Raw genomic sequence first — 55,983 nt, 5'->3', positions numbered from 1 at the left:
TGCGTCTCTCCGTGCCGGCCGGTTCGCCGGTGCTGGTCGAGGCGCCGACCTACCCGAACGCGCTCGCCGCCCTCTCGGCCCGCCGGGCCCGCCTCAGCACCCACGGCCTCGACACGGCCACCGGCTGGGACGGCGAGATGCTGCTGGGCGCGCTGCGCCAGACCCGGCCGCGGGTCTCGTACGTGATTCCCGAGTTCCACAATCCGACCAGCCATCTGATGACTGCCGACCTGCGCGAACGGCTGGTCGCCACGGCCCACGCGACCGGCACCGAGCTGATCGTGGACGAGTCCTTCGTCGACCTGCCGCTCGACGACCAGGAGATGCCGCCGCCGGTGGCCGTCTTCGACCGGCACTCGCGCGTGGTCTCGATCGGCGGCATGAGCAAGGCGTACTGGGGTGGCCTGCGGATCGGCTGGGTGCGGGCCTCGGCCCCGCTGGTGCAGCGCCTGGCCGCCATCCGGGTCGGCGTCGACATGGCCAGCCCGGTCCTCGAGCAGCTGGTCGCGGTCCGCCTCATGGAGCAGTCGGCCCAGATCGTCAAGGCCCGCCGCGAGGAGCTCCGCCTCCAGCGCGACGCCCTGGTCACGGCGCTGCGGGCGTCGCTGCCGGAGTGGCGCTTCGTCCTGCCGGCCGGCGGCGTCTCCCTCTGGGCCGAGCTGGACGGCCCGATCTCCAGCGCCCTGGCCCGCGCCGCCGAGGACGTCGGCGTCCGCCTGGCCCCCGGCCCCCGCTTCGGCCTGGACGGCACCCTGGAGCGCTTCGTGCGCCTGCCGTTCACCCTTCCGGCCAAGGACCTGACCGAGGCCGTACGCAGAATCGCCACCGTCCGCCACGACCTGGACCGGGCGGCCGGCCCGTCGTGGCGCTCACCCACGGTCATCGCCTGACGTTCACTCCACGTGCAGGGTCGGGCGGTAGACGAGTTCCTGGGTGCGGCCGTCGAGGGTGCGCGTCTCGAGCAGCTCGAGGTCGAAGTCGGCGGCCCCGGCGAAGATCGGCTCGTTCCCGGTCTCGCCGGTGATCACCGGGAACACGGTCACCTGGACCCGGTCGACCAGCCCGGCCGCCATCAGGGCCCGGTTCATCGACAGGCTGCCGTGGGAGCGCAGCGGCACCTCCGACTCCTCCTTGAGGCGCCGGACGACTTCGACGGCGTCACCCTTGACGACCGTCGCGTCCGGCCAGTCGAGCGGACCCTGCAGCGTGCTCGACACGACGACCGCGGGCAGGTGCCGCATCCGGGTCACCCATTCGTCGTGCACGGTCTCCTCGGTGCCGGCGGCCAGCAGCCCCGTGAAGGCCCGGAACGTGTTCGCCCCGAACACCATGCGCTGCTCCGGCTCGTACTCGGCCAGGCGGTGCGCGAGCAGCTCGGGTCCTTGCTTGCCCCAGTAGCCGCCCCACCCGCGGGTGACCGTGCCGAAGCCGTCGAGGCTGCTGAAAACGTCGAACGTGTAAGTGGCAGTCACTGTGTCCTCCTCGAAGTCGGGTTCCGAGGGGACAGACCGGCCACGCGGCCGGAACTCATCGGTCAGACCAGCCAGACCCCGTCCCGCATCAGCGTCCGGCCGGCGATCTCGTTCAGCTCCCGCCACGCCTGAACCCGCTCCGGCCGCAGAACGAGGAAGGCATAGGAATCGCCCGCGGTGCGCGGATCCCAATCGTTCTGCGCGGCATAGGCCTCCCCGGCCGCCCCCGACTCGGCGACCGGAATCGACTTCTCCAGGACCACATCGATCAGTACGACGTCACGCGTGCCGCCGAGCGCGACGCGAGCCCGCCCGTGGCCGGCCAGGTTGCGCCCGGTGGGCGACCCCGTGTCGGTGGCCAGCAGGATCCGTTCCTCGAACCAGGCCAGCGTCAGCGGCACCAGAAACGGCTCGTCCCCCTCGGCGGTCGCGACCCAGGCGTCGGCCACCGGCGCCTTGAGCTTGGCCAGGACGTCTGCTTTACGGGCCTGCGCGGAGCGTGGTTCGTCGGCCATCTCCGGCCTCCTTCGGTTGCGAGTCTTTCTACCAGCCACCCGACATTTTCCGGCGAGGGGGAAGGGCGGGGCCGCCGCGGGTGGGCGGCGGCCCGTGCGCCGGGTCTTACTGCATGTCGCCCTGGTGGAGGCCGAAGAGGTTGCCGTCGGGGTCGCGGAGGGTGGCGGTCAGGGCGCCGCCGCCGACGTCCTTGGCCGGCTGCTCGAGGGTGGTGCCGGTGCTGGTCAGGGTCTTGATGGTCGCCTCGATGTCGGGGACGTGGTAGTACGTGATCGGGCCCGCGGCCAGGTCGCCGTGCGGGTTGAGGCCGATCTCGGGGGTGCCCTCGGGGCGGAAACCCACGTAGTACGGCTGGTCCACGTACGGGGCGGTGCCCAGCAACTCGGTGTAGAGGGCCTTGGCGGCGTCGAGGTTCCTGACCGGGATGGTGATCGTGCGGATGGGCATGACTGCTCCTTCGTCACAGCGGGCCCGGGCGGCCCGTCAACAGGTATGACGGGCGCCGAACGAGAGGTGTGACGATGAGCGAGATGGACCTGCTGGCCGAGCGGTTCGAGCGGGACCGGCCGCATCTGCGCGCGGTGGCGCAGCGGATGCTCGGCTCGGCCGACGAGGCCGACGACGCGGTTCAGGAGACGTGGTTCCGCCTGAGCCGCAGCGACACCAGCGACGTGGGGAACCTGACGGGCTGGCTGACCACCGTGGTCTCCCGGGTCTGCCTGGACATGCTGCGGTCACGGGCGGCCCGGCGGGAGGATCCGGCCGAGATCCCGGCCACCACGCACGACGACGCGCCCGGGCCGGAGCAGCAGGCCGTGCTTTCCGACGCGATCGGGCCGGCGCTGCTGCTGGTGCTGGACACGCTCGGGCCGAGCGAGCGCCTGGCCTTCGTGCTGCACGACATGTTCGCCGTGCCGTTCCCGGAGATCGCCGAGATCGTCGGCTGCACTCCGGCCGCCGCCCGCCAGCTGGCCAGCCGGGCCCGGCGGCGGGTGCAGGGCGAGCCGGCCCCGGAGGACGACGACATCTCACGGCGGCGCGAGGTGGTCAGCGCCTTCCTGATCGCGGCGCGGGCCGGTGACTTCAGCGCCCTGCTCACGCTGCTCGACCCGGGCGTCGTCCTGCGAGCCGACCCCGAGGCGGTCAAGATCGGGGCGACCGCGGTGCTCGCCGGCGCGAACGAGGTGGCCGGTCGCTTCAACGGCGGCGCCCAGTCGGCCCGCCTGGCCTTCCTCGACGGGCAGCCGGGCCTGGTCTGGGCTGTGGGCGGTCAGGTCCGGGTGGCGTTCGTCTTCGCCTTCGACGGCGAGCACATCAGCCGCATCGACCAGCTCGCCGATCCGGCCGTGATCGGGGCCATGACCATCGACATCCAGCCGAACAGCTCTCTCGGCTGATTGAACTCCCGGCCCCGGCCGTCGTTGAGCGCGCGTGACGGCGGTTTCGCGAAAGGGCGGGAAATATGGCGAAGAAGGTGCTTGTGGCGGGGCTGGGGGTGGCCGGGATGGCCACCGCGGTCCGGCTCCACGAGGCGGGCTGGACCCCGGTCGTCGTCGAGCGGGCCCCGGAGCGCCGCACCGGCGGCTACTTCGTCGGGCTGTTCCCCGTGGGGGAGCAGGCGGCCCGCCGGCTCGGGGTCCTGGGGCACATGCATCTGCGGACGCCCGCCGGCCACCGCACTTTCGCGGTCGACGCGGACGGCCGCCGGGTGCGCAGCGCCGGCTTCCTAGACCAGCCCGGTCATCCGGACGGCGTGCTGCGCGGCGACGTCGAGGCGGCGCTGTGGGAGCGGGTGGACGGCCGGATCGAGGTGCGGTTCGGCACGGTTCCGGTCGCCGTGGGCCAGACCGGGAACGCTGTCCAGGTGCAACTGCACGACGCGGCGCACGACGTGACGTACAGCCAAGAATTTGATCTTGTGGTTGGCGCGGACGGGCTGCGCTCGACCGTGCGCCGGCTCGTCTTCGGGCCGCCCGAATGGTTCCTGCGGTCGATGCACGCGATCGTCTGCGCGTTCCCGCTCAGCGCTCCGGCCCCCGGCTTCACCGGGTCCGACCAGGTCATTCTGGCCGAGCCGGGTCGCGCTCTGTGGGTCTTCCCGTTCAGCGACCGTACGCCCACCGCGCTGTTCGCCTATCGCACGCGGGATGTCGACGCGGAATTCCGGAAGGATCCCGTCGCTGCGATCGAGGCCCGCTTCCGGGGCCTGGACGGCGGCGGCCTGGTCCCGTTCGCGCTGGACGAGCTGCGCCGGGGGCCGGAACGCCTGTTCGATTCGGTGCATCAGGTGCGGATGCGGCGCTGGTACGACGGCCGGGTCGTGCTGGTCGGCGACGCCGCGTGGTGTCTGACGCTCTACTCCGGCATGGGGGTCAGCGCCGGGATGATCGGCGCGGACGCGCTCGGTGACGAGCTGACCGCCCACCCGGACGACCTGCCGGCCGCTCTGGCCGGGTGGGAGCGGCGGATGCGGCCACTGGTCCGCAAGCACCAACTGCTGGCCTACCTCAAGGCGCAGTTCTTCGTGCCGTCGAACAAACCGCTGGCCTGGGCCCGGGGGCAGGTGGTGCGGGAGGTGGCGCGGCGCCTGCTACGGAACAGCGGCGGCCGGGAGGTCTCCGGCCGCCGCTGACGAACCGCTCAGATCTGGGCGAGCGAGCCCGCGTACATCTTGTCGATCTGCTCGGCGAAGTTGGTCTCGACCGAGCGGCGCTTGATCTTCATCGAGGGGGTGATCTCGCCGGCCTCGATGCTGAGGTCGCGGGGGAGGATCGCGAACTTCTTGATCGTCTCCCAGCGGTTGAGCTTGGCGTTGAGCTCCTGGACGTAGCCCTCGATCAGGGTCTCCGTCTCCGGGGCGCAGCAGATGTCCTGGTAGCTCTTCCCGGCCAGGGGTCCGCCGGCGGCCCAGCCCTTGATCGCGTCCTCGTCGAGCGAGATCAGCATGGTGACGAAGTTGCGGGCCTGGCCGACCACCACCGCCTGCGACGTGTACGGGCAGACGGCCTTGAACATGCCCTCGATCGCCGACGGGGCGATGTACTTGCCGCCGGAGGTCTTGACCAGGTCTTTCTTGCGGTCGGTGATGCGCAGGAAGCCCTGGTCGTCGAGCTCGCCGATGTCGCCGCTGCGCAGGAAGCCGTCCTCGGTGAACGCCTCGGCGGTCTCCTGGGGCAGGTTGTGGTAGCCGCGCATGACCGGGGCGCCGCGCAGCAGCACCTCGCCGTCGCTGTCGATGCGGCACTCGAGGTCGCCCAGCGGCAGGCCGACCGTGCCGATCCTGAGTTTGTCGAGGCGGTTGACGAAGTTGGCTGCGCTGCTCTCGGTCAGGCCGTAGCCCTCCATGATCGGCAGGTTGGCCGCGGCGAAGAACTCGGCGATGTCGCGGCTGAGCGGGGCCGAGCCGCTGACCAGCACCCGCAGCCGGCCGCCGAGCTTGGTCTGCAGCTTGCTGAAGACCAGGCGCTCGGCCACGGCGAACTTCAGCTTGAGCCCGCCCGGCAGCGGCCGGCCGGCCTGCTCGAGCGCGACCTTCTGCTTGCCGACCGCGACCGCCCAGTGGAAGATCTTGGCCTTGGCCCCGCCGCCCTCCAGGGCGGTGGTGACCGTCTTGTTGTAGACCTTCTCGAAGATGCGGGGCGCGGCGCACATCAGCGTCGGCTTGACCACCGCGAGCATGTCGACCAGCTTGTCGACGCGGCCGTCGACGTAGGTCGGGACGCCGACGTGGATGATGCCGCAGAGCAGCGTCTTGCCGAACGAGTGCGACAGCGGCAGCCACAGATATTGCAGGTCGGTCGACTCGAACAGGCCGAGGCCCTGCTGGGCGACGCCCTCCCACGTCCAGCCGGCGTGCAGCAGCTGCACGCCCTTGGGCCGGCCGGTGGTGCCCGAGGTGTAGATGAGGGTGGCCAGGTTGTCCGGGCCGATGCCCTGGACCACCTCGTCGATCAGCGTGGGGCGCTCGCGCAGGGCGGCCGCGCCGCGCTCCTCGAGCTCGGCCAGCGACAGCTGGGGCGGGGTCGCGCCGGCGTCGGCCGGGCCGTCGATGATGACGACGTGGGTCACGGCGGTGTCGACGCCGGAGATCTTCAGGGCCTGCTTCGCGTTCTCCGCGATCAGCACCTTGGAGCCGGAGTCGGCGACGATGTAGCTCGCGTCCTCGGGCTCGGTGGTGGGGTAGACGGTGGTGGTGGCGGCGCCCGCGCAGTTGATGCCGAGGTCGGCCAGCACCCACTCGAACCGGGTGCCGGAGAGGATCGCGACCCTGTCCTCGAGGCCCACGCCGAGCCCGCGCAGACCGGCCGCGATCGCCGTCGCCCGCTCGCCGACCTGCGACCAGGTGTGCCAGACCATGCCGGTGTCGTCGGCGTTGGGCACGGCGAAGGCCTGGCCGTTCGGAGTCGCGGCCACCCGCTTGAAGAACATGTCGGGGATCGACCGGTAGGGGACCTCGAGAGCCATCGGCGCCGCCTTAGGTGCAGTTGACTGGGGGATTTAACTTTCTTGTTACCGCAGAGTATTGGTGACCGGGCGGGAGGGCTAGTGCCCCGGCTGTCCGGGCCAAGTCTATCGACCGGCGGTCACTGTCGTCTCACAGCGTGAAACCGGTGAGTAACCTTCGCGTCAGCCCGTCACGTACTCGACCGGCCGCATCTCCCGGATGGCCGGGGCCAGGCTGGCGGTGACCGCGGAGACGGCGACTACCGAGGCGAAGACCAGGATGGCGGCCCGGGCGCCCCAGGTGGTCACGAGCAGCCCGGCCAGGATCGGCGCGGCCGCGGCGGCCGACGTGGCGGCCATGAAGATCACGCTGAGCACCCGGCCCTGCAGGTCGTCCGGGGTGATGGCCGCCTGATGGGCGAAGAGGGCGGCGTTGCAGGCGGGGCCGACGAAGACCGCGACGGCGACCGGGGCCGCCGTGCCCACGCTGATCGTCAGCAGGGCGCTGACCGCCAGGAAGCCGAAGGCGGCCCAGCACAGCGAGCGGATCAGCCGTGCGAACGGCATCCAGCGGTGCAGGGCCGGGGCGGCCAGCGCGCCGAGCAGGCCGCCGGCCCCGACGATCGTCTCGGTCAGCCCGATCACGCCGGGCGGGGTGCCGTGCCGCTGCAGGGTGACCACGATGGTGAAGATGGTGCCGGTCAGAGCGAAGTTCAGCGGCGCGGCGATGATCAGCACCGAGCGCAGGAACGGGTTGGTGAAGACGAACCGCAGCCCCTCGAGCAGGGCCGCGAGGTGGCTGTCGGGCCGGTCGGCCGCGGTCTGCATCGGCTTGCGGATCAGCGCGACGCCGATCAGCGAGGCCAGGTACGACACCGCGTTGCCGACGAAGGGCAGGGCCTGGGTGATGCCGAAGAGCAGGCCGCCCAGCGGCGGGCCGGCGAGCGAGGTGCCGTAGGCCCGCGCCTCGTTGCGGGCGACCGCCTCGGGCAGATGCGAGTGCGGCACGAGGCTCCGTACGGCGGCGTGCTCGGTGGTGTTGAAGAAGGTGCCGCAGACCGCGTCGATCACGGCGACCACGATGATGGCGGTCAGGCCGGCGTGCCCGGTGGCCACGGTCAAGGCCAGAGCCACAAAGGCCACCAGCCGTACGCCGTCACAGGCGAGCAGAGTCGTGCGGCGATCCAGCCGGTCGGCCAGAACTCCGGCCGGCAGCCGGCAGGCGAGCTTGACGATCTGGGCCGCGGTGCCGACCACACCGGCCTGCACGGCCGAGCCGGTCACGTCGAGCACCAGGAGCGGGACGGCGAGCTGGGCGATCGCCGCGCCCAGATCGGACAGTGACTGGCTGGTCCACAGCAGATTGAATTCGCGGTTGCGCCAGAGGCTCGGCACTGTCCGCGATTTCATGGTCACCCAACGCAGGATATGTACTGCATTCACTTTTCCGCACGCGCCCGGCCCGCGCTCAGAGGCGGGCCGGGCGGCAATCAGTGCGAAACGGTCAGGGGGCCAGGTAGAGGAGGCGGTTCGGCGAGCCGGAGCCCGGGCTGGTGACGACGCCGGTGGTGGCGCCGTTGACGAGACTGTCGCGGACCTGGGCCGGAGTGAGACCCGGGCTGGCCGACAGCACGCGGGCGGCCGCGCCGGCGACGTGCGGGCTGGCCATCGAGGTGCCGCTGATCGTGTTGGTCGCGGTGTTCGACGTGTACCAGTCCGAGGTGATCGACGAGCCCGGCGCGAAGATGTCCAGGCAGGTGCCGTAGTTGGAGTAGCTGGCGCGCGCATCGGTGCTGGTGGTGGCGCCGACGGTGATGGCCGCGGCGACCCGCGCCGGCGAGGAGTTGCAGGCGTTGGCGTTCGAGTTGCCGGCGGCCAGCGCGTAGGTGACGCCGGCGGTGATCGAGCGCGAGACGGCGCTGTCCAGGGTGCTGCTGACGCCGCCGCCGAGGCTCATGTTGGCCACCGCCGGCTTGACCGCGTTGGTGGTGACCCAGTTGACGCCGGCGATGACGCCGGCCGTGGTGCCGCTGCCCGAGCAGTTGAGCACGCGGACGCCGACGAGACGGACCGCCTTGGCCACGCCGTAGGTGGTGCCGCCGACCGTGCCCGCCACGTGCGTACCGTGGCCGTTGCAGTCCACGCCACCGGAGCCGACCGCGTCGTAACCGTAGGACGCGCGGCCACCGAAGTCGCTGTGGGTGTAGCGGATGCCGGTGTCGATGATGTACGCCGTCACGCCCGACCCCGTCGTGGTGTAGGAGTAGGTCGTGCTCAGCGGCCGGTTGCGCTGGTCGATCCGGTCGAGGCCCCAGGTCGCGTTGGCCTGCGTGGCCAGCAGCGAGACGGTCTGGTTCTGCTCGACGTACGCGACGTCGGGGCTCGCGGCCAGGCGCTTGGCCTGGTATTCCGACATGCCCGACTCGTAGGCGTTGATCGAGGTGAAGCTCTGCCGGACCTGGCCGCCGTAGCTCTTGGCCAGGCTCGCCGGCGTCTTGGCGCCGGCCTTGAGAACCACGATGTAGCTGTTCGGTACGGCGTTCGCAGTGCCGGCCAGGCGGATCTCGCCGGTGGCGGCGGCCGCGGCCGGGGTGGCCGTCGCGGCCGCGGTGATCGCGGCGAGCAGGCCCGCGATCAGGATGCGTCTCTTCGCCATGCTCTTCCTCTCTCAGCCCCGTGATATTGACAACTGTCATTAAGGGTATGCGGAGAGTCATCGGCGCGCGACATAACGTTCGGGCCATACCGGAGGTCAGAATGTGCTGGTGGACCTGATCATCCCGCCCGGCGGCAGCCGGACCGCCGCCGTCTACCGGGCCCTGCGCGCGGCCATCGTGGACGGACGGTTACCGGCCGGGTCGCGGCTGCCGGCGACCCGGGCCCTCGCCGCCGACCTCGGCCTCGCCCGCGGGAGCGTGGCCGGGGCCTACGAACGCCTGGCCGCGGAGGGCTATCTGTCCGCGCGCGTCGGGGCCGGCACCTTCGTCGCCTTCGCCGGGGCGAGCCGCAAGCCGCGCGCGGCCAGTTCGCTGCGGCCCCGCGACGGCTGGCGCTTCGGCCCGCTGCCGACCAGCGGGGGCGCCACGCCGCCGCGCTACGACTTCCGGGTCGGCATTCCCGACGCCGGCCTGTTCGCCTTCGACGCCTGGCGGCGTCTGCTTCTGGCCGAGACCCGGCTGAGGGCCAACAGCCTGGGGACGTACGCGGAGCCGTCCGGCCACCCGGCCCTGCGCGCGGCGATCGCCCGCTACCTCGGGGTGGCCCGCGGGGTCCGGGCGAGCGAGGCCGACCTGGTGATCACCAACGGCACCCAGCACGCGCTCGACCTGATCGGCCGGGTGCTGATCACGCCCGGCGACGTGGTGGCGGTCGAGGAGCCGGGTTACCCGCCGGCCCGGCGCCTGTTCGCCTCGCTCGGGGCGAAGGTCGCCGGCGTCCCCGTCGACCGGGAAGGCCTGGTCGTCGACGCCATTCCGCAAGCATCCACATTGGTCTACACGACGCCGTCGCACCAGTTCCCGCTCGGCCGGGCGATGAGCGCCACCCGCCGCCGGGAGCTGCTCGACTGGGCCGGGCGCCGCTCGGTGGCGATCGTCGAGGACGACTACGACAGCGAGTTCCGCTTCCTGTCCCGGCCGCTGGAGCCGCTCTACAGCCTCGACACCGCGGGCCGGGTGCTCTACGCGGGCACGTTCTCCAAGAGCATGCTGCCCTCGCTGCGTACCGGCTTCCTGCTCACCCCGCCCGGTCTGCGCGACGCGCTGGTCGCCGCGCGGCAGATGGGCGACGGCTACGGGCAGACCGCCGTGCAGGCCGCGCTGGCCCGCTACATCGACGACGGGCTGCTGGCCCGGCACGTGCGCAAGGCGGCCAAGGCGTACGCGGCCCGGCACCGCCAGGTCGTCGCCGCGCTGGCCGCCATGCCCGGCCTCGACCCCATCCCGTCCGCCGCCGGCCTGCACGTGGCCGCCCTGACCCGGGCCGATTCGACCGCCGTGGTCCGCGAGGCCGGGCGGGCCGGAGTCGGCATCGACGACCTGTGCGACTACTACGGCACCGGGCCGGCCGGGTCCGGCCGGGACGACGGGGACGGCGCCGCGCCGGCCGGGCAGACCGGTTTCGTGATCGGTTTCGGCAACGCGGACCCGTCGCTGATCGGGGAGGGAATGGCGCTGTTCGCCGCGATCCTGACCCGCCACGCCTGATAGGTGATCGCGCCGGCCGCGACGACCAGGCTGAGCAGGGCCGGCGGCCCGGTCAGGCCGAGCAGCGCGACCACGGCCACGAAGGCCACCGCGGCCACCACCCGTTGCCGCCCGGCCAGCAGCTTGACCGCGGCCGCCGTCCCGATCACGTAGACCAGCGTGAAGCAGCCGGTCACCAGCAACAGCATCGTGTGCAGCTCGATCGGCAGCCCGACCGCGATCAGGCTGCCGAGCAGCACCGCCACCAGCGCCTTGCGCGGCGTGCCGAACACCCGCGCCGGCAGCGCGCCGTCGCGGGCCAGGGCCGCCCCGAGCTGCGACGAGCCGGCGAAGTAGGCGTTGACCGCGCCCGCCGTGAGCAGCAGGGCCACCACCGCGGTGAGCACCCGCACCGGGCCACCGACACCGGCCGCGAGCAGGTCGGCCAGCGGGGCCTGGCTGGCGCCGAGGGCCGGGCCGAGCACCAGCACGCTGGTCACGGCCACGGCCAGGTAGAGCCCGCCGACGACCACGACCGCGATCGCCGTGGCCCGCGGGACGTCGCGGCGCGGGTCGCGATATTGCCCCGACAGCGAGGAGACCGCCTCCCACCCGGCGAAGCCCCAGATCAGCACGGCCACGGCCGTGCCCACGCCGGACCAGCCGTGCGGGGTGAACGGGGTCAGGTTGTCCCAGCTCGCGTGGGGCAGCGCGGCGATCACCGTGAGAAGCAGCAGCACCGCCAGCGTGCCGGTGAGCGCGAGCTGGGCCCGGCCCGAGACACGCAGCCCGAACCAGTTCATCACCGCGACCACGCCGACCAGGGCCAGGAACGAGACGATCACGGTCGTCCGCCCGCCGCCGGTCACGTCGGCCACGTAGCCGCCGGCGAACGCGGTGGCGGCCGGGGCGCCCAGCGGCACCGCGAAGTAGAAGCACCAGCCGACGGCCGCCGCGGCCCGCGGCCCGAACGCCAGCCGGACGAAGGTGGAGACGCCGCCGGCGTCCGGATAGCGGGCCCCCAGGGCGGCGAAGGTCCAGGCCAGCGGGGCCGACAGCACGATCAGGGCGACCCAGGCGACCAGCGAGGCGGGACCGGCGACGTCCGCGGCCAGGGCGGGCAGGGAGATCACGCCGGTGCCGAGCACGGCGCCGACGCTGAGGGCGGTGCCCTGGGCCACGGAGAGCTTCATGGCGACCACCGTAGGCCGGGATTGGCCCGCACCCATGGGCCAATCAGGCTCAGATCAAGTGAGCCAATCAGAGGCCCAGAGGGGCCTCCCGCAGCCGGGCCGCATCGCCCTCGATGGTGACCTGGGCCGCGTCCTTGCGCCCGCTGAGGAAGAGGGTCAGTTCGCCCGGCGTTCCGGACAGCACCGCCACCGGGTCCTCGCCGACGGTGAAGGCGCCGAAGCCCTCGGACCGGATCTCGACCGGCAGGTGGGCGCGCCGCAGGACCAGCTTGCCGGTCATCCGCAGAGCCTTCCACAGGGCGGCCTGCTCGCCCTCGTCCAGGGAGCGGGGCGTCCACGACGGCTGGGCCCGCCGCGCGTCCTCGTGGTGGATGAAGAACTCGGCCGTGTTGGCCACCTCGTCCAGCAGCGGGTTGCTGACCGGGCTCCACCAGGGCGGCGTCCGCAGCTCCTGGATCACTTTCTCGTACGGCTGGGAAGCCTTGGCCCGGCGCACGCGTTCACCATGCTCGCGCAGGGGCGGCAGGAGCATGCCGGCCGAGGCGTCGGGCCGCCGGTCGCGGACGACCAGGTGGGCCGCGAGATCGCGGGTCGTCCATCCCTCGCACAGGGTGGGCTGATCAGGGCCCAGGGAAAGCAGCAGGTCGGAGAGGAATTGACGTTCGCGTCGGGCATAGGCGGTCACGAACGTGATCGTAGACACATTGTCGTACCTGTGAACGAACGCCGCCCGTTCGGCAGGATGGGGAAGTAAGGCCGGAAGCCCCGGCGAACACTTACCAGTCAGGTAGGAAATTGAGCAGCAGGACCAGCCGCGATGTGCTGGGACGGGGACTGCGCGTGCTGGGACAGGCGATTCGCACTGAACCGCGCCTGTTCACCGTGGGAGTCGTGGGCAGCAGCCTGTTCGGCCTCCTGGTCATCGCCAACTCGTACGTGGTCGGCTATGTCATCGGCCATGTCGTCGTGCCCGCGTTCTCCACCGGCAAAGCCGGCACCGGCGAGCTCGCCCTGATCGCCGCGGCCTTCATCGGCATCAGCGGGCTGCGCGTGCTGACCGTCTTCGGCCGCCGCCTCGGCGCCGGGTACATGCAGTTCCGGCTGCAGGCGCGTTACCGCCGCGCCGTGACCAGCCGTTATCTGTCCCTGCCGCCCGCGTGGCATCAGAAGCACGCCACCGGCACGTTGCTTTCCAACGCGAACTCCGACGTCGAGGCCGCCTTCGTGCCGATCGCGCCGTTGCCGTTCGCGGTCGGCACGATCGTGATGATCGTCGCCGCGGTCATCTCGCTCTTCCTCACCGACTGGGTCCTGGCCCTGATCGGCGTCACCCTCTTCCCGGCGCTGTTCGGGCTCAACTTCGTCTACTCGCGGGCCATGTCGCCGCGGCAGATCCGGGCCCAGCGGATGCGGGCCAAGGTCAGCGCGGTCGCGCACGAGAGCTTCGACGGCGCGCTGGTCGTCAAGACGATGGGCCGCGAGGCCGACGAGTCGCGCCGCTTCGGGGTCTTCGTGACCGAGCTGCGGGACGCGCTGATCTCGGTCGGCCGGCTCCGCGGCCTGTTCGACCCGCTGATGGACGCGCTGCCCAGCCTGGGCACCCTGGCCGTGCTGCTGCTCGGCGCGTGGCGGCTGCAGACCGGCGCGATCAGTGTGGCCGAGCTGGTCACGGTGAGTTTCCTCTTCACCGTTCTGGCCTTCCCGGTGCGCGCGATCGGCTGGGTGGTGGCCGAGCTGCCGCGCAGCGTCGCCGGCTGGGAGCGGGTCCAGGCCGTGCTCTCGGCGACCGGCGACCTGGCGTACGGTGACCGGTCGGCCGACGGCGACGGGCCGGCCGAGCTGCGCTTCGACAAGGTCGACTTCCGGTACGGGGACGGGCCGCTGGTCCTGCGGGACGTGTCGTTCACGGTTCCCCGCGGCAAGACCGTCGCGCTGGTCGGCGCGACCGGCTCGGGCAAATCGACCATCGCCTCCCTGGCCGTACGGCTGATGGACCCGGACGGCGGCCGGATCGCCCTCGACGGCGCCGAGCTGCCGTCGCTGAGCGAGGCGGCGCTGGCCCGGGCCGAGGCCCTGGTCCCGCAGATCCCGTTCATCTTCGACGACACCATCCGCGGCAACGTGACGCTCGACCGCCCGGAGGTCTCCGGCAAGTCGGTGTCGTGGGCGCTGGAGCTGGCGCAGGCCGACAAGTTCGTCGCGAATCTCCCCGAAGGCCTCGACACCGCGGTCGGGGAACGCGGCACGTCGCTCTCCGGTGGGCAACGACAGCGGATCACGCTGGCCCGGGCGCTGGCCGGCCGGCCGCGGCTGCTGGTGCTGGACGACGCCACGAGCGCGGTCGACCCGCGGGTGGAGGCGGCCATCCTGGGCGCGCTGCGTGAGCGCGACGAGGGCGCGTCCATCCTGGTCGTCGCGTACCGCCGGGCCACCATCGCGCTGGCCGACGAGGTGGTCTACCTCGAGCAGGGCAAGGTCGTCGCCACCGGTACGCACGCCGAGCTGCTCGCCACCCACCAGGGCTACTCCGACCTGGTCACCGCCTACGAGAAGGCCGAAAGGGTCGAGGCATGAGCGCGGGCACGCTGGAACGGCCGGGCACTTTCGCCACGATCAAGCGCGGCCTCGCGCTCTCCCCCGAGCTGCGGCCCGGCCTCGGCGGCACGATCGCGCTCGCGCTCGTGCAGATGAGCGGCCGCGTGGCCGTGCCGATCGCCGTCCAGCAGGGCATCGACCACGGGATCCGCGCCGAGGGCGGTCCCGACCTGCAGTTCGTGGTCTGGGTCGTCGCCCTCACGTTCGTGGCCCTGATGGTCTCGACGATGGCCGGTTACCTGATGACCCGGCGGCTGTTCACGGTCAGCGAGACCGCGCTCGGCGCCCTGCGCTCGCGCACGTTCCGGCACATCCACGACCTGTCGATGCTGCACCAGCAGTCCGAGCGCCGCGGCACGATGGTCTCCCGGGTGACCAGCGACGTCGACACGATCTCGCTCTTCCTGCAGTTCGGCGGCGTACAGCTGCTTCTGGCCTCCGGGCAGTTGCTGGTCTCGACGATCGTCATGTTCGTCTACTCGTGGCAGCTCACCATCGTGGCGCTGCTCGCCTTCGGCCCCTCGGTCGCCATCATCCGGCTCTTCCAGAAACGCCTGGCCGCCGTCTACGCGGCGGTCCGCGAACGTACCGGCGTCATGCTCGGCGCGGTCGCCGAGAGCGTGGTCGGCGCGGTGGTCATCCGGGCCTACGGCGTGGCCGGGCGGACCGAGAAGCGGCTCGACACCTCGATCTCCCGCCTGCAGCGCGCTCAGCAACGGGCCCTGAAGACCAGCGTGACCAGCTTCTCCAGCGGCGAGATCGGGGCCGGCCTGGCCCTGGCCGCGGTGGTCGTGGTGGGCGTGCTGATCGGCGAGGACGGCGGCCTGTCGGTGGGCCGGCTCACCGCGTTCCTCTTCCTGGTCACGCTGTTCATCCAGCCGGTGCAGATCGCCACCGACATGCTGAACGAGGCCCAGAACGCGGTGGCCGGCTGGCGGCGTGTCCTGGACGTTCTCGACCAGCAGCCGGACGTGGCCGACCCCGACGACGCCGGTGTGGATCTTCCGGCCGGGCCCCTGTCCGTACGCTTCGACCACGTCTCGTTCCGCTACCCCGGCGGCCCCCCATCCAACCACCCCACCGCCACCCTTAAAACGACTGAAGGCCCTCTTGTGCTCCACGACGTGAATCAGGAGATCCCGGCCCGCACGAAGATCGCGGTGGTGGGCGAGACCGGCAGCGGCAAGACCACCTTCGCCAAGCTGCTGACCCGCCTGATGGACCCGGCCGAGGGTGAGGTCCTGCTCTCCGGGACGCCGCTGACGTCGGTGCGTTTCTCGTCACTGCGCTCGCGCGTGGTGATGGTCCCGCAGGACGGTTTCCTGTTCGACGCGACCGTGGCCGAGAACATCCGCTTCGCCGAGCCGTCGCTGACCGACGAGCAGCTGGAGACCGCGTTCGTCGAGCTCGGGCTGAAGGACTGGCTGGACGGGCTGCCGGGCGGGCTCGAAACCCCGGTGGGCGAGCGCGGCGAGGCGCTCAGCGTGGGGGAGCGGCAGCTGGTGGCGCTCGTACGGGCGTACGTCGCCGATCCTGATCTTCTGGTGTTGGACGAGGCGACCAGCGCGGTCGACCCGGCCACCGAGGTGCGGCTGCAGCACGCCCTCGACACGGTGACCCGGGGCCGGACGACGGTGGCCATCGCCCACCGGCTCTCCACCGCGCAGGCCGCGGACGAGGTGATCGTGGTGGATGCGGGCCGCGTCGTCCAACGCGGCCCGCACTCCGAACTCGTCAACCAGGAGGGTTCGATCTACGCCAAGCTCTACGCCTCGTGGTTAGAGCAGACGCGGTGACCCGCGAGCGACGCCAGGTTAACGAGCGTAGAACTCGACGACCAGCTGCTCGTCGCACTGGACGCGGATCTCGGACCGCTGCGGGACCGAGATGACCGTGGTGCGCAGGTCCTCGAGCACGGTCGAGAGGTAGGGCGGGGTCGGGCCGTCGACGTGGGCGCCGGTGGCGGCGATCTGGAACGGCGGCTTCTGCCGGCTGCTCTCGCGCACCTCGACGACCTGGCCCGGCTTGAGCCGGTAACCGGGGCGGTCGACCTTCTTGCCGTCCACGGTGAAGTGGCCGTGCACGACCAGCTGGCGGGCCTGGTAGACGGTGCGGGCCAGGCCGGCCCGGGTCACCACGGCGTCCAGGCGGCGCTCGAGCAGGCTGACCATGGTCTCGCCGGTCTTGCCCTCGGACCGGTGGGCGTCGTCGTAGGCGCGCCGCATCTGCGACTCGCTGATGTTGTACTGGTGCCGCAGGCGCTGCTTCTCGAGCAGACGGACCTGGTAGTCCGAGGCCTTGCGACGGCCACGGCCGTGCACGCCCGGCGGGAAGGGCCGCTTCTCGAAGTACTTCACGCACTTCGGCGTCAGAGGGATGCCGAGCGCCCGCGAGAGCTTGGCCTTTGGTCGGGAGTTGTTCATGAAGTCTCCGAGGTAACTTGCGCTTGAGGCCGGTGTTACGGTTAGCCTCACCTTACTAAGGCAAGCCTAACCGGTGCCCGGAGGTTCCCACCATGCAGCCCACCCACGCCGAGGTAGCGCGAACGCTCGCCGCCGGCCACCTGCCCGGCGTCGCGCACATCGCGTGCCGTCCGGGTCCACTGCCCGTCCGGCACGTCACCGACGCCAACGGCCGTGTGTTGCTGCTGTCGCCGCGCGACGGCGCCTTCACCGCGGCCCTGAAGCCGCAGGAGGGCAACGACGACACCGCGATGGTGCTCGACATCTCCGACGTCCCGCCGATGGCCGGCTCGCCCGCCCTGGGCCGGGTGTGGATCTCCGGCTGGGCCACGCTGCTCGAGGGGGACGAGTCGCGCGCCGCGACGCTGGACTACGCCGACGTCGACGCCTCGGGCGACCTGCTCGACGTCGGCGAGGGCCAGGTGCTGCACCGCCTGGAGGTGGCCGAGGTCCGGTACGAGCGCAACGAGAACCTGGTCGACGTCGACGTCGACGACTGGGCCGAGGCGACGCCGGACCCGCTCTGCCGCATCGAGTTCGACCTGATCGCCGACCTCATCGACCACCACGAGGCTGAGATGAGCGCCTACGTGCGCCGGCAGCTCGGCTCGACGTTCCAGCCCAAGGCCGAACCCCAGGTCGTCCGGATGGACCGGTACGGCTTCATGGTCCGGCTCGACGAGAAGCTGGCCCGTCTGGCCTTCCCGCGCCCGGTCACCGACCGCCACGATCTGGCTCATCTGCTGCACCCGGTGCTGTGCCACCGCTGCGGAGATTGAGCGGCTCCCTGAGGAAGCGCTGCACGTTCGGCCCGATCATCGCGGCCAGCAACGCCGGGTCGGCACTGGCCAGCGGCTCGATCCGCAGCACGTAGCGGGTCACCATCAGCCCGGCGATCTGCGTGGCGACCAGGGCCGAGCGCATCGGAGCCTCGGCCGGGTCGATCACCAGCTCGCTGACCGCCCGGCGCAGGATCTGGGTGACCACGAACTCGCGGAGCAGCCGGGCGGTCCACTCGTTGCTCAGCGCCGAGCGGAAGACCGCGAGGGCGGCCGTGCCGGCCGGGGAGTCCCACACCGACAGGGCCATCCGGATCAGCCGCTCGCCGGCCTGGTCGGGCGGCCCGGCCAGGGCCTGCGGGATCAGCTCGCCCGGGTTGATCGGCGCGTTCAGCGCGGCCAGGAAGAGTTTCTCCTTGGTGCCGAAGTAGTGGTGCACCAGCGCCGGGTCGACCTTGGCGTCGGCCGCGATGGCCCGGATCGACGCCTTGTCGTAGCCCTTCTCGGCGAACGTGGCCCGGGCGGCCTCCAGGATGGACGCCCGGGTGTCCTGATTGCCCGGGCGCCGCCCACTTCGCCGTACCAAAAGAGCTCCTAGGCTGTACGCCGCCGCAGGGTCGCGGCGGCCAGGACGAGCGCGACCACGGCCGCGCCCGCGACGACCGCCAGGTCCGTGGCGGGGTTGGCGTCCCGGCCGACCTTGGCCAGCGCGTCGACCGCGTAGGTCAGCGGCAGCGCGTTGCTGATCGCCTCGAGCCAGCCGGCCATCTGCTCGCGGGGCACGAACAGACCGCACAGCAGGATCTGCGGCACGACCACCACCGGAAGGAACTGTACGGCCTGGAACTCGGTGCGCGCGAAGGCGCTGCAGAACAGCCCGAGAGCCACCCCCAGCCCGGCGTTGAGCACCGCCACCAGCACGACCAGACCGGCGCTGCCGGCCGTGGTCAGCCCGAGCAGCCAGTACGCGGCGGCGGTGGCGACCACACCCTGGACCGCGGCGGCCAGGCCGAACGCCAGCCCGTACCCGAACAACAGGTCCAACTTGCCCAGTGGGGTGGTCAGCAGCCGCTCCAGCGTGCCCGAGGTGCGCTCGCGCAGCATCGCGATGCTGGTCACCAGGAACATGATCACGAACGGGAAGATGCCCACCATGATCAGCGCGATCCGGTCGAAGGCGCCGCCCACGCCGTCGTACATGAAGTAGATCAGCGCGAGCAGCAGCACCGGCACCACCACCAGCAGGGCGATGGTCCGCCGGTCGTGCCGCAACTGCCGCAGGATCCGCCCGGTCGTAGCCAACAGGATCATGCCGTCACCTGCTCCCGGATGCGCCTTAAGAAAGCCTCTTCAAGATCGTTCGTGCCGGCCCGCTCGCGGATCGCGGCCGGCGTGTCGTCGCCGATCAGCACGCCCTCGCGGATCAGCAGCAGCCGGTCGCAGCGGCCGGCCTCGTCCATCACGTGGCTCGAGACCAGCAGCGTCGTGCCGGCCGCGGCGAGCGCGTGGAACTTCGCCCACAGGTCGGCCCGCAGCACCGGGTCGAGCCCGACGGTCGGCTCGTCGAGCACGAGCAGCCGCGGCGTGCCGATCAGCGCGCAGGCCAGCGAGGCCCGGCTCCGCTGCCCGCCGGAGAGATTGCCGACCAGCTGCCCGGCCGCCTGCGACAACCCGACGTCGTCGATCGCCCGGTCCGCCTCGGGCGCGCCCAGCCCGTACAGGGCGGCGAAGTACCGGACGTTCTCCCGCACGGTCAAATCGGCGTAGACGCTCGGCGCCTGCGTGACGTAGCCGACCGTGCGCCGCAGCAGGGCGCTCCCGGCCGGCTCGCCGAACACCGTCACCGTGCCCGCCTTGACGATCTGCACCCCGACGATCGCCCTGATCAGGGTGGTCTTGCCGCTGCCGCTGGGCCCGAGCAGCCCGCTCACCTGCCCGGTCGGCACCGTGCAGGTGATGCCCCGCAGCACCGTGCGTTTGCCCCGCTCGACCACCAGGTCGCGCACCTCGATCATCCGTCTCGCCTCCCTACCCGGCACACCTGGCTCGCTCCCGGGCGACGCCGGACCGTCTATTTCATCAAGCGATGAGTTCAACGCTAGATGAATTCGGTGCCGGCGTAAATGACAGAAAGCCGCCACCCTGACGGGCGGCGGCTTCCGGACTGGGTTCGGCGGGCGATGACCCGGAGATCGGGCGGGCTAGAGAGCCATGATCCGGTCGAGGAACTCGCGGTAGCCGCGCATGGCCATGCGCATGCTCTCCGTGTCCGGCGACTTGTTGCCCCGCAGCGGGTCGAGCTCGTCCCGCTCGGCCAGCAGCGCCTCGGTGAGCTCGTTGACCGCGTCCGTGAGCAGGTCGTGGGCCCGGGTCAGGGCGGCCTCGGGGTCGTCCACGAACTCGGCCTTGACCTCGTGCCAGGCGGCCCGGAAGTGGCGGACCGCGTCCTCGTCCCAGAACGCGATGTGGCCCTCGGCCACGTCACCCGGGCGCAGCGGGGCGTCCTCGGCCTTCTCCTCCTCCGGCTCCTCGGGGGCGGCACGGCGGCCGCGACGGGCCGGCTCCGCGTCCTCGAGGCTGGCCGAGCGCCGGGGCAGCGGCTCCGGCTCGTCGGTGGCCGGGGTGGTGCGGGCCGGCGGGGCGCCGAGGTCGTTGCTGAAGGTCACCGGCGACTTGGGCGCCGGCGGGGCGGCCGGCACCGGGATGCTCGCCGAGGCCGCGCGGGGCGCCGGGACACCCGAGACGGGGCCGGCGGCCGGGTCGGGCAGGGCCGGCGTGTAGGACGCCGGCTCGCCGTAGTTGCCGCCGAAGCCCAGGCCGGGCGAGACCGGCGACGGCGAGACGGGCGACGGCGAGATCGGCGACGGCGAGACGGGCGCGCCCGAGGTCGGCGCGCCCGGGGTCGGGGCGCCGGAGGTCGGGCTGACCGTCGGGTGCTTGGAGGTGGGCACGGACGCCCAGCCGGTGGCCTGGCGGCGCTGCTCCGGGGTGTCGCCGGTCGCCCCGGCCGGGCCGGAGACCGGCGCGGGGCCGTTGTCGCCGGTCGTCGGGATGCGTCCGTTCATGTCATCACGCCCGTTCTCGTCGTTCCGGTCCGCCTTCTCGGGGCCGTCCACAGTGGCGGCGCGGCCGTTCGCCTCGCCGTGGCTGTGCCCGTTGAGGCCGGCCGGGCGCGGCTCGAGCGGGTTGCGCCCGCCGAACAGCATCCGGCCGTTGCGGCCGCCGAGGCCGAACCCGCCGAACGAGGCCGGGTCGGGCTCCCACGGGTTGGCCCGAGCGGACTCTACGGCCGGGGCGCCCGTCTCCTCGTGCTCACCGGCCTCGGAGTGATCAGAATCCCGATCCGGCAGGCCGTGCTGGCCACCCGGAACGGGCAGCGGGGGCGGCGCCGCGGGCAGAGAAGGCTCGGGGCGGGCCGACGGGATCGGCGCGCTGCCGGACCCCGCGGGCGACGACAGCGGCGGCTTGGCGTCCCCGGCCGGCTGGTCCCGCGGCGTGGGGGTGTCGGCCGAGGCCACCGGCGAGCCCGGCATCTCCGGGGCGCGGCGGGAACCCAGCGCGACCATCTCGGTTTCACTCGAAAGGGTGGCCGCCGGCTCGGCCGGCTCGGCCGCGGTGGCCTCGTCCTCGCCTTCGCGGTGCACGGGCCAGAAGCGGGCCAGGCCGCGATTGGTCCGCGCGTTGTCGGGGCTGGACGTCGGCTCCATTGCTTTCAGACTCCCGTCGAACGGTGCGCGCCGCCCTCTGGAGGAGGTGGGCAGGTGCGCCCCGGCTGGGCGCGGCGCTTGACGACGGTACCGTTCCCCGCCGCGTGGCACATCCCCTGTGCCCGGATCGTGGGCCGCGTCGTGCTGGGTAAAAGGCCGTTCGGCCGATGGAGGAGAATGGTCGCCGTGGCAGTCAAGACCGATCTGGACCCGGCCATCGCGGCCCGGCTCAAGCGCACCCCCGACGGCCTCGTCGCGGCGATCGTGCGCGAGCACGGCACGGGCGATGTCCTCATGCTCGCCTGGATGGACGACGAGGCGCTGCACCGCACGCTGACCACCGGCCGCGCCACCTACTGGTCGCGCAGCCGCCAGGAGTACTGGGTGAAGGGGGCCACCTCCGGCCACCACCAGCACGTGAAGGCGGTCGCCCTCGACTGCGACGGCGACGCCCTGCTGGTCACCGTCGAGCAGACCGGCGCCGCCTGCCACACCGGCTCGCACGACTGCTTCTTCACCGAGCTGCCGGTGACCCACCCATGACCAGCGGCGCGGTCTTCCCCAGCGAGGAGGAGTTCCTCCGGCACGAGCGCCGGGTCGTCCCGGTCACCCGCCGGTTGCTGGCCGACGGGGAGACCCCGGTCGGCGTCTACACCAAGCTCGCCGGCGGCCCCGGCACCTTCCTGCTGGAGTCGGCCGAGCAGGGCGCGGGCCCGTCCGGCGCCGCCTGGTCGCGCTACTCGTTCGTCGGGGTCCGGAGCGCGGCCACGCTCGTCGAGCGCGACGGCGAGGCCCATTGGCTGGGTGCGCCCCCGGCCGGCGTACCGCTCGATGGTGATCCGGTCGTGGCCCTGCGGGAGACGGTGGCCGCGCTGGCCGACGGCCCGGCCCCGGACGACCTTCCCCCGCTGACCGGCGGCATGGTCGGTTACCTCAGCTACGACCTGGTGCGCCGCTTCGAGCGGCTGCCGCGCACGGCGAACGACGACCTGCCGCTGCCCGAGCTCGGCATGATGCTCGCGACCGACCTGGTCGTGCTCGACCACTACGACGGCTCGGCCATCCTGGTCGCCAACGCGGTGCTGGCCGGCGACGCGACCGAGGCCGACCGCCGCGCCGCGTACCACCAGGCCGTCGGCCGGCTCGACGCGATGACCACCGCGCTGTCCCGGCCCACCCCGCCGATGATCTCCACCGTGGAGCGCCGCCCGGCCGGCGAGCCGGTCAGCCGGACCGCCCCCGGCGAATATCAGAAGGCCGTCGAGGAGGCCAAGGAGGCGATCCGGGCCGGCGAGTGCTTCCAGATCGTGGTGGCCCAGCGCTTCGAGCGCCCGACCGACGCCAACCCGCTCGACGTCTACCGGGTGCTGCGCGCGACCAACCCCAGCCCGTACATGTACCTGCTGCGCTTCGACGACTTCGACATCGTCGGCTCCTCGCCCGAGGCCCATCTGAAGGTCAGCGCGGACGAGGAGGGCTCGCGGCGGGCCCTGCTGCACCCGATCGCCGGCACCCGCTGGCGCGGCGCCACTCCCGAGCAGGACAACGCGCTCGCGGCCGAGCTCCTGGCCGATCCCAAGGAGCGCTCCGAGCACGTCATGCTGGTCGACCTGGGCCGCAACGACCTGGGCCGGGTCTGCAAGCCGGGCACGGTCGAGGTGCCGGAATTCGCGCGCATCGAGCGCTACAGCCACGTCATGCACATCGTCTCGACCGTCACGGGCGAGCTGCGAGACGACCGGAGCGCCTTCGACGCGCTGGCCGCGACCTTCCCGGCGGGCACGCTGTCGGGCGCGCCCAAGGTCCGGGCCATGGAGATCATCGAGTCGCTCGAGCCGACCCGGCGCGGCCTCTACGGCGGCACGGTCGGCTACTTCGGCTTCGCGGGCGACATGGACATGGCCATCGCGATCCGGACCGCCCTGCTCAAGGACGGCACGGCCTACGTCGGGGCCGGCGCCGGCATCGTGGCCGACTCCGACCCGGCGGCCGAGGAGCAGGAGACCCGCAACAAGGCGGCGGCCGTGCTGGCGGCGATCGCCTCGGCCGAGACGCTGCGCGCCGCGCGATGAACCACCGCCGCTCGTACCTGCTGACCCTGCTCGCCTGCCTGGCCGGGGCGGGCCTGGCCGCGTACGCCGCCACCCGCACCTGGTCCCTCGACGTAGTCCATCGCCCCGCCATGTCCGATGTGCGCACCCCGCAGACCGGGGCCGACCTCGAGCCCTGGCTGATCGGGCTGGCGCTGGCCGCTCTGGCCGGCACGGGCGCGCTGCTGGCCACCCACGGCTGGGTCCGGCGCGGCCTCGGCGTCCTGCTCACCCTGGCCGGGCTCGGCGTCGTCATCGGCGCCATCGCCGGCCGCGCGGGTCTGGACGTCGGCGAGGCCGGGGCCGGGGCCACGGTCTGGCCGGTCGCGTGCGCTCTGGGCGGCGCGATCATCGCGGCCGGCGGCCTCACCGCGGCGCGTCAGGGCCATCTGTGGTCACGCATGTCGGCCCGGTACGAACGGAAACCCACCCAGGAGCAGGCGAGCGCACCCGGAGTCACCACGCAGCCAGGGGATCCGTCCGGGCCGTTGGCGGCTTCCGGGCTGAAGACTTCCGACAAACCCGTCGACAACCGCGCCGCCTGGGACGCTCTCGACCGCGGCGACGACCCGACCTCCTGATCAGCGCAGGACTGAAAGGTCGTACTTCTTCTCGCCGGCGTCGACTGTCTCGACGAAAGTGAAGCCGCAGCCCTCCAGCAGCCGGCGTGACGCGAGGTTGCCGACGTCCGTCGTCCCGTAGAGGGGGCGCGTCTTCTCGATCTCGAGGAACTGACGCACCGCGCTCGTGCCGATCGACCGGCCCCAGAACGCCTGCCCCAGCCAGTAGCCGACCTCGCGGTGGCCGTCCTGCCACCACGACACCACATTCCCGGCGATCTGCTCGCCGGCCAGGACCGTCCGGGCGGTCACCGTGTCATCGCCAAGAATCCGTCCGGTCCAGTGGGCGAGGAACGCCTCGCGGTCGCGGGCCGCGAAGTTGGCGCGGCGCACCGCCTCGGGCTCCTGCTGGTGCCCGAAGAAGGCGTCGAGATCGTCCACGCGCACCGGGCGCAGCGTCACCGGCTCGGTCATGAGCCGATTCTGCCCCGTTCGGGTGATCTTGGCCGTCGGCCGGTGGTGGGGACCGGCCGATCAGGCCGTCTTGGCGAGCTGCCGGGCGGCCGGGCGGTGCTTGGCCGGGGCGGGGGTGACGTCGCGACGGGCCAGCAGGGCGGCGACCTCGCGGGTGAGCTCGGCGCGGGCCTCGTGGCGGGCCCGGTCCTCCAGGGTGGCCGCCCGCGCGTTGTCGCGGGCCGTGCGGACCCTCTCGGGGCCGATCACCGCCCGCTGGAGGCCGGCGAAAAGGTCGGCGGCGGCGGAGACCAGGGCGCGGGGGGCGTCGGCAAGGCCGGCGTCGGTCCGGGTGGCTGCCACGGGATTACTCCACATCGCTGGAGGGCATGGACAACGAGGCGTGTCGGGAACGCCTGACCCAGTTTGCCTCGCTGACATCATGGTCGGACCGTATTTCCGGAGCGTGACGCGGCCGTCAACGCGCCGTGGGATCCACCGATCAGATGAGGTGTCCCAGCCCAGCGGCCCGGTGCGGACGTGAGGCGTGTGACAGAAGTGACACACCGGCCGTGATCAGGCCGCATTATGCCCGAGCCCATCTCGTGAGGCGTGCCATACCCCGGGGGGTCTTGCGCGACCGCCACCTCCTAGCATCGGTCGAAGGACACCCGGAGAGGGGAGTCATTCGTGACATCCGATCAGCAGACGGAAGCGGGCACTGGCGGGCCGCAGAACGTGCTGGAGGAAATTCTCGCGGGAGTGCGCGAGGACGTGGCGGCACGGCAGGAGCGAGTGCCGCTCGAGCAGGTTCGCGAGCTGGCCGCGGCGGCGCCACCGGCGATCGACGCGTACGCGGCCCTGCGTAAGCCCGGCGTGGCGGTGATCGCCGAGGTGAAGCGGTCGTCGCCGTCCAAGGGCGCGCTGGCCGAGATCCCCGACCCGGCCGAGCTGGCGGGGGAGTATGCGGCGGGTGGCGCCCGCGTCATCAGCGTGCTCACCGAGGGCCGGTGGTTCGGCGGCTCGCTCGACGACCTGAAGGCCGTCCGTGCCTCCGTGCAGATCCCGGTCCTGCGCAAGGACTTCGTGATCTCCTCCTATCAGGTGCACGAGGCGCGGGCCCACGGCGCCGACGTGGTGCTGCTCATCGTGGCCGCCCTGGAGCAGAACGTGCTCATGGGCCTGCTCGAGCGCATCGAGTCGCTGGGCATGACCGCGCTCGTCGAGGTGCACAACGAGGAGGAGGCCGACCGGGCCCTGGAGGCGAACGCCAAGGTCATCGGGGTCAACGCCCGTGACCTGCGCACGCTGCAGGTGGACCGGTCCGTCTTCGAGCGGATCGCGCCCGGCCTGCCCAACAACGTCGTCAAGATCGCCGAGTCGGGTGTGCGGGGCCCGCACGACCTGATCCGGTACGCGTCCGCCGGCGCCGACGCCGTGCTGGTGGGCGAGGGCCTGGTCACGCAGAAGAGCCCGCGCGACGCCGTGGCCGAGCTGGTCAACGCCGGCAACCACCCCGCGACCCCGAGGCCGGTTCGATGACTGCCACTTCGCTGCCGGATCTGGCCGGGCACTTCGGCCGGTACGGCGGGCGTTTCGTGCCCGAGGCCCTGGTCCGGGCGCTCGACGAGCTCGACGCGGCCTACCGGTCGGCCAAGACCGACCCGGTGTTCCAGGCCGAGTTCGAGAGCCTGCTGGTCAACTACGCCGGCGTGCCGTCGCTGCTCTACCGGGCCGAGCGCCTGTCGGCCGCGGTCGGGGCCGAGATCCTGCTCAAGCGGGAGGACCTCAACCACACCGGCGCCCACAAGGTGCGCAACGTGCTGGGGCAGGCCCTGCTGGCCAAGCGGATGGGCAAGCCGCGGGTGATCGCCGAGACCGGCGCCGGCCAGCACGGCGTGGCCAGCGCGACCGCGGCCGCTCTGCTCGATCTCGAGTGCGTCGTCTACATGGGCGAGACCGACACCGAGCGGCAGGCGCTGAACGTGGCCCGCATGCGCATGCTGGGCGCCACCGTCATCCCGGTGACCAACGGCTCCCGCACGCTCAAGGACGCGCTCAACGAGGCCCTGCGCGACTGGGTGGCCAGCGTCGACAACACGCACTACCTGCTCGGCACGGCCGCCGGCCCGGCCCCGTTCCCGGAGATCGTGCGCGACTTCGTGGGCGGCATCGGCGTCGAGGCCCGTGCGCAGTGCCTCGAGCTGATCGGCCGGCTGCCCGACGCGGTGGCGGCCTGTGTCGGCGGCGGCTCCAACGCGATCGGCATCTTCCACGCCTTCGTGCCGGACGAGTCGGTCGAGCTCTACGGCTTCGAGGCGGGCGGCGACGGTGTCGCCACCGGGCGGCACGCGGCGTCGATCACCGGCGGCTCCTCGGGTGTCCTGCACGGCGCCCGGACGTACGTCCTGCAGGACGACGACGGCCAGACGGTCGAGTCGCACTCGATCTCGGCCGGGCTGGACTACCCGGGCGTCGGCCCGGAGCACGCCTGGCTGCACGACACCGGGCGGGCCACGTACGAGCCGGTGACCGACGCCGAGGCGATGGCGGCGTTCCAGCTGCTCTGCCGCACCGAGGGGATCATCCCGGCCATCGAGAGCGCGCACGCGCTGGCCGGCGCGGCCCGCATCGCCCCGCAGCTGCGGGCCGAGCTGGGCCGGACCCCGACCATCGTGGTCAACCTGTCCGGCCGCGGCGACAAGGACGTGCACACCGCGGGCGCGTACTTCGGCATCCTCGATGAGGTCGAGACGATCGTCCCGGGAGAGACCACGTGAGCATCTCCGACGTCTTCGCGAAGGCCAAGGCCGAGAACAGGTCGGTGCTGATCGGCTGCATGCCGGCCGGCTTCCCGACCGTCGACGACAGCATCGCCTCGATGATCGCGATGCACGAGGCCGGCTGTGACGTCATCGAGGTCGAGCTGCCCTACTCCGACCCGGTCATGGACGGCCCGGTCATCCAGAAGGCCAGCGACATCGCGCTCGCCGCGGGCGTACGCACCCGGGACACCCTCAAGATCATCGAGGCCGTGGCCCGGACGGGCGCTCCCGTGGTCCTGATGACGTACTGGAACCCGATCGAGAAGTACGGTGTGAACGCGTTCGCCCGCGACCTCGCCGCCGCCGGGGCCACCGGTCTGATCACGCCGGACCTGATCCCGGACGAGGCGGCCGAGTGGATCGCCGCCTCCGACGAGCACCGCATCGACCGCACCTTCCTGGTCTCCCCGTCGTCGACCGACGAGCGGATCGCGATGACGGTCGCGCAGTGCCGCGGCTTCGTCTACGCCACCGCCCTGATGGGCGTCACCGGCGCCCGGACCTCGGTGTCGTCGCAGGCCCCGGAGTTGGTCGACCGGGTCCGGCACGCCGACCCGGCCATGCCGGTCGGGGTCGGGCTGGGCGTCGGCAACGGGGCCCAGGCGGCCGAGGTGGCCGGCTTCGCCGACGGGGTGATCGTGGGCAGCGCGCTGATCCGCAGCGTGCTCGAGGCGCCCGACCGCGCGACCGGGCTCGCCCGGCTGCGGGCCCTCAGCGCCGAACTGGCCGAAGGCGTGCGCAACCCGCGAAACTAGGCGCGCCCTGAGCACCCGGCCCGCAGACTTCGACGGTAGCGTGTGCAACCGTGATTACCGCCGCGATCCCGAGTCCGACCACGTCGGTCTGGCATGTGCTCGGCCTGCCCGTGCGCGCGTACGCGCTCTGCATCGTGCTGGGCATCATCGCCGCCCTCTACATCATGGAATACCGCATGCGCAGCCGCGGCGTGGCCCGCTGGGCCTCGCTCGACATCGCGGTCTGGGCGGTTCCGTTCGGCATCGTCGGCGCGCGCATATATCACCTGATCACCTCGCCGCAGGACTACTTCGGCGCCGGCGGTGACCCGGTTCGGGCCTTCTACATCTGGGAGGGCGGGCTCGGCATCTGGGGCGCGGTGCTCGGCGGCGCGCTCGGCGCGTACATCGGCGCCCGTCAGCTGCGCATCCCGTTCGCGCTGGTCGCCGACTCGCTCGCGGTCGGCCTGCCGGTCGCGCAGGGCATCGGCCGGCTCGGCAACTGGTTCAACAACGAGCTCTACGGCAAGGTCACCACGCTGCCGTGGGGCCTCGAGGTCCACGACATGGACCGGTCCAACCCCGGGCACGCCACGGTGATCGACGGGCAGGCGGTCACGCTGCCCGACCTGTACCAGCCCACGTTCCTGTACGAGTTGATCTGGGATCTGGGCGTCGCGCTGCTGGTGTGGCTGGCCGACCGCAAGTTCAAGTTCGGCCGGGGCCGCGCCTTCGCGCTGTACGTGATGGCCTACACGGCCGGCCGGGCCTGGATCGAGATGCTGCGGGTCGACGAGGCCAACCACTTCTTCGGCGTCCGGCTCAACGTCTTCACCGCGATCGTCTTCTTCCTGCTCGCCCTCATCTACTTCCTGGTCGTGCGCGGCCCCCGGGCGTACGTGGTGCCCGACGACGCCCCCGAGACGCTGCCCGAGCCGGCCGCCGGGAGCGACGTCAGCCAGGTCGACGTGACCGGCGCCGGCGAGCCGGCGGCCCGGGCGCCCAAGGGCTACCAGGTGGTCAGCCACCACCGCTTCGAGGAGTACCGCCGGACCGGCGTCCTCCCGCCGGAGACCCCGCAGGACATGGCCGAGGAGATCGCCGCCGGCGGCGACCCGCTCGAGCCGGCCGACCCGGCCGGCCCGGCCGGCGTGGGCGAGGCCGTGCTGGCCACCGGGGCCGCGGCCGGCGCCGGTGCCGACGGCGCCTCCGGCGGCGACGGCGACGTCGAGAAGCCACGCACGAACGACGAGCGCTAGCCGGACCAGCACAGCCTCACGAAGTGAACCGGATCGAGGGTAGCGGCGGGGTGGTCGGACGGGCGGTAGTCGTGGGCGCCGGGATGGCCGGGCTGGCCTGCGCCGGCGCCCTCTCCCGCTCCGGCTGGCAGGTCACTCTGCTGGAACGGGCCGAGCGGGTCGCCGCCCCACCGACGGCCCTGGTGCTGTGGCCCAACGGCCGGCGCGCCCTGGAAGCGGTCGACCCGGCCGGCGGCTGGTCGTCGATCGCGGCCCCGCTGCCCGACGGCGGCGTCCGCCGGCCGGACGGTCAATGGCTGGTCACCCCGCGCGGCCGCACCGGCTCCGGTCCCGGCCCGGCCGCGGTCACCCTGCACGACCTGTACGACGTGCTGATCGCCGGCCTCGGCGACTACGTGCAGATGCGCACCGGCTTCGAGGTCACCACGGTCCGTACGGCCCCGGGATCGCGTCCCTCGGTGGGCGACGGCCGTACCGAGATCGAGGCCGACCTGATCGTGGCCGCCGACGGCATCGACAGCCGGGTCCGGCGGGCGCTGGCCCCCGAGTCGGCCGCCGTCGGTTCCGGCTTCGCCGACTGGCAGGCCATCGTCCCCGCCCACCGGCTCCCGTCGGCCCCGGTCACCGGCGGTGAGACGCTGGGGGCCGGCTACCGCTTCGTCTCGGTCCCGCTCGGCCCCGGCCGCGGCGTCTACTGGGTGGCCACGGCCGCCGGCGCCGCCCGCCCCGAGCCGCCGGCCACCCAGCTCGCCCTGCTGCGCCGCTGGTTCACCGGCTGGCCTGAACCGGTCGGCGAGCTGCTGGCCGCCACCCACCCCGAGGACCTGGTGCCGCACGAGGTGCGCGAGCTGCGCCCGCTGCCGCGCGCGTACGGCTTCACATCGGGCCCCGGCGGCGTGGTCCTGCTCGGTGACGCCGCCCACGCCATGCCCCACCACCTCGGCCAGGGCGCCTGCCTGGCCTTCGAGGACGCCGCCACCCTGGCCGCCCTGACCTCGGACGCCGCACCCGGCCCGGCGCTGCTCGCGGCCATCGAGATGTACAGCCGCCTACGCCGCCCCCGCACCACCAGCGTCGTCCGCCAGACCCGCCGCATGTCCGCCGTGGTCCAGGCCCGCGGCCGCCTCGCCCTGCGCGCACGGGACGCCGCCCTCAACCACATGCGCCCCCGGATGATGGCCCCCACCCCGGACTGGTCCCCACCGGAGTAGGCGCCGCTCTTGCCGCGGGCGGCTCGCCCTGGGCTACGGCCGGCCGCAGATCGGGAACGGCCGGGTCGTCGATGCCGGGCCCTGCCGGGGTGTCGCTTCACCGCCGGCTCGGGGCCGGGTCAGGCGTCGCATTTACTGCGGGCTCGCGGCTGGGGTGAGCACGACGACCGCCGTCTCGCGGCCGCGCTGGGTGGCGTGGGCGTCCAGGTCGCCATAGCCGCTGTAGTCGTGCAGGGCCGCCCACAGCCGCTCGCGTTCGGCGCCGGTGGCCTCGTGGGCCGTCACCTCGCGGCGGTCGGCGGCGGCCAGGTCGACGCTGGCCGCGGGGTGGGCTTGCAGGTTGTGCCACCAGGCCGGGTCGGCGGCGTTCCAGCCGTTCATGGCGAGGGTGACGAAACGGCCGCTGTCCTCGATGTAGCCGAGCAGGACGGCGCGGGGGCGCCCGGAACGGCGGCCGACCGTGTGCAGCCGGAGCATGCCGAACTTGCCGCCGGGCGTCGGCCGGGACAGGCCGATCCGGTCGGCGCTGACCCGCAGCAGGGCCTTGTGCGCCACCCAGGCGCTGCGGACGAACCATCTCGGAGGGAGTGTCGCGGTCATCGCTGTACCCCGTTCTCTACGGTGTAGGTCTACGCCGTAGGGTAAACTCTACGGCGTAGGGGAACAAGTAGGATCCGGGATGTGCCAAGACGTGCAGGAACCTCGACCCGCTCCTCGGCCCGCCTCTCCCGGGAGGGGATCGTCTCCGCGGCGATCGAGCTGGCCGACCGGGACGGCCTCGACGGGCTGAGCATGCGCCGCCTCGCCCAGCACCTCGGCGTCGACGCGATGTCGATCTACTACCACCTGCGCGACAAGGACACCCTGCTGGCCGCGATGGCCGACGCGGTGGTGGCCGACATCGACTACACCCTGGCCGACGGGGCCTGGACGACCCAGCTCCGGGCGCTGATCATGCAAGCCCGGGACACGATGCTTCAACACCCCTGGGCCGTACGCGTCCTCGAGGGCCGGCCCGACCCCACGCCCGCGGTGTTGCTGCACATCGAGCGGGTGCTGGCCGTCATGTGCGACGGCGGCTGCTCGACCGACCTTCAGCACCACGCGATCCACCTGCTCGGCAGCCGCATCCTCGGCTTCAGCCAGGACCTGTTCGACGACAACCCCGACCCGGCCGCGCCCCCGCCGCCCGCCGAGTGGGCCGAGACCCTGCCCCACGTGGCCGAGCTGGCCGCCGCGGTCACCCACGACGGCCCACTCAGCGGCTGCGACGACGAGTTCGAGTTCGCCTTCGCCCTCGACCTCATCCTGGACGGGCTGGAGCAACGCCGCCTCGCCTCCTAGGCGAGCCGGCCCTTCCCACGCGGCCTTGCCCCTTGGCTGTGGGCCGCGGCCTCCTCCGGCCGGTGCTCAGGTGATGTCGGTGGTGAGCGCCAGCTCGCGGCCGGCCTCCACATCCTGGGCGAGCGCGTCGAGCCGGGCCTTGGCCAGGCCGTAGGAGTCCGAGCCGAGCAGCTGGTGCAGCGGCCCGCCGTCCCGGCCGGCGAGTTCGATGATGGCGGCGGCCGCCTTGGCCGGGTCGCCCAGCTGGGTGCCGGGCATGGCCAGGTGGGCGGCGGTCATCTCGCGGATCGCCTCGTAGCCGTCGGCCGTGCTCGCGGGGAGGCCCAGCGACTGCGTACGCAGGAAGTCGGTCCGCATGTAGCCCGGCTCGACCAGCGTGACCCGCACGCCCAGCCCGGCCACCTCGGCCGCCAGGGATTCGGTGAGCCCCTCCAGCGCGTACTTCCCGGCGCAGTAGAGACCCCAACCCGGGAACGCCGTCAGCCCCAGGATCGACGAGACGTTGATGATGTGCCCGCCGCGCCGCTCGCGGAAGGCCGGCAGGACCGCCCGCAGCACGTTCCACACGCCGAACACCTGGACGTCGAACATTCGCCGCGCCTCGGTGTCGCTGACCTCCTCGACCGCCGCGAGGAACCCGTACCCCGCGTTGTTGACCACGACGTCGATCGGCCCGGCCTGGGCCACCGCCGCCGCGACCCGCTGCTCGTCGGCGAGATCGACCTCGAGCGCCAGCAGCCTCTCGTGTTCGCCGGTCGCCGCGATGAGCCGCTCGGCCGACCGGGTGGTCGCCGTGACGTCGTGGCCGGTGGCCAGGAGCTGCTTGACCAGCTCGAGGCCGAGGCCGCGGGAGGCGCCGGTGATGAACCAGTTCGACATGGGAGTCCTTTCGTTCTTCGACGGATCCCATGCTGGCGGCGGCCGCGGGCCGGTCCCAGGCCTGAGCGGGCCCAGCCGTGCCGGGGAATGCCATGCCCACCCAGCCCCTGTCCCGCGGCATGCCGGAGCGGGATCATTGCGGCATGGCTGCGCTCGGTGAGTTCCTTCGCAAGTGCCGCACCGGCATGGATCCCGCCGCGGCCGGGATCACCGAGTCACCGTCCGGCCGCCGGGTCCGTGGGCTGCGCCGCGAGGAGGTCGCCCAGCTGGCCGGTGTCAGCGTCGACTACTACACGCGCCTGGAGCAGGGCCGCCACGCCAGCCCGTCCGACTCGGTGCTGGACGCGCTGGGCCGGGTCTTCCGGCTCGATCCGGCCGCCCAGGCCCACCTGGCCGACCTGGCCCGCCCGCCCCGGCACCGGGCCGACCCGTTGCCGCCCCAGCGCGTACGCCCGGCCCTGCACCAGATGATCGCCTCGCTGACCGACCACCCGGCGTTCATCGTGGGCCGCCGCACCGACATCCTGGCCTCCAACGCGCTGGCCCGCGCCCTGCTCACCGACTGGACCCGGCTGCCGCCCAGGGACCGCAACTACACGCGCTGGGTGTTCCTCGACCCGGCCGCCCGGGAGGTCTACCTGGACTGGCCCGCCGTGGCCGCCGACGTCGTGGGCACCCTGCGCCTTTACGCCGGCCGCTTCCCCGACGACCCCCGCCTGGCCGAGCTGGTCGGCGAGCTCACCATCAAGAGCCCCGACTTCCGTACGTGGTGGAACGCCCACCAGGTCCACGAGCGCACCCACGGCACCAAGCACATGACCCACCCCGCCGTCGGCCCGATCACCATCCGCTACGAGGCCCTGTCCCTGCCCGGCGACGACGACCAGACCCTGTTCATCTACACCACCGACCCGGGCAGCAGCTCCGCCGACAACCTCCGCCTCCTGTCGATGCTGGCCACCCCGAACCGCTCCAATTCGGGGCCAAACGCCCGAGACGGCTCGGTGTCGTGAGGCCATACGCTCGTCCGGCGTGATCGTGCGTCGCCCCGGCCCGCGAACGCCGAACGGGGAGGGCCCATGACCGGGTGGCGGGAGCGATCGGTGGCCGGCGCGGCCTTGCTGACCCTGGCCAGCGGGTTTCTGCCGTGGTGGTCGGTCCGTTTCTCCGGGGTGACCGCGACCAGCTCCGCGTGGGGCGCGTCGGCCCGCTGGAGCGCCGCCATCCTGCTCACCGTCGCCGCGGCCGGCGTGGGGCTGAGCTGGCGCCCTTCGCGCGGCCGGCCCCCGGTCGCGCTGTGGCTGGGCACCATGGCCGCCGTGGTGGTCGCGGTGTTCCTGACGCTCGGGCCGCCCGCCGACGACGGATCGGCGCGATCGCCGGACGGCTGGTCCATGCTCCGCGACGCCTACCGTTCGACCGCCGCCCTGCGCGACGACGCCGATCGCCCGTCCACCGAGCCGCCGGACGCCGCCGGTCGCGGGGTCACCGAGTCGTCGGACGCCGCCGGTCGCGGGGTCATCGAGTCGTCGGACGCCGCCGGTCGCGGGGTCATCGAGTCGTCGGACGCCGCCGGTCGCGGGGTCACCGAGCTGCACGTCGACGCCTATGTCCTGACTGATCGGGCCGACGTCCCGGTCAAGGGGATCTACGCCCCGTCGACCTTCGAGGTGGGCCGCCGGGCCGGATCCTGGGTGGGTCTCGCCGCCATGGTCGCCACCGGCCTGGCCCTGGCCGCGGCCGGGCGCCCGCACTTCCGCCGGCGGCCGGACGATCCGCCGCCGGCCGGAGAGTGACGGCGTAGCCGGGGCGGCGGCGGAGACAGTGCTGGGCTGACGGTCGCCGGGGAGCCGAGAAGGCCCGGCGACCGTGACAGTCGGCCGGCCCCTGGCGGGCCGCCCCGCCGCCGCGGTCCGGTGTGTTGCCTCTTCACAGTGCGACGCGCTGTCCACCGGAGGCGGGCGGCGGCAGCGGGGGTGAGGGCCGGGGAGGCCGGCCTGCCGGTGTTGCAAGACAGCCCGGCAGCCGGGGCCGGAGGCCGGGACGGCAGGAGCCGGCCCCTTGGGAGCGGGTGCCGGCCGTGGTTGCGTACCTCTGCCGTTATTGGACCCCGAGGACCCGGTGGCCGACGGCGATGGACTCGCCGGAGATGGTGGCGGCGTGGATCGAGCAGAGGAACGTGACCAGGGCGGCGACCTGCTCGGGGGTTGACTCGCCGCCGGTGGCGGGGGAGACGGTGGGTGACGGGTCGGCGGTGACGGTGCCGGGGTTGACCACGTTGATCGTGATGCCGGTGCCGGCGTGGGCGTCGGCCAGGGCCTTGGAGGCGGTGATGACGGCCTGGTTGCGGACGGCGCCGGTGACCGAGCGGGTCAGGTGGGCGTTCTGGCCGCTGATGTTGACGATGCGGCCGAAGCCGGAGGCGCGCATGTGCGGCAGGACGGCGTTCATCACGCGCAGGTAGCCGCCGGCCTTGGCGTCGAGGGCCTCGAGGATCTGCCCGGGGTCGCTGTCGCGGGCCGGGTCGAGTGTCTGGGCCGGGGGAGCGGCGGTGTTGACCAGGATGTCGACGGTGCCGAGGCGGTCGACGGCGGCCTGGATCGACGCGGGGTCGTGGGTGTCGACGGTGAGGCTGGCCGGCTCGTCGTCGAGGCTGTGCGCGGCGTCGGCCAGGCGTGTCTCGTTGCGGGCGGCCAGCACGACGCGGACCTCCTCGTGCAGCAGGGCGGCGGCCACCGCGCGGCCGAGCAGGCCGCTGCCACCGACGACGAGCGCGGTGCGGCCGGCGATTCCGAGATCCATGGACCGTTCCTTTCTCAGAGCGGCGCGGCCGCCGGCTCGGCGATGCAGGCGGTGCCCTGACGGCGGAACCCCACCTTGGTGTAGAGGCGCGCCACGTCGTCGTCGCCCGCGGACAGGAATATCAGGTCGGCGCCACTGGTGAGCGCCCGGCGGGCCAGCGACGCGGTCAGCTGGGAGGCGTAGCCGCGGCCGCGAGCCGCGGGCAGCGTGCCGACGCCGGCGATCTCGGCCACATCGCCGGAGCGCATCAGCGTGCCGGTGGCCAGAATTCCCTCGGTCGGGGACTCGACGACGGCGACCGTGTAGTCGCCCGAGAGGTGCTCGGGCGGGACAGTGTGATCCACAGGGGCGGGCGCCCCGGAGAACGCGTGCTGGGCGACCGCGCGGGAGGCGGCCAGCTCGGCGGCGAAGGCCGGCGCGGCCGGGTCGAGGAAGCGGATGACGCCGCCGTCGACCGGCAGGTCGGGCACGAGCGCGGCCGCCTCCAGCGTGAGCAGCGGGGCCAGCAGCACCCCGAGACCGGCCGAGCGGGCCACCGCCAGCAGGTCGGGGGTGGTCTCGTGGACCCACTCGAACGCCTCGGGCAGCCCCAGATCACGTTGCCGCTGCCGCACGGCAGTAATATCGGCGGCGGACGGGGTGTCCGCGCCGATGACGGGGCGGGCATAGTAGGGCCAGCCCTCGCCCTCGCGGACGAACAGCACAAGTCCGCCGAAATCCTCGGCACGTGCGTAAGGTCGGGGAAGGGCGTCGTAAAACCGCTCGAGCCTGACGAAGACGTCGGTATCCTGTTGCGCCACGCGCGCGAGACTACCCAATAGCCGTGACCCTTCGGCCACTTGACTACGCGCCAAGTGTGATCCATCCGCACTGGCGGAGATCGCCACCCCTTGCCGTAGACTCTAGAGACTTTGCAGGGCCGACGTCGTCCCGACCTTGATGTGTAACACCAGTGACGACAGGAGGCCCGGTGGCTTTTCCGCACCCCCAGGGGCTTTACGACCCCACGACCGAACGCGACGCGTGCGGTGTGGCCTTCGTTGCCGATCTTCACGGCCGGCGCTCCCACGACGTGGTCGCCAAGGGCCTGTCCGCGCTGATCCGCCTCGATCACCGGGGGGCGCGAGGCGCGGAGTACAACACCGGCGACGGCGCCGGCATCATGATCCAGGTCCCGGACGAGTTCTACCGTGCGGTGGCCGGCTTCGAGCTGCCGCCCGCCGGCCGGTACGTGACCGGCCTGGTCTTCCTGCCGAACGACGACGCCGAGCGCGCCCGCGCCATCAAGATCATCGAGAAGTACGCGCTGGTCGAGGGCGGCGAGATCCTGGGCTGGCGGGACGTGCCGGTGCGCCCGGACGGGCTCGGCCAGACCGCCGAGGACGCCCGGCCCGTCATCCGGCAGGTCTTCCTCGCGGCCCACCGGCTCTCCGACGACGCGCCGCTGAGCGGCCTCGACCTCGACCGGGTCGCCTTCACGATCCGCAAGCAGGCCGAGCGCGAGACCTCGCAGCGCGGCGTCGGCGCCTACTTCCCGTCGCTGTCCTCGCGGACCATCACCTACAAGGGCATGCTCACCCCCGACCAGCTGCCGGCGTTCTTCCCGGACCTGGTCGACGACCGGGTCTCCAGCGCCATCGCGCTGGTGCACAGCCGGTTCGCCACCAACACGTTCCCGGCCTGGCCGCTGGCCCACCCGTACCGCTTCATCGCCCACAACGGCGAGATCAACACGATCCGCGGCAACAAGAACTGGATGGCCGCCCGCGAGGCGCTGCTGAAGACCAAGGCGCTGCCGGGCAACATCAAGCGGCTCTTCCCGATCAACACGCCGGAGGCGTCCGACTCGGCCAGCTTCGACGAGGTGCTCGAGCTGCTGCACCTGTCCGGCCGCAGCCTGCCCCACGCGATGCTGATGATGATCCCCGAGGCGTGGGAGAACGACCCGGGGATGGAGCCGAAGCGGCGCGCGTTCTACCGCTTCCACGCGAGCCTGATGGAGCCGTGGGACGGCCCGGCCAGCGTGGCGTTCACCGACGGCACCATCATCGGCGCCGTGCTCGACCGCAACGGCCTGCGTCCCGGCCGCTGGTGGCACACCTCCGACGGCCTGGTCGTGCTCGGCTCCGAGGCCGGCGTGCTCGACCTCGACCCGGCCACGGTGGTGGCCAAGGGCCGCCTCCAGCCGGGCAAGATGTTCCTGGTCGACACCGAGGCCGGCCGGATCGTGCACGACGACGAGATCAAGGCCGAGCTGGCCGCGGCCGAGCCGTACGAGGAGTGGCTGCACGCCGGGCTCATCCAGCTCGACGACCTGCCGCCGCGCGAGCACGTCATCTACACCCACGACTCGGTGATGCGCCGTCAGCAGGTGTTCGGCTACTCCGAGGAGGAGCTGAAGATCCTCATCGGGCCGATGGCGCGGACCGGGGCCGAGCCGCTGGGCTCGATGGGCACCGACACCCCGATCTCGCCGCTCTCGAGCCGCCCGCGGCTGCTGTTCGACTACTTCCACCAGCTGTTCGCGCAGGTCACCAACCCGCCGCTGGACGCCATCCGGGAGGAGCTGGTCACCAGCCTGGCCACCACGATCGGCCCCGAGGCCAACCTGCTCGACCCGGGCCCGGCGTCCTGCCGGCAGATCGTGCTGCCGTACCCGATCATCGACAACGACGAGCTGGCCAAGCTGCTCTCGATCGACGAGGACGGCGACCTGCCGGGCTTCAAGGCCGTCCGGGTCTCCGGCCTCTACCCGCTGCGCGACGGGGCGGCGGGCATCAAGGCCCGGCTCACCCAGATCTGCCGGCACGTCTCGGAGGCCATCGAGGACGGCGTACGGATCCTGGTGCTCTCCGACCGGGACTCCAACGCCGACCTCGCGCCGATCCCGTCGCTGCTGCTCACCGCGGCCGTCCATCAGCACCTGGTCCGGGAGCAGACCCGCACCCAGGTCGCGCTGGTCGTCGAGTCGGGCGACGCCCGCGAGGTGCACCACGCGGCGGTGCTGATCGGCTACGGCGCGGCCGCGGTCAACCCGTACCTGGCCTTCGAGTCGGTCGACGACCTCATCGCCACCGGGCCGCTGGCCGGGCTCGACCCGAAGCTGGCGATCCGCAACTACGTGAAGGCGCTCGGCAAGGGCGTCTTGAAGATCATGTCGAAGATGGGCATCTCGACGGTGTCCTCGTACTGCGGGGCGCAGGTGTTCGAGGCCGTCGGCCTGGACAACAAGCTGCTGCAGCGCTACTTCGTCGGCACCAACGGGCGGATCGGCGGGTCGACCCTGGCCGACATCCACGCCGAGGTGAAGGCGCGCCACGAGAAGGCGTACCCGTCCAACCCGGCCGAGCGCACCCACCGGCGCCTGGAGGTCGGCGGCGAGTACCAGTGGCGCCGCGAGGGCGAGGTCCACCTGTTCAACCCGGAGACCGTCTTCCTGCTGCAGCACGCCACGCGGTCGAAGCAGTACGACGTCTTCCAGAAGTACACCGCCAAAGTGGACGGTCTGGCCGCCGAGGCGGGCTCGCTGCGCGGGCTGTTCTCCTTCAAGGACCGCACGCCCGTCCCGCTCGACGAGGTCGAGCCGGCGTCGGAGATCGTGAAGCGGTTCGCCACGGGCGCGATGTCGTACGGCTCGATCTCCGCGGAGTCGCACGAGACTCTCGCGATCGCCATGAACCGGCTCGGCGGCAAGTCGAACACCGGTGAGGGCGGCGAGGACGTCGACCGGCTCTACGACCCGGCCCGGCGCTCCGCGGTCAAGCAGATCGCCTCCGGCCGCTTCGGCGTCACCAGCGAGTACCTGGTCAACGCGGACGACCTGCAGATCAAGATGGCGCAGGGGGCCAAGCCCGGCGAGGGCGGCCAGCTGCCGGGCAACAAGGTGTGGCCGTGGGTCGCCAAGACCCGGCACGCCACCCCGGGCGTCGGCCTGATCTCCCCGCCGCCGCACCACGACATCTACTCCATCGAGGACCTGGCCCAGCTCGTCCACGACCTGAAGAACGTCAACCCGATGTCGCGGGTGCACGTCAAGCTGGTCAGCGAGATCGGCGTGGGCACGGTCGCGGCCGGTGTGGCCAAGCTCAAGGCCGACGTCATCCTGATCTCCGGTCACGACGGCGGCACCGGCGCGTCCCCGCTGAACTCGCTCAAGCACGCCGGCTCCCCGTGGGAGCTGGGTCTGGCCGAGGCGCAGCAGACGCTGCTGCTCAACAAGCTGCGGGACCGGGTCACGGTGCAGGTCGACGGCCAGCTCAAGACCGGCCGCGACGTGATCGTGGCGGCCCTGCTGGGCGCCGAGGAGTTCGGCTTCGCGACCGCCCCGCTGATCGTCAGCGGCTGCATCATGATGCGCGTCTGCCACCTCGACACCTGCCCGGTCGGCATCGCCACCCAGAACCCGGTGCTGCGCGAGCGGTACACCGGCCGCCCCGAGTTCGTCGAGAACTTCTTCCTGTTCCTGGCCGAGGAGGTCCGCGGCTACCTGGCCGAGCTGGGCTTCCGCAGCATCGACGAGGCCATCGGCCACGCCGAGGTCCTGGACGTACGCCCCGCGGTCGACCACTGGAAGGCCAAGGGTCTCGACCTGTCGCCGATCCTGTTCGTGCCCGAGCTTGCGGAGGGCGCGTCCCGGCGCGGCATCGTCGCGCAGGACCACGGCCTGGACAAGGCGCTGGACAACAAGCTCATCGAGCTGGCCCAGCCCGCCCTGCTCGAGGGGGCCCAGGTCCGGGCCGAGGTGGGCGTGCGCAACGACCACCGCAGCGTCGGCGCGATGCTCGGCGGCGAGGTGACCCGCCGCTACGGCGGGGCCGGCCTGCCCGAGGACACCATCGAGTTCACCCTGCGCGGCACCGGCGGTCAGTCGTTCGGCGCGTTCCTGCCGCGCGGGGTCACCCTGCGGCTGATCGGCGACACCAACGACTACGTGGCCAAGGGCCTGTCCGGCGGCCGCGTGATCGTGCGACCGGCCGAGGACGCCCCGTTCGTGGCCGAGGAGCACATCATCGCCGGCAACACCATCCTGTACGGGGCCACGGCGGGCGAGGTGTTCCTGCGCGGCCGGGCCGGCGAGCGGTTCGCCGTACGCAACTCGGGCGCCCAGACGGTCGTCGAGGGCGTCGGCGACCACGGCTGCGAGTACATGACCGGCGGCACCGTGGTGGTGCTCGGCCCGACCGGGCGCAACTTCGCGGCCGGCATGAGCGGCGGCAAGGCGTTCGTGCTCGACCTGGCCCCGGCCCGGGTCAACCCGGAGCTGGTCGACCTGGCCCCGCTGACCGCGGACGAGGAGCAGACCCTGCGCGGGCTCGTCGAGAAGCACCTCGCCGAGACCGGCTCGGCCGTCGCCGAGCGGCTGCTGGCCGACTGGACCGCCGCGGTGGGGCGCTTCACCGCCGTCGTGCCGCGCGACTACAAGCGCGTGATGGAGCTGATCAGGACCGCCGAAGCCGCCGGTCGTAACGTCGACGAGGTGGTCATGGGGGTCAAGGGTGCCTGATCCGAACGGTTTCCTGCGTTACGAGCGGCAGCTGCCCAAGCGCCGCCCGGTGCCGGTCCGCATCCAGGACTGGCGTGAGGTGTACCCGCCGGCCGGCGAGGAGCTCATCCGCGACCAGGCCACCCGCTGCATGGACTGCGGCATCCCGTTCTGCCACGACGGCTGCCCGCTGGGCAACCGCATCCCGGACTGGAACGACCTGGTCCGTACGGGTGCGTGGGAGGCGGCCGCGGAGGCGCTGCACGCCACGAACAACTTCCCGGAGTTCACCGGGCGGCTGTGCCCGGCCCCGTGCGAGGCGGCGTGCGTGCTCGGCATCGCCGACGACCCGGTCACCATCAAGCAGGTCGAGGTGGAGATCGCCAACCACGCGTTCGACCTGGGTTACGTACGCCCGCAGCCGGCGCCGCAGTCGTCCGGCAAGCGCGTCGCGGTCGTCGGCTCCGGCCCGGCCGGGCTGGCGGCGGCCCAGCAGCTGGCCCGGGCCGGTCACGCGGTCACGGTCTACGAGCGCGACGACCAGATCGGCGGCCTGCTGCGCTACGGAATCCCCGACTTCAAGATCGAGAAGAGCGTCGTGGACGCCCGGCTGGCCCAGATGGCGGCCGAGGGCGTCGTCTTCGAGACCGGGGTCGAGGTCGGCGTCGACATCACCGCCGACGACCTGCGGGACCGCTTCGACGCGGTGCTGCTGGCGGCCGGGGCCCTCGCCGGCCGCGACGCGGCCGACACCCCGGGCCGCTCGCTCAACGGCGTCCACCTGGCCATGGAGCACCTCGTCCCGGCCAACCGGGTGGTGGCCGGCCGGCAGGACTCGACGCCGATCGACGCCGCGGGCAAGCACGTGGTCATCATCGGCGGCGGCGACACCGGCGCCGACTGCCTGGGCGTGGCCCACCGGCAGGGCGCGGCCAACGTCATCCAGCTCGACCAGTACCCGCTGCCACCCGAGGTCCGGGTGGGCGAGCTGCACCCGTGGCCGACCTGGCCGGTCATCCTGCGCAACTACCCGGCCCACGAGGAGGGTGGCGAGCGCGTCTTCGGGGTGGCCGTGCAGGAGTTCGTCGGCGACGACGAGGGCAACGTGACCGCCGTCCGAGTCGCCGAGGTGTCCGTGCAGCGCGTCGACGGCGTCCGTACGGTCACCGTGACCCCGGGCTCGGAGCGGGACCTGAAGGCCGACCTGGTGCTGCTGGCCATCGGCTTCGAGGGCACCGAGGAGCAGCCGCTACTCGCTCAGTTCGGCATCACCCGCAACCGCCGCGGCGTGCTCGACGCGGACACCGAGTGGCAGACCGACGCCCCCGGCGTCTTCGTGGCGGGCGACATGCACCGCGGCGCCTCGCTGATCGTCTGGGCGATCGCCGAGGGCCGCTCGGCCGCGGCGGCCATCCACCGCTACCTGGGCGCCACCGGCGAGCTGCCGGCCCCGGTCCGGGCCGACGCCCAGCCGTTGAGCGTCTGACGACTCGCTTTTGTGAGCTCACGGGGGAGTGCCCCGAGACGGAACCATCCGATCTCGGTGCACTTCCCCGGCTCCTTGATGTGGGGGACGCCGGCCTTGTGGCGGGCGGTGAACGAAGGTGACACCCAGTGCTGCCCCTCGGAGGGCAGCAGGTGATCGGAGACCCCGATCAGCCCGGTCACCTCGACGGTCATCCCGTACTCCTCCTGGAACTCCCGCACCACCGCGTCGGCCAGCCGCTCGCCGAAGTCGACCATGCCGCCGGGGAACTCCCAGAGCCCTTGCTCGTTGCGGGCCTGCGGCCCGCGGCGAGCGAGAAAGACCCGCCCGGCGTCGTCGAAGACCATCGCGCCGACCCCGACGCCGACGAAATCCCGTCCTGGTTCCATGCCCGCCAGTAGACCGCAAAGCGGGCCGATAAGCTGAAGTCGCGGTCGTCGAAGCCCGCAGGCGGCGCAGCGCGCCCGGACCACCCACTCCGGGGACCCACGCCGCCCTACAGACGTTCATCCCGGTGACGGGGGTCGGCCGCCAGGCCGATGAGGAAGAGAGACTAGCCTGATGGCCGTGACACGCCGCGTAAAGATCGTCTGCACCATGGGGCCCGCGACCGCCTCCCCCGAGCGCATGCTCGGCCTCGTCGAGGCCGGCATGGACGTGGCCCGTATGAACTTCAGCCACGGCGCCCACGAGGACCACCAGAAGGTGTATGAACTCGTGCGCAGCACCGCCGAGCAGACCGGCCGGGCCGTCGCGGTCCTGGCCGACCTGCAGGGCCCGAAGATCCGCCTCGGCAAGTTCGCCGACGGCCCGCACGTCTGGAACACCGGTGACCTCGTCACCATCACCAGCGACGACATCCTCGGCACGGCCGACCGGGTCTCCTGCACCTACTCCAAGCTCCCGCAAGAGGTCAAGCCCGGCGACCGGCTGCTGATCGACGACGGCAAGGTCGCCGTCCAGGTCACCACCGTCGAGGGCAACGACATCCGCTGCCTGGTCGTCGAGGGCGGCCCGGTCAGCAACAACAAGGGCGTCTCGCTGCCCAACGTGGCCGTCAGCGTGCCCGCCATGAGCGACAAGGACGCCGAGGACCTGCGCTTCGCCCTCGGCCTCGGCGTCGACCTGGTCGCGCTGTCGTTCGTGCGCTCGCCCGACGACATCAAGCTCGTCCACGAGATCATGGCCGAGGAGGGGCGCACCGTCCCGGTCATCGCCAAGGTCGAGAAGCCCGAGGCGGTCGAGCACCTCGAGGCCATCGTTCTCGCCTTCGACGGCGTCATGGTCGCCCGCGGCGACCTCGGCGTCGAGCTCCCGCTCGACCAGGTGCCGCTGGTGCAGAAACGCGCCGTGCAGCTGTGCCGGGAGAACGCGAAGCCGGTCATCGTGGCCACCCAGATGCTCGACTCGATGATCGAGAATTCCCGCCCGACCCGCGCCGAGGCCTCCGACGTGGCCAACGCCGTGCTCGACGGCACCGACGCGGTCATGCTCTCCGGCGAGACCTCGGTCGGCAAGTACCCGGTGCTCACCGTCAGCACCATGGCCAAGATCGTCAGCACCACCGAGGGCGGCTCGATCCCGGTGCCGCGGCTGCAGCACGACCCGCGCACCCACGGCGGCGCGCTGACCGTGGCCGCCTCGCAGATCGCCCGCAACATCGGGGCCAAGGCCCTGGTCGCGTTCTCCCAGACCGGCGACACCGTGCGGCGCCTCTCGCGCCTGCACTGCGAGCTCCCGCTGTACGCGTTCACCCCGGTTCCCGAGGTCCGCAACCAGCTCGCCGTGGCCTGGGGCGTGGAGACGTTCCTGACCGACTTCGTGCAGCACACCGACGACATGTTCCGGCAGGTCGACGCGAAGATGCTGGGTCTCGGCCTGGCCAAGCCGGGTGACTACGTGGTCGTCGTGGCCGGCTCCCCGCCGAACGCGCCCGGCTCGACCAACACCCTGCGCGTGCACCGGCTGGGCGACCTGGTCGACCCCGCGTCGCTGTGACTCTTTCCGGCCAGGCCGCCGTCGACCAGCTGCTCGAGATCCTCGACCTCGAGCAGCTGGACGGCGCGACCTTCCTGGGGGAGAGCCCGCAGACCGGCGCCCAGCGCGTCTTCGGCGGCCAGGTGGCCGGCCAGGCCCTGGTCGCCGCCGGGCGGACCGTGCAGGACGACCGCCCGGTCCACTCGTTGCACGGCTACTTCGTGCGGCCGGGCGACCCCACCGAGCCGATCCGGTTCAGCGTGGAGAACATCCGCGACGGCCGCTCGTTCTCGGTGCGCCGCTCCACCGCGCAGCAGCACGGCAAGACGATCTTCTTCATGTCGGCCTCCTTCCAGGTCCGGGAGGAGGGGCTCGACCACCACACGCCGTTGCCCGACAGCGTGCCCGGCCCCGACGAGGTGCCGACCATGGCCGACTGGGTGGAGAAGTACCCGTCCCGCCGGGGCGCCTTCGCCGCCGCGCCCCAGTCGGTCGACGTCCGCTACGTCAACACGCCGGGCTGGGTGCCGCCCGGCGACCGCGTGGCCACCGAACAGCAGCGCGTCTGGATGCGCATCGACGGCAAACTGCCCGACGACCCGCTCATCCACGCCTGCGCCCTGACCTACGCCTCCGACATGAGCCTGCTCGACTCGGTGCTCTCGGTGCACGGCGAGGTGTGGGGCCCCGGCGGCGTCATCGGGGCCAGCCTCGACCACGCGCTCTGGTTCCACCGGCCGTTCCGGGCCGACGAGTGGTTCCTCTACGACTGCACCAGCCCGTCCGCCAGCGGCAGCCGCGGCCTGGCCAGCGGGCGCATGTTCACCCGCGACGGCCGGCACATCGCCAGCGCCGTCCAGGAGGGCCTGCTGCGCCGCGTCGGAGCCCGCGCCTGAGGCGGACGCCCCGCCGTCCAGGATCCCGGCCCGGCGACTGGCCGACGTGCGGATCCCGGCCCGGCGGGGCGGGGGAGACTGGTCTCTCAGCGGCGCTCGCCCTCCGCCATGCTCACCGGGACGTCGTCCTCCGACGGCGACCGGCGCACGGCCGTGCCCGTCACCCCGGCCTCGGCGATCTTCGCGTCCAGGTTCCGGGTCGTCTCGACGACCTCCTGGTGGAACGTGCGTGCGTCGGCGTCGATGGCCCGGTGCCGCGCCCGCGGTTTGTCCGGCGCCGTCTCGAAATCCGTCAGACCGGCCGAGTATCCGGCCACGCCCGCCTCGCGCTCCGGCGACAAGGTCAACACCTCCGGCCGTACGGCGGAAACCTCGCGCAGCCGCAGCGAGGTGACCAGGTCCGCGATCGCCCGCAACACCGCCAGCCCGCCCAGTGTGACGATCACCGGGTCGGCCGACCGCGACAACGGGCTCGACGCGTAGAACCCCAGAGCGGTTTGGGCCACGCCCAGCGACAACATCAGGCCCCACGTCCGGTCCGCGCCCCGGTTCATCGTCGCCACGGCCACGTCCACGGCGCCCCGCACCAGCAGGAACCAGCCGATCAGCGAGGCCGGCGTCGTGTACGTCGCGTCCTGGTCCACCAGCACGATCACCCCGGTCGCGGTGAACAGCGCCGCCATCGCCGCGTTCAGCCACCACGTGCGGGTGCCGGCCAGGGCCCGTACGGCCTCGCAGAGTGCCCCGAAGAAGATGACCGGCCCGGCCACCTCGACGATGTCGGCCGGCTCCAGGCGCAGCACGCTCCACCCGATGGCCAGCCAGGCCACCCCGGCGAACATCAGAAACCCCCACATGCTGTTCCGCATGACCGTCAGGGGCGAGGAACCGGACCACAACATGAGGCCTCCAGCCGAACGTGTCCGGTCCATGACAACACTCGCCGCCCGGCCCCACCCGCCGTTCGGTGGATTAGGGCCCATTCCGTCGGGTACGCGCCGACGGTGCGGCCCACCCCGAGGGAGAGACCATGGACCTGACGGCTACGACAACCGTCCGCAAACCCGCGTCAGAGGTGTACGCGTTCTGGCGCGATCTGGAGAACCTGCCGGCCTTCATGGCCCACCTGGAACAGGTCCGGGCCACCGGTGACCGGACGAGTCACTGGACGGCCGCCGCCCCGTTCGGCCGGGACGTGGAATGGGACGCGGAGATCATCGAGGAGACGCCCGGCGAGAAGATCGCCTGGCGCTCGACCGGCCGGCCCGACGTGCCGAACGCCGGGACGGTCCGGTTCGTGCCGGCCCCGGACGGGGTGAGCACCGAGGTGCACGTCGTCCTGGTGTACGAGATCCCGGGCGGCGCGGTCGGCAAGGCGGTCGCCAAGTACTTCGGCGAGGAACCGCACCAGCAGCTCGACGACGACCTGCGCCGGTTCAAGCAGGTGCTGGAGACCGGCGAGGTGGTCCGGTCCGACGGCGCCCCCTGGGGCAAGCGGGCCCGCGAGGAGTTCCCGCAACGTCCGGCGCAACCGCTGTCGGACTCCGAACTCGAGAAGGGAGCGGACGCGTGAGGGCCAACACCTGGGCCGGCCGCAACAAGGTCGAGGTCCGTGACGTGCCGGACCCGAAGATCCTGAACAAGCGCGACGCCATCGTGCGGATCACCTCCACCGCCATCTGCGGCTCCGACCTGCACCTGGTCGACGGCTACGTGCCGACCATGCAGGACGGCGACATCATGGGCCACGAGTTCATGGGCGAGGTGGTCGAGGTCGGCTCCGGCGTCGGCGCCGACAAGCTGCGCGTCGGCGACCGGGTCGTCGTGCCGTTCCCGATCGCCTGCGGCGCCTGCGCCGCGTGCGCCGCCGAGCTGTACTCCTGCTGCGAGAACTCGAACCCCAACGCCGGGATCTCGGAGAAGATGTTCGGCCACCCGGTCGCCGGCATCTTCGGCTACTCGCACCTGACCGGCGGCTTCGCGGGCGGCCAGGCCCAGTACGCGCGGGTGCCGTTCGCCGACGTCGGGCCCCTGAAGATCGAATCCGATCTGACCGACGAGCAGGCGCTGTTCCTCTCCGACATCCTGCCCACCGGCTACATGGGCGCCGAGATGTGCGACATCCAGCCCAGCGACGTGGTCGCGGTGTGGGGGGCCGGCCCGGTCGGCCAGTTCGCCATGGACAGCGCGCGGGTGCTGGGCGCCGCGAAGGTCATCGCCATCGACAAGGAGCCGTACCGGCTGCGGATGGCCGAAGAGGCCGGCCACATCCCGGTCAACTTCGACGAGGTCGACGTCCGGTCCCAGCTGCTCGAACTCACCGGCGGGCGCGGACCCGACAAGTGCATCGACGCGGTCGGCCTCGAAGCCACCCACGGCAGCGCCCACCTCGCCGCGTACGACCGGGTCAAGCAGGCCGTACGCTCCGAGACGGACCGCCCGCACGCGCTGCGCCAGGCCATCACCTCGTGCCGCAGCGGCGGCGTGGTCTCGGTCATCGGCGTCTACGGCGGACTGCTCGACAAATTCCCGGCCGGCGCCTGGATGAACCGGTCGCTGACCCTGCGCACCGGGCAGTGCCACGTCCACCGCTACATGAAACCGCTGCTCGAGCGCATCGAACGCGGCGAGATCGACCCCACCCGGATCATCACCCACACCCTGCCGCTCGACGAGGCGGAACGCGGCTTCGACATCTTCAAGAACAAAGAGGACAACTGCGAGAAGGTCGTCCTCAAGCCCTGAGCACCACCATCGGGGACGGGCCCAGGTTCACAGCCCGCCCCCGATGGGTAACAACGGCACGCCCCCACCCCCGGGAGACCCCGTGCCCGACGACCCGCTGGCCGACGCCCTGCTGGCCGCCCGCGACGGCGACCGCCGCGGCTTCGCCACCCTGTGGCGCGGCCTGCACCCGCAAGTGCTGCGCTACCTGCGCGTCATCGCCGGCGACCACGCCGAGGACGCCGCCAGCGAAACCTGGCTGCAGGTCATCCGCGACCTCGCCCGCTTCGACGGCGACCTCGCCGCCTTCCGCGGCTGGCTGTTCCGCATCGCCCGCAACCGCGGCCTCGACACCCTGCGCCGCCGCCCGGCCCCACCCGTTCCCGCCGCGCCCGCGCCGGCCGACGCCGCCACCCTCACCCTCGAGAACGACGGCACCGCCTGGGCCCTCGCCCTGATCGCCGAACTCCCCGCCGACCAGGCCGAAGCCGTCATGCTGCGCGTCGTCATCGGCCTCGACGCCACCACCACCGCCGACATCCTCGGCAAACGACCCGGAGCAGTACGAATAGCAGCCATGCGCGGACTCCGGCGCCTCGCCGCCCACCCCCAGGTACGCGACCGCACCCACCCCAGCCGGCAGGGGGTGTAACAGAATGCGGGACCTGCGCGCTCTCCTGAATGCGATGCGCCAGCGGAGAAGCACCGAGACCGACCTCGCCGCCGGAGACCCCGGCCTGCGCCGACTGATCGACGCGGCCCGAGCCCCGGGGACCGCCACGGAACTCAGCGGCGAGAAAGAGTTCACGGCCGCCTTCACCGCCGAACGCAAACGTGCTGCCCGTGCCGCCCGCCGCCCGGCGAGGACCCGGGCCGTGCTCGTGCCCGTCACGGCCGGCTTGGCTCTCCTGCTCCTCTCCGGAACGGCGGTCGCCGCCCGGACCGGCAACCTCCCCCAGGAAGCCCAGCAGCACGCGCACCGCCTGTTCTCGGCGCTGGGCGTACCTGCGCCGAGAACAGGCACCCCGTCCCCGGGCGTGCCGAAGTCCCCGAACCCGTCGACCGGGCCGGCCCCCAGCCGGCCCGGCCCGGCCCCCACGGTCGACATCGCCAGCTTCACCCGCTGCGAAGCCTGGCGCGGCGGTGCCCCCCTGAGCAGCCACGACAAACGCAAACTGGTCGCCGCCGCGGGCAGCGAACCCGCCATAGACGACTACTGCCGAAAGGTAAGACAGTCGGCGTCGCCCTCCACGCCCCCGCAGCCCTCGCCCCCCAGGCCTTCATCAAGCGGGGAGCCGTCCCTGCCACCGAGTGGGACAACCGCGCCCCCGACCCCGGGCCCGGCGTACAGTGACCCCCAACAGCCGGAAACCGGGCGAAAAGGTCGGCCGACCGTCGAAGCGCCGGCACCCACCAGGAAATCGCCCGCAGGCACCAAGCAGCCGCGACCTTCGGTAGCCAAATCGCCGGGCCGTACTACACACAGTAAACCGCCCCCGTCACGCTGAGCGCTAAGACGATCGGCGTGATGACCCACTGTGACCAGCCGTCTGCCCAAAGGTGCTCCGGGACTGTGCGCCCACGGGCACGATCACCACTTCGGCCCGACGAACTCGTCCAGCCGCGCCACCGCCTCCCGGCGCGCCACCGACAAGGTGTTGTGCCGCGCCATCCGCCAGTCGATGTCGAGCCCGGCGAGGCACCGGCTGTCGTCGGAATGGAAGAGACCGCGCAGGAACCTCCCCGGCTTGCCGTCGATCGCTTCCTGTTGCCACTTGGCCAACGCGATCTTGCGACGGTGCTTCGCGCCGGGGCCGTGCTGGGGATAGAGACAGGGTCAGTGGGGTCCAGCGCGCGCGGACACTCATGCATCCCTGTCGTTCCTGAAATCCCACCGTCCGGGCCCCGCAGGCCTCCATCGCATGGGACACCTCGTGGATGAGGCCGCGGTAGCACAAGCCGCAGGCGACCGTTCGAGACTGCTGGGAGGGCCGAACTCCCGGCGGACGTACGGAGCCCAGGACCGGCATCACCACTTCGGGCCGACGAACTCGTCCAGCCGCGCCACCGCCTCCCGGCGCGCGACCGACAGCATGTTGCGCCGGCACATTCGCCAGCTGATGCCGAGCCGGTCGAGCGATTGCTGGCAGAGCCGCATGATGTCCGCGGACTCGTTGGAGAAGTTGTAGCGCGGGTACGTGTAAATTCTTTTGCCGCGCGTTATCCGGTTGGCAACACGGCAGCCATCGGAGTGAAATAGCCCGCGCAGAAAAGATCCGGCATTCGCGTCGATCAACGGCTGCTGCCAGGCGGACAGGAAGATCGGGCGTTCATGCTTGTGTGCGGGGCCGTGCTGAGGGAGAAGGCAAGGCCAATGATTTGAATAGCTCTGGACTCCGACGCAGCCCGCCTTCTGCACTCGCTGCACGTTCTTGGCCAGGACGGTGAGCATGGCCGCCTCGCACTCGTCGATCAACCCGGGCCAGGCGTCGGCGCAGTAAATGCGGAGCACCGGGACCTTCGCCTTGGTCACCAGATGGCCGTCGCCGAGATAAAGACCGAGTAGGTAGGCGTAGGCGCCTTGATCATCCGGATAACGCGGCGGCTGGGCGCAGCGGGGGCAGCGCCCCTCCTCGGCATCGAGCTCGGCCCGGCGGCGGGCCCGCTCGCCGTAGAACCAATGTCCGACGGTCGGACGGGACAATCCCAGCCGCCGGCAGATATCACCGAAAGGAACGCCTTCGGCGCGTAGTCGTAAGGCCTTTTCGCGCAGCTGCGGAGGATGCATGCCCCTGATTATCGAACAGGGGTACGACATGTTTTCTGTGTGCCGGGGACGGGATTCGAACCCGCATGTCCTTTCGGACAAATCATTTTGAGTGATCCGCGTCAGCCGATTGCGCCACCCCGGCATGCTCGGGCGAGGCGAGACATGGTCACGCTGACCCGAGCAAGGGACAGCCTACCTACTAGGCTTAGGGCGGCGACACCCGCATACCGGGGTGTCGTGTCTTCAGGATCGTTGGGGGTAGGAGTTCCGTGGCCGACTCGCAGGCTGGTGCCGAGCGTAAGCGGGTGTTGATCGCCGAGGACGAGGCCCTCATCCGGCTCGATCTCGCCGAGATGCTCGTGGAGGAGGGCTACGACGTGGTCGGCGAGGCCGGTGACGGGGAGACTGCCGTCCGGCTGGCCGAGGAGCTCCGCCCGGATCTCGTCATCCTCGACATCAAGATGCCGATCATGGATGGCTTGGCCGCGGCCGAGCGGATCGCCGGGGGGCGGATCGCGCCTGTCGTGATCTTGACAGCGTTCAGCCAGCGCGACCTGGTGGAGCGGGCCCGGGCCGCCGGCGCGATGGCGTACCTCGTCAAGCCTTTCCAGAAGTCGGACCTGGTGCCGGCGATCGAGATCGCCCTGTCGCGCTATTCGGAGATCTCCGCGCTGGAGTCCGAGGTGGCGGGCCTGACCGACCGGCTGGAGACCCGCAAGTCGGTCGAGCGGGCCAAGGGTGAGCTGATGACGAAGTACCAGATGACCGAGCCGCAGGCGTTCAAGTGGATTCAGCGCACGGCGATGGACCACCGGATGACGATGCGTGAGGTGGCGGACCGGATCCTGGCGGAGGGTCAGGAGGCGGGCACCGCCGAGGCAACCGAAAGTTGATCTTGCGGGTACCGCGGTTGTAACACCTCCCCGGACCGGGGCGTCACCACACGTAACGGTTCGATGAAAGCCCGATCGAAGTCTTTTGGCAGGCCGTGAACCTGGGATAGCGTCCCGGCCCATAACGGGGCACGGCGTGGTTGCGACGGTACGCAAGTGCCAATCGGCCGCCAGTGGCTCGGTGGGTTCGGTATGGAGGAGGGTTCCAACCTTGAGGCAGTCTCTCGCACGAGCCATCGGCGGCGTGGCAATGGTCGGCCTTCTTTTGGGCGCGGCCGCCTGTGCCAAGGATGACGAGGACGGCGGCGGCAGCGGGTCGGACGCGGCTGCCTGTGGCAGCAAGATCGCGTTCTTCGGCGCGCTGACCGGTGGTAACGCACAGCTCGGCATCAACATCCGCGACGGCGCGAAGCTCGCCGTCGACCAATACAACAAGGCCAACGGCGACTGCAAGGTCGAGCTGGTCGAGAAGGACTCCGCCGGCGACCCGGCGCAGGCCTCGGGTCTGGCGACCTCGATCGTCCAGGACGCGAAGGTCCTGGGCGTGGTCGGCCCGGCGTTCTCGGGTGAGTCCAAGGTGGCCAATCCGATCATGAGCAAGGAAGGCGTCGTGATCATCACGCCGTCGGCCACCAACCCGGCGCTGGCCGCCCAGGGTGACAAGACGTTCCACCGCGCTCTGGGCAACGACGCCTCGCAGGGCCCCGGCCTGGCGCTGTACATGAAGGACGTCATGAAGGTCCAGAAGACCTTCGTGGTGGACGACGCGTCGGAGTACGGCAAGGGCCTGGCCGACCAGGTGAAGAAGACGCTGGGCTCGGTCGTGACGGGCAACGCGGTGGTCAAGGAGCAGCAGACCGACTTCGGCGCGCTGGTCACCCAGATCAACAGCTCGGGCGCCGACTCGATCTTCTGGGGCGGCTACTACCGTGAGGCGGCTCCGTTCCTCAAGCAGTACCGCGACGCGGGCGGCAAGGCCAAGTTCGTCGCCGGTGACGGTGTGAAGGACCAGGCGTTCGTCGACGGCGCGGGTGCGGCCAACGCCGAGGGCGCGATCCTGACCTGCCCGTGTGTTCCGCCGGAGAAGGCGGGCGGCACGTTCGCGGCTGACTACAAGGCGGCGACCGGCCGTGAGGCCGGCACGTACAGCGCCGAGGCCTTCGACGCCGCGAACATCCTGCTGGCGGGCATCAAGGCCGGCAACGGCACCCGCGAGAAGCTGGAGACCTTCGTCGACGGCTACACCGGCAAGGGTGTGACCACGGACTTCAAGTTCCAGGAGAACGGCGAGATCGACCCGTCGGCGGTGGCGATCTGGGCCTACAAGGTCGCGGGCGGCAAGATCGTGGCCGACCAGGAGGCGCCGAAGAGCTGACCTGAGGGTCTTCTCATCCGGTTTGTCTGAGCTGCGAAACGTGCGGTCGGGAGCTCTTGCTCCCGACCGCACGTCCTGTATGACTTTCCTTCGCTGGAGTCGCGTTGAACTTTGAATTCCTGGGCGACAACTTCATGTCGCTCACCGTGACGGGACTGACCCAGGGCGCCATCTATGCCCTGGTCGCTCTCGGTTACACGTTGGTCTACGGCGTCCTGCGCCTGATCAACTTCGCTCACTCCGAAGTCTTCATGATCGGCACGTTCGTTACCACGATCGTCTGGGCCGGTCTGGGGTTCGGGGTGGGGGCGGCGGCGCCGGGCACCTTCGGGGTGCTGGGCCTGATCGCGCTGGCGGTCGTGGCCGCCGGCGCCGCTTCGGGCGGCACGGCGCTGATCGTGGAGCGGGTGGCCTACCGGCCGCTGCGTAAGCGCAACGCGCCCAGCCTGATCTTCCTGATCAGCGCGATCGGCGCCTCGGTGGCGCTGTTCGAGCTGGTCGGCGCGCTGACCGACCGGCAGCCGCGGGGCATGCCGAGCCTGGTCCAGCCGAAGGTGCAGTTCACGATCTTCGGCGCCGACATCACGAACCTGCAGATCGGCATCATCCTGAGCGCGCTGGCGATGCTGGCCGGTCTGGACATCTTCATCAACCGCACACGGCTCGGCCGGGGTGTGCGGGCGGTGGCGCAGAACCCGGACGTGGCCGCCCTGATGGGCGTCAACAAGGACCGCGTCATCATGCTGATCTTCATCCTGGGCGGCATGATGGCCGGCGCGGCGTCGGTGCTCTACGACGTCAAGGTCGGTATCACGACGTACTCGGTGGGCTTCCTGATCGGCATCAAGGCGTTCACCGCGGCGGTGCTGGGCGGCATCGGCAATCTGCGCGGCGCCCTGCTGGGCGGCCTGTTGCTGGGCATCGTGGAGAACTACGGCGCCGGGGTGTTCGGCAACGAGTGGATGGACGTCGTGGCCTTCGTGATGCTCGTGGTCGTGTTGCTGTTCCGCCCGACGGGTCTGTTGGGCGAGTCTCTGGGGAGGGCGCGGGCATGATGGCTGTTGTCGATTCCGCGCGGAAGGCCGACGAGAGTCGGGTGCGCGCGGTGACCGGTTTGCGGGAGCGCTGGTCGAACCTGCCGTACGGCTGGCGCATCTCGGTGCTCTTCGCCTTCATCATCTTCCTGTACGCGCTGCCGGGTCTCGAGATCCCGCTGATCACCACCCCGGACACGGACTTCACCTCGGTGCTGTTCCTGTGCGCGGTCTACGTGCTGGTCGCGGTCGGCCTGAACGTCGTGATCGGCCTGGCCGGCCTGCTCGACCTGGGCTACATCGGCTTCTACGCGGTCGGCGCCTACACGGTGGCGATCCTGGGTTCGCCCAACTCGCCGGTGGTCGTGCAGTTCCCGTGGGTGGTGTGCGTCCCGATCGCCATCGCGGTGACGATGGTGTCGGGTGTGATCCTGGGCTGGCCGACGCTGCGGCTGCGCGGTGACTATCTCGCGATCGTGACGCTGGGCTTCGGTGAGATCATCCGGGTCTTCGCCCTGAACTCCGACATCACCAACGGCAACCGGGGCATCACCGGCGTGCCGGTGCCCTCGGAGGGCTCCTGGCCGGAGTGGATGGACTGGTTCCCGGGCATCACCGCGGGCCGGCCGATCTTCAGCGTGTCCAACGTGATCGGCTTCTACTGGCTGGCCATCACCCTGGTCTTCATCTGCATGCTGGGCGTGCGCCGGCTGGAGCGCAGCCGGGTCGGCCGGTCGTGGCTGGCGATCCGTGAGGACGAGGACGCGGCCGAGGTGATGGGCGTGCCGACGTTCAAGTACAAGCTGTGGGCGTTCGCCATCGGCGCGGCGCTGGGCGGCCTGTCGGGCGCGCTGTTCTTCAGCAAGCAGACGTTCATCAACGCGCAGGGCTTCGACCTGTTCACCTCGATCCTGTGGGTGGCCGCGGTGGTCATCGGCGGCGCCGGCAACCAGCTGGGCGTGGCCCTGGGCGCGATCCTGCTGGCGTACCTGCCCGAGCGGTTCCGTGAGTTCGCCGACTACCGTCTGCTGATCTTCGGCGTCGCGCTGATCGTCATGACGATCTTCCGGCCGCAGGGCCTGCTGCCCAGCCGAAGGCGCAAGGTCGAGCTGGAGGACCGGGCTAAGGAAGGTGCCGTCGGTGAGTGAGCGCAACAATCTGCTCGAGGTCGACAACGTCACGATCCGCTTCGGCGGCGTGACGGCCCTGGACGGGGTCGACTTCTCCGTCCGCGAGGGCGAGATCCTCGGCCTGATCGGCCCCAACGGCGCCGGCAAGACGACCTGCTTCAACGCGGTGACCGGCGTGGTCAAGCCGACCAGCGGCGCCATCCGGTTCCGGGGCAAGGCCCTGGTCGGTCAGCAGCGACACAAGATCACCCGGCTCGGTATCGCCCGGACGTTCCAGAACATCCGGTTGTTCCCGGAAATGACCGCGCTGGAGAACGTGCAGGTCGGCGCGGACGCCCGGCACAAGACCAGTGTGGTCGGCGCGCTCTTCCGAGTCTGGCGGGTTCGGGTCAAGCCGGAGGAGCTCACCGAGGTCGACGCCAAGGGCGGCTTCGGCCGCCTGGTCCAGCAGGTACGGCGTACGGGCCAGCAGGTCTTCGGTCTGTCCCGGCACACGCTGGAGGAGCGGGCGGCCCGGGAGAAGGCGACCGAGCTGCTCAAACTGGTCGGCATCGAGCACCGGGCCGGTGAACTGGCCCGGAGCCTGGCCTACGGCGAGCAGCGCCGGCTGGAGATCGCGCGGGCCCTGGCCACCGAGCCCGGCCTGCTCTGCCTGGACGAGCCGGCCGCCGGCTTCAACCCGGCCGAGAAGGAGTCCCTGCTCGAGCT

Annotated in this window: 52 protein-coding genes, 1 tRNA gene and 1 pseudogene (2 of these 54 running past the window's edge); 30 read left to right on the top strand and 24 right to left on the bottom strand. The window is 71.8% G+C overall.

Annotation, left to right across the window (positions count from 1 at the left end):
- Positions 1 to 890 carry the 3' portion of a PLP-dependent aminotransferase family protein gene (locus tag AB0J66_RS33920; RefSeq protein ID WP_364669539.1) on the top strand. It extends 565 nt beyond the left edge of the window, so only the last 890 of its 1,455 coding nucleotides appear in the window; its start codon lies off the left edge, out of view; the stop codon is at positions 888 to 890.
- Positions 891 to 893: 3 nt separating this feature from the next.
- On the opposite strand, the gene AB0J66_RS33915 is transcribed toward AB0J66_RS33920, so the two are convergent.
- From AB0J66_RS33915 to AB0J66_RS33905, 3 genes are all read right to left on the bottom strand, one after another.
- Positions 894 to 1,472, bottom strand: coding sequence for a dihydrofolate reductase family protein (locus AB0J66_RS33915; protein WP_364669536.1), 579 nt, complete (start codon positions 1,470 to 1,472; stop codon positions 894 to 896).
- A gap of 62 nt (positions 1,473 to 1,534) precedes the next feature.
- A complete protein-coding gene (locus tag AB0J66_RS33910) occupies positions 1,535 to 1,987 on the bottom strand; it encodes a pyridoxamine 5'-phosphate oxidase family protein (protein WP_364669534.1) in 453 nt (150 codons plus the stop codon).
- A gap of 106 nt (positions 1,988 to 2,093) precedes the next feature.
- The gene (locus tag AB0J66_RS33905) at positions 2,094 to 2,435 is read right to left on the bottom strand and encodes a VOC family protein (RefSeq protein WP_364669531.1); all 342 of its coding nucleotides are present in this window, start codon (positions 2,433 to 2,435) and stop codon (positions 2,094 to 2,096) included.
- Between the two features lie 74 nt (positions 2,436 to 2,509).
- Between AB0J66_RS33905 and AB0J66_RS33900 the strand changes: the two genes are divergently transcribed.
- Both AB0J66_RS33900 and AB0J66_RS33895 read left to right on the top strand, forming a co-directional pair.
- Positions 2,510 to 3,385 (top strand): sigma-70 family RNA polymerase sigma factor, encoded by an 876-nt coding sequence (locus AB0J66_RS33900; protein WP_364669529.1) that lies wholly within the window; start codon positions 2,510 to 2,512, stop codon positions 3,383 to 3,385.
- A gap of 65 nt (positions 3,386 to 3,450) precedes the next feature.
- Entirely contained in the window at positions 3,451 to 4,620 is a 1,170-nt protein-coding gene (locus AB0J66_RS33895; RefSeq protein ID WP_364669527.1) for an FAD-dependent monooxygenase, read from the top strand.
- Positions 4,621 to 4,628: 8 nt separating this feature from the next.
- Here the strand turns inward: AB0J66_RS33895 and AB0J66_RS33890 are convergent, their stop codons facing one another.
- From AB0J66_RS33890 to AB0J66_RS33880, 3 genes are all read right to left on the bottom strand, one after another.
- Positions 4,629 to 6,452, bottom strand: a complete 1,824-nt coding sequence (locus tag AB0J66_RS33890) for a long-chain fatty acid--CoA ligase (RefSeq protein ID WP_364669525.1) — start codon at positions 6,450 to 6,452, stop codon at positions 4,629 to 4,631.
- A gap of 162 nt (positions 6,453 to 6,614) precedes the next feature.
- Complete coding sequence (locus AB0J66_RS33885) at positions 6,615 to 7,841, bottom strand: MFS transporter (protein WP_364669714.1); 1,227 nt, start codon at positions 7,839 to 7,841, stop codon at positions 6,615 to 6,617.
- Positions 7,842 to 7,935: 94 nt separating this feature from the next.
- Complete coding sequence (locus tag AB0J66_RS33880; RefSeq protein ID WP_364669522.1) at positions 7,936 to 9,087, bottom strand: S8 family peptidase; 1,152 nt, start codon at positions 9,085 to 9,087, stop codon at positions 7,936 to 7,938.
- 103 nt (positions 9,088 to 9,190) lie between these two features.
- Here AB0J66_RS33880 and AB0J66_RS33875 point away from each other — a divergent pair.
- A pseudogene (locus tag AB0J66_RS33875) lies at positions 9,191 to 10,405 on the top strand (PLP-dependent aminotransferase family protein); the annotation flags it as partial.
- Between the two features lie 74 nt (positions 10,406 to 10,479).
- On the opposite strand, the gene AB0J66_RS33870 reads toward AB0J66_RS33875, so the two are convergent.
- Both AB0J66_RS33870 and AB0J66_RS33865 read right to left on the bottom strand, forming a co-directional pair.
- Positions 10,480 to 11,808 carry an amino acid permease gene (locus tag AB0J66_RS33870; RefSeq protein WP_364669519.1) on the bottom strand — a complete coding sequence of 443 codons (1,329 nt, stop codon included), beginning with the start codon at positions 11,806 to 11,808 and terminating at the stop codon, positions 10,480 to 10,482.
- A 67-nt stretch (positions 11,809 to 11,875) separates the two neighbouring features.
- The gene (locus tag AB0J66_RS33865; protein ID WP_364669517.1) at positions 11,876 to 12,493 is read right to left on the bottom strand and encodes a TIGR03085 family metal-binding protein; all 618 of its coding nucleotides are present in this window, start codon (positions 12,491 to 12,493) and stop codon (positions 11,876 to 11,878) included.
- A gap of 110 nt (positions 12,494 to 12,603) precedes the next feature.
- Here AB0J66_RS33865 and AB0J66_RS33860 point away from each other — a divergent pair, with 110 nt between their 5' ends.
- Positions 12,604 to 14,382 carry an ABC transporter ATP-binding protein gene (locus AB0J66_RS33860; RefSeq protein ID WP_364669514.1) on the top strand — a complete coding sequence of 593 codons (1,779 nt, stop codon included), beginning with the start codon at positions 12,604 to 12,606 and terminating at the stop codon, positions 14,380 to 14,382.
- Positions 14,379 to 16,199 (top strand): ABC transporter ATP-binding protein, encoded by a 1,821-nt coding sequence (locus AB0J66_RS33855; RefSeq protein WP_364669511.1) that lies wholly within the window; start codon positions 14,379 to 14,381, stop codon positions 16,197 to 16,199. The genes AB0J66_RS33860 and AB0J66_RS33855 overlap by 4 nt, the downstream gene beginning before the upstream one ends.
- A gap of 18 nt (positions 16,200 to 16,217) precedes the next feature.
- Here AB0J66_RS33855 and rpsD read toward each other — a convergent pair whose 3' ends face one another.
- Positions 16,218 to 16,826 (bottom strand): 30S ribosomal protein S4, encoded by a 609-nt coding sequence (gene rpsD / locus AB0J66_RS33850; RefSeq protein ID WP_364669509.1) that lies wholly within the window; start codon positions 16,824 to 16,826, stop codon positions 16,218 to 16,220.
- Between the two features lie 92 nt (positions 16,827 to 16,918).
- Here rpsD and AB0J66_RS33845 point away from each other — a divergent pair, with 92 nt between their 5' ends.
- Positions 16,919 to 17,644, top strand: coding sequence for a DUF2470 domain-containing protein (locus AB0J66_RS33845; RefSeq protein WP_364669506.1), 726 nt, complete (start codon positions 16,919 to 16,921; stop codon positions 17,642 to 17,644).
- On the opposite strand, the gene AB0J66_RS33840 is transcribed toward AB0J66_RS33845, so the two are convergent.
- From AB0J66_RS33840 to AB0J66_RS33825, 4 genes are all read right to left on the bottom strand, one after another.
- A complete protein-coding gene (locus AB0J66_RS33840; RefSeq protein ID WP_364669504.1) occupies positions 17,580 to 18,230 on the bottom strand; it encodes a TetR family transcriptional regulator in 651 nt (216 codons plus the stop codon). The two genes, AB0J66_RS33845 and AB0J66_RS33840, sit on opposite strands and share 65 nt — an antisense overlap.
- Before the next feature lie 8 nt (positions 18,231 to 18,238).
- Positions 18,239 to 18,955, bottom strand: a complete 717-nt coding sequence (locus AB0J66_RS33835; protein WP_364669501.1) for an ABC transporter permease — start codon at positions 18,953 to 18,955, stop codon at positions 18,239 to 18,241.
- Positions 18,952 to 19,659, bottom strand: a complete 708-nt coding sequence (locus tag AB0J66_RS33830; protein WP_364669498.1) for an ABC transporter ATP-binding protein — start codon at positions 19,657 to 19,659, stop codon at positions 18,952 to 18,954. The genes AB0J66_RS33835 and AB0J66_RS33830 overlap by 4 nt, the downstream gene beginning before the upstream one ends.
- A gap of 186 nt (positions 19,660 to 19,845) precedes the next feature.
- Positions 19,846 to 21,351 carry a hypothetical protein gene (locus AB0J66_RS33825; protein WP_364669496.1) on the bottom strand — a complete coding sequence of 502 codons (1,506 nt, stop codon included), beginning with the start codon at positions 21,349 to 21,351 and terminating at the stop codon, positions 19,846 to 19,848.
- Positions 21,352 to 21,528: 177 nt separating this feature from the next.
- Here AB0J66_RS33825 and hisI point away from each other — a divergent pair, with 177 nt between their 5' ends.
- Genes hisI through AB0J66_RS33810 form a run of 3 tightly spaced genes read left to right on the top strand, consistent with a single transcriptional unit; the run spans position 21,529 to position 24,022 of the window.
- Positions 21,529 to 21,894, top strand: coding sequence for a phosphoribosyl-AMP cyclohydrolase (gene hisI / locus AB0J66_RS33820; RefSeq protein WP_364669493.1), 366 nt, complete (start codon positions 21,529 to 21,531; stop codon positions 21,892 to 21,894).
- Positions 21,891 to 23,423: an anthranilate synthase component I gene (locus tag AB0J66_RS33815; protein WP_364669491.1), complete on the top strand. Its 1,533-nt coding sequence runs from the start codon at positions 21,891 to 21,893 to the stop codon at positions 23,421 to 23,423. The genes hisI and AB0J66_RS33815 overlap by 4 nt, the downstream gene beginning before the upstream one ends.
- A complete protein-coding gene (locus tag AB0J66_RS33810) occupies positions 23,420 to 24,022 on the top strand; it encodes a Trp biosynthesis-associated membrane protein (protein WP_364669488.1) in 603 nt (200 codons plus the stop codon). Before AB0J66_RS33815 ends, AB0J66_RS33810 begins: the two co-directional genes overlap by 4 nt.
- On the opposite strand, the gene AB0J66_RS33805 is transcribed toward AB0J66_RS33810, so the two are convergent.
- Both AB0J66_RS33805 and AB0J66_RS33800 read right to left on the bottom strand, forming a co-directional pair.
- Positions 24,023 to 24,475 carry a GNAT family N-acetyltransferase gene (locus AB0J66_RS33805; protein ID WP_364669485.1) on the bottom strand — a complete coding sequence of 151 codons (453 nt, stop codon included), beginning with the start codon at positions 24,473 to 24,475 and terminating at the stop codon, positions 24,023 to 24,025.
- Positions 24,476 to 24,535: 60 nt separating this feature from the next.
- Complete coding sequence (locus tag AB0J66_RS33800) at positions 24,536 to 24,817, bottom strand: hypothetical protein (protein WP_364669482.1); 282 nt, start codon at positions 24,815 to 24,817, stop codon at positions 24,536 to 24,538.
- A 375-nt stretch (positions 24,818 to 25,192) separates the two neighbouring features.
- On the opposite strand from AB0J66_RS33800, the gene trpC reads away from it, so the two are divergent.
- From trpC to AB0J66_RS33775, 5 genes are read left to right on the top strand one after another with little or no spacing between them, the layout of a single operon-like run.
- Positions 25,193 to 25,996: an indole-3-glycerol phosphate synthase TrpC gene (gene trpC, locus AB0J66_RS33795; RefSeq protein ID WP_364669711.1), complete on the top strand. Its 804-nt coding sequence runs from the start codon at positions 25,193 to 25,195 to the stop codon at positions 25,994 to 25,996.
- Positions 25,993 to 27,234: a tryptophan synthase subunit beta gene (trpB, locus tag AB0J66_RS33790; RefSeq protein ID WP_364669479.1), complete on the top strand. Its 1,242-nt coding sequence runs from the start codon at positions 25,993 to 25,995 to the stop codon at positions 27,232 to 27,234. Before trpC ends, trpB begins: the two co-directional genes overlap by 4 nt.
- The gene (gene trpA, locus AB0J66_RS33785; protein ID WP_364669476.1) at positions 27,231 to 28,034 is read left to right on the top strand and encodes a tryptophan synthase subunit alpha; all 804 of its coding nucleotides are present in this window, start codon (positions 27,231 to 27,233) and stop codon (positions 28,032 to 28,034) included. The genes trpB and trpA overlap by 4 nt, the downstream gene beginning before the upstream one ends.
- A gap of 50 nt (positions 28,035 to 28,084) precedes the next feature.
- Positions 28,085 to 29,272 (top strand): prolipoprotein diacylglyceryl transferase, encoded by a 1,188-nt coding sequence (gene lgt, locus AB0J66_RS33780; protein WP_364669473.1) that lies wholly within the window; start codon positions 28,085 to 28,087, stop codon positions 29,270 to 29,272.
- A gap of 32 nt (positions 29,273 to 29,304) precedes the next feature.
- Entirely contained in the window at positions 29,305 to 30,483 is a 1,179-nt protein-coding gene (locus tag AB0J66_RS33775) for an NAD(P)/FAD-dependent oxidoreductase (RefSeq protein WP_364669708.1), read from the top strand.
- Positions 30,484 to 30,615: 132 nt separating this feature from the next.
- Here AB0J66_RS33775 and AB0J66_RS33770 read toward each other — a convergent pair whose 3' ends face one another.
- Positions 30,616 to 31,083, bottom strand: a complete 468-nt coding sequence (locus AB0J66_RS33770; RefSeq protein ID WP_364669470.1) for a nitroreductase/quinone reductase family protein — start codon at positions 31,081 to 31,083, stop codon at positions 30,616 to 30,618.
- 81 nt (positions 31,084 to 31,164) lie between these two features.
- Between AB0J66_RS33770 and AB0J66_RS33765 the strand changes: the two genes are divergently transcribed.
- The gene (locus AB0J66_RS33765) at positions 31,165 to 31,827 is read left to right on the top strand and encodes a TetR/AcrR family transcriptional regulator C-terminal domain-containing protein (protein WP_364669468.1); all 663 of its coding nucleotides are present in this window, start codon (positions 31,165 to 31,167) and stop codon (positions 31,825 to 31,827) included.
- Between the two features lie 66 nt (positions 31,828 to 31,893).
- On the opposite strand, the gene AB0J66_RS33760 is transcribed toward AB0J66_RS33765, so the two are convergent.
- Positions 31,894 to 32,706, bottom strand: a complete 813-nt coding sequence (locus AB0J66_RS33760) for an SDR family NAD(P)-dependent oxidoreductase (protein WP_364669466.1) — start codon at positions 32,704 to 32,706, stop codon at positions 31,894 to 31,896.
- A gap of 143 nt (positions 32,707 to 32,849) precedes the next feature.
- Between AB0J66_RS33760 and AB0J66_RS33755 the strand changes: the two genes are divergently transcribed.
- Both AB0J66_RS33755 and AB0J66_RS33750 read left to right on the top strand, forming a co-directional pair.
- A complete protein-coding gene (locus AB0J66_RS33755) occupies positions 32,850 to 33,719 on the top strand; it encodes a helix-turn-helix transcriptional regulator (RefSeq protein ID WP_364669463.1) in 870 nt (289 codons plus the stop codon).
- A gap of 66 nt (positions 33,720 to 33,785) precedes the next feature.
- Positions 33,786 to 34,502, top strand: coding sequence for a hypothetical protein (locus AB0J66_RS33750; protein WP_364669460.1), 717 nt, complete (start codon positions 33,786 to 33,788; stop codon positions 34,500 to 34,502).
- A gap of 304 nt (positions 34,503 to 34,806) precedes the next feature.
- Here AB0J66_RS33750 and AB0J66_RS33745 read toward each other — a convergent pair whose 3' ends face one another.
- Positions 34,807 to 35,508 (bottom strand): SDR family NAD(P)-dependent oxidoreductase, encoded by a 702-nt coding sequence (locus tag AB0J66_RS33745; protein WP_364669457.1) that lies wholly within the window; start codon positions 35,506 to 35,508, stop codon positions 34,807 to 34,809.
- 14 nt (positions 35,509 to 35,522) lie between these two features.
- A complete protein-coding gene (locus AB0J66_RS33740; protein WP_364669454.1) occupies positions 35,523 to 36,308 on the bottom strand; it encodes a GNAT family N-acetyltransferase in 786 nt (261 codons plus the stop codon).
- Between the two features lie 152 nt (positions 36,309 to 36,460).
- Here AB0J66_RS33740 and gltB point away from each other — a divergent pair, with 152 nt between their 5' ends.
- A complete protein-coding gene (gene gltB, locus AB0J66_RS33735) occupies positions 36,461 to 41,011 on the top strand; it encodes a glutamate synthase large subunit (protein WP_364669452.1) in 4,551 nt (1,516 codons plus the stop codon).
- Positions 41,004 to 42,476: a glutamate synthase subunit beta gene (locus AB0J66_RS33730; RefSeq protein ID WP_364669449.1), complete on the top strand. Its 1,473-nt coding sequence runs from the start codon at positions 41,004 to 41,006 to the stop codon at positions 42,474 to 42,476. The genes gltB and AB0J66_RS33730 overlap by 8 nt, the downstream gene beginning before the upstream one ends.
- On the opposite strand, the gene AB0J66_RS33725 is transcribed toward AB0J66_RS33730, so the two are convergent.
- The gene (locus AB0J66_RS33725; protein ID WP_364669446.1) at positions 42,410 to 42,865 is read right to left on the bottom strand and encodes an NUDIX domain-containing protein; all 456 of its coding nucleotides are present in this window, start codon (positions 42,863 to 42,865) and stop codon (positions 42,410 to 42,412) included. The genes AB0J66_RS33730 and AB0J66_RS33725 overlap by 67 nt on opposite strands.
- Before the next feature lie 172 nt (positions 42,866 to 43,037).
- Here AB0J66_RS33725 and pyk point away from each other — a divergent pair, with 172 nt between their 5' ends.
- Entirely contained in the window at positions 43,038 to 44,474 is a 1,437-nt protein-coding gene (pyk, locus tag AB0J66_RS33720; RefSeq protein ID WP_364669443.1) for a pyruvate kinase, read from the top strand.
- Entirely contained in the window at positions 44,471 to 45,349 is an 879-nt protein-coding gene (locus tag AB0J66_RS33715; RefSeq protein WP_364669440.1) for an acyl-CoA thioesterase II, read from the top strand. Before pyk ends, AB0J66_RS33715 begins: the two co-directional genes overlap by 4 nt.
- Positions 45,350 to 45,435: 86 nt before the next feature.
- Here the strand turns inward: AB0J66_RS33715 and AB0J66_RS33710 are convergent, their stop codons facing one another.
- A complete protein-coding gene (locus AB0J66_RS33710; protein ID WP_364669437.1) occupies positions 45,436 to 46,206 on the bottom strand; it encodes a hypothetical protein in 771 nt (256 codons plus the stop codon).
- 173 nt (positions 46,207 to 46,379) lie between these two features.
- Between AB0J66_RS33710 and AB0J66_RS33705 the strand changes: the two genes are divergently transcribed.
- From AB0J66_RS33705 to AB0J66_RS33695, 3 genes are all read left to right on the top strand, one after another.
- Complete coding sequence (locus AB0J66_RS33705) at positions 46,380 to 46,922, top strand: SRPBCC family protein (protein WP_364669434.1); 543 nt, start codon at positions 46,380 to 46,382, stop codon at positions 46,920 to 46,922.
- A complete protein-coding gene (locus tag AB0J66_RS33700; protein WP_364669432.1) occupies positions 46,919 to 48,094 on the top strand; it encodes a zinc-dependent alcohol dehydrogenase in 1,176 nt (391 codons plus the stop codon). Before AB0J66_RS33705 ends, AB0J66_RS33700 begins: the two co-directional genes overlap by 4 nt.
- 82 nt (positions 48,095 to 48,176) lie before the next feature.
- A complete protein-coding gene (locus AB0J66_RS33695; protein ID WP_364669429.1) occupies positions 48,177 to 48,725 on the top strand; it encodes an RNA polymerase sigma factor in 549 nt (182 codons plus the stop codon).
- Between the two features lie 939 nt (positions 48,726 to 49,664).
- On the opposite strand, the gene AB0J66_RS33690 is transcribed toward AB0J66_RS33695, so the two are convergent.
- The 3 genes from AB0J66_RS33690 to AB0J66_RS33680 all read right to left on the bottom strand — a co-directional run bounded on the left by AB0J66_RS33690 (position 49,665) and on the right by AB0J66_RS33680 (position 50,985).
- Complete coding sequence (locus tag AB0J66_RS33690) at positions 49,665 to 49,856, bottom strand: hypothetical protein (protein ID WP_364669426.1); 192 nt, start codon at positions 49,854 to 49,856, stop codon at positions 49,665 to 49,667.
- 246 nt (positions 49,857 to 50,102) lie between these two features.
- Positions 50,103 to 50,861 (bottom strand): LAGLIDADG family homing endonuclease, encoded by a 759-nt coding sequence (locus tag AB0J66_RS33685; RefSeq protein ID WP_364669423.1) that lies wholly within the window; start codon positions 50,859 to 50,861, stop codon positions 50,103 to 50,105.
- A gap of 40 nt (positions 50,862 to 50,901) precedes the next feature.
- Positions 50,902 to 50,985 (bottom strand) — tRNA-Leu (locus AB0J66_RS33680).
- Positions 50,986 to 51,112: 127 nt separating this feature from the next.
- Between AB0J66_RS33680 and AB0J66_RS33675 the strand changes: the two genes are divergently transcribed.
- The 5 genes from AB0J66_RS33675 to AB0J66_RS33655 form a co-directional block, all read left to right on the top strand.
- A complete protein-coding gene (locus AB0J66_RS33675; protein ID WP_364669420.1) occupies positions 51,113 to 51,736 on the top strand; it encodes a response regulator in 624 nt (207 codons plus the stop codon).
- A 211-nt stretch (positions 51,737 to 51,947) separates the two neighbouring features.
- Positions 51,948 to 53,111, top strand: a complete 1,164-nt coding sequence (locus AB0J66_RS33670) for a branched-chain amino acid ABC transporter substrate-binding protein (protein WP_364669417.1) — start codon at positions 51,948 to 51,950, stop codon at positions 53,109 to 53,111.
- A 134-nt stretch (positions 53,112 to 53,245) separates the two neighbouring features.
- The gene (locus tag AB0J66_RS33665; RefSeq protein ID WP_364669705.1) at positions 53,246 to 54,166 is read left to right on the top strand and encodes a branched-chain amino acid ABC transporter permease; all 921 of its coding nucleotides are present in this window, start codon (positions 53,246 to 53,248) and stop codon (positions 54,164 to 54,166) included.
- A 41-nt stretch (positions 54,167 to 54,207) separates the two neighbouring features.
- On the top strand, positions 54,208 to 55,293 hold the full coding sequence (locus AB0J66_RS33660) for a branched-chain amino acid ABC transporter permease (RefSeq protein WP_364669415.1): 1,086 nt from the start codon (positions 54,208 to 54,210) through the stop codon (positions 55,291 to 55,293).
- Positions 55,286 to 55,983, top strand: the 5' portion of a protein-coding gene (locus tag AB0J66_RS33655; RefSeq protein ID WP_364669412.1) for an ABC transporter ATP-binding protein. The gene runs 193 nt beyond the window's last position; 698 of the gene's 891 nt are visible here — the first part of the coding sequence; it begins with the start codon at positions 55,286 to 55,288; its stop codon lies beyond the right edge, outside the window. The genes AB0J66_RS33660 and AB0J66_RS33655 overlap by 8 nt, the downstream gene beginning before the upstream one ends.

The sequence above is a fragment of the Actinoplanes sp. NPDC049598 genome, from assembly GCF_040675435.1.
GTDB lineage: Bacteria > Actinomycetota > Actinomycetes > Mycobacteriales > Micromonosporaceae > Actinoplanes.
This window is presented reverse-complemented; position numbering and strand designations above follow the sequence as displayed.

What these genes read in the sequence shown, in the direction of transcription:
- rpsD (WP_364669509.1), bottom strand. Translation starts at nt 16,826, where the DNA reads ATGAACAACTCCCGACCAAAGGCCAAGCTCTCGCGGGCGCTCGGCATC.
- AB0J66_RS33760 (WP_364669466.1), bottom strand. Translation starts at nt 32,706, where the DNA reads ATGTCGAACTGGTTCATCACCGGCGCCTCCCGCGGCCTCGGCCTCGAG.
- AB0J66_RS33810 (WP_364669488.1), top strand. Translation starts at nt 23,420, where the DNA reads ATGAACCACCGCCGCTCGTACCTGCTGACCCTGCTCGCCTGCCTGGCC.
- AB0J66_RS33880 (WP_364669522.1), bottom strand. Translation starts at nt 9,087, where the DNA reads ATGGCGAAGAGACGCATCCTGATCGCGGGCCTGCTCGCCGCGATCACC.
- AB0J66_RS33725 (WP_364669446.1), bottom strand. Translation starts at nt 42,865, where the DNA reads ATGGAACCAGGACGGGATTTCGTCGGCGTCGGGGTCGGCGCGATGGTC.
- AB0J66_RS33705 (WP_364669434.1), top strand. Translation starts at nt 46,380, where the DNA reads ATGGACCTGACGGCTACGACAACCGTCCGCAAACCCGCGTCAGAGGTG.
- AB0J66_RS33745 (WP_364669457.1), bottom strand. Translation starts at nt 35,508, where the DNA reads ATGGATCTCGGAATCGCCGGCCGCACCGCGCTCGTCGTCGGTGGCAGC.
- AB0J66_RS33890 (WP_364669525.1), bottom strand. Translation starts at nt 6,452, where the DNA reads ATGGCTCTCGAGGTCCCCTACCGGTCGATCCCCGACATGTTCTTCAAG.
- AB0J66_RS33895 (WP_364669527.1), top strand. Translation starts at nt 3,451, where the DNA reads ATGGCGAAGAAGGTGCTTGTGGCGGGGCTGGGGGTGGCCGGGATGGCC.
- AB0J66_RS33900 (WP_364669529.1), top strand. Translation starts at nt 2,510, where the DNA reads ATGAGCGAGATGGACCTGCTGGCCGAGCGGTTCGAGCGGGACCGGCCG.
- AB0J66_RS33755 (WP_364669463.1), top strand. Translation starts at nt 32,850, where the DNA reads ATGGCTGCGCTCGGTGAGTTCCTTCGCAAGTGCCGCACCGGCATGGAT.
- AB0J66_RS33845 (WP_364669506.1), top strand. Translation starts at nt 16,919, where the DNA reads ATGCAGCCCACCCACGCCGAGGTAGCGCGAACGCTCGCCGCCGGCCAC.
- AB0J66_RS33835 (WP_364669501.1), bottom strand. Translation starts at nt 18,955, where the DNA reads ATGATCCTGTTGGCTACGACCGGGCGGATCCTGCGGCAGTTGCGGCAC.
- AB0J66_RS33685 (WP_364669423.1), bottom strand. Translation starts at nt 50,861, where the DNA reads ATGCATCCTCCGCAGCTGCGCGAAAAGGCCTTACGACTACGCGCCGAA.
- AB0J66_RS33665 (WP_364669705.1), top strand. Translation starts at nt 53,246, where the DNA reads ATGTCGCTCACCGTGACGGGACTGACCCAGGGCGCCATCTATGCCCTG.
- AB0J66_RS33910 (WP_364669534.1), bottom strand. Translation starts at nt 1,987, where the DNA reads ATGGCCGACGAACCACGCTCCGCGCAGGCCCGTAAAGCAGACGTCCTG.
- AB0J66_RS33710 (WP_364669437.1), bottom strand. Translation starts at nt 46,206, where the DNA reads ATGTGGGGGTTTCTGATGTTCGCCGGGGTGGCCTGGCTGGCCATCGGG.
- AB0J66_RS33830 (WP_364669498.1), bottom strand. Translation starts at nt 19,659, where the DNA reads ATGATCGAGGTGCGCGACCTGGTGGTCGAGCGGGGCAAACGCACGGTG.
- AB0J66_RS33885 (WP_364669714.1), bottom strand. Translation starts at nt 7,841, where the DNA reads ATGAAATCGCGGACAGTGCCGAGCCTCTGGCGCAACCGCGAATTCAAT.
- AB0J66_RS33770 (WP_364669470.1), bottom strand. Translation starts at nt 31,083, where the DNA reads ATGACCGCGACACTCCCTCCGAGATGGTTCGTCCGCAGCGCCTGGGTG.
- AB0J66_RS33855 (WP_364669511.1), top strand. Translation starts at nt 14,379, where the DNA reads ATGAGCGCGGGCACGCTGGAACGGCCGGGCACTTTCGCCACGATCAAG.
- hisI (WP_364669493.1), top strand. Translation starts at nt 21,529, where the DNA reads ATGGTCGCCGTGGCAGTCAAGACCGATCTGGACCCGGCCATCGCGGCC.
- AB0J66_RS33750 (WP_364669460.1), top strand. Translation starts at nt 33,786, where the DNA reads ATGACCGGGTGGCGGGAGCGATCGGTGGCCGGCGCGGCCTTGCTGACC.
- AB0J66_RS33815 (WP_364669491.1), top strand. Translation starts at nt 21,891, where the DNA reads ATGACCAGCGGCGCGGTCTTCCCCAGCGAGGAGGAGTTCCTCCGGCAC.
- AB0J66_RS33805 (WP_364669485.1), bottom strand. Translation starts at nt 24,475, where the DNA reads ATGACCGAGCCGGTGACGCTGCGCCCGGTGCGCGTGGACGATCTCGAC.
- AB0J66_RS33905 (WP_364669531.1), bottom strand. Translation starts at nt 2,435, where the DNA reads ATGCCCATCCGCACGATCACCATCCCGGTCAGGAACCTCGACGCCGCC.
- trpB (WP_364669479.1), top strand. Translation starts at nt 25,993, where the DNA reads ATGACTGCCACTTCGCTGCCGGATCTGGCCGGGCACTTCGGCCGGTAC.
- pyk (WP_364669443.1), top strand. Translation starts at nt 43,038, where the DNA reads ATGGCCGTGACACGCCGCGTAAAGATCGTCTGCACCATGGGGCCCGCG.
- AB0J66_RS33870 (WP_364669519.1), bottom strand. Translation starts at nt 11,808, where the DNA reads ATGAAGCTCTCCGTGGCCCAGGGCACCGCCCTCAGCGTCGGCGCCGTG.
- AB0J66_RS33825 (WP_364669496.1), bottom strand. Translation starts at nt 21,351, where the DNA reads ATGGAGCCGACGTCCAGCCCCGACAACGCGCGGACCAATCGCGGCCTG.